The sequence below is a fragment of the Curtobacterium sp. HSID17257 genome, assembly GCF_003989515.1.
Classification (GTDB): domain Bacteria; phylum Actinomycetota; class Actinomycetes; order Actinomycetales; family Microbacteriaceae; genus Curtobacterium.
Genome location: NZ_RBLU01000020.1, coordinates 1 through 42,136 on the forward strand (window position 1 = coordinate 1; position 42,136 = coordinate 42,136).

Consider the following 42,136-nt stretch of genomic DNA (forward strand, 5'->3'; position numbering starts at 1 on the left):
TCCGTCCCGGTCGCGCAGCCGCAGACCGCGCCGGCCACGCCCCCGGCCGCCGTCCCGCCGTCGACCGCTGCGTACGGGTACGCGGACTCGGTGACCGAGCACCTGCCGGTGGTGCCCGCGGTGGCGACCACGAGCCTCCAGGCCGTCCCAGCGACGTCCGGCCACGCGGTCGACCCCGCGTCGCACCCCGAGATCGGCTTCACGCGCCACGCTCGCGAGGTCGCCGACGCCGACCTCATCACGGCGCTCTCGCAGGTCGTCTACCAGGGCGCCTCGGACCTCCACGTCACCGCCGATGCACCGCCGACCGTTCGGGTCGACGGCTCGCTGCGACCTGCGGTGCCCGGGGGACCCTGGGCACGCAACAAGGTCATCGCCGCACTGAAGACGCTGCTCACCCCCGAGCAGGCCGGCCAGTTCGACCACGAGCAGGAGCTCGACTTCGCGTACTCGCTGTCGCCGGAGTTCCGCTTCCGCGTGAACTACTACCAGCAGCGCGGCAACTGGGGCGCGGCGTTCCGCATCATCCCGACGAAGATCAAGACGCTCAAGCAGCTCGGCATCCCCCAGCACGTGGGGGAGTTCGCGAAGCTGCCCCGCGGGCTCGTCCTCGTGACCGGACCGACCGGATCCGGCAAGTCGACCACCCTCGCCGCACTCATCGACCTGGTCAACGAGACCCGTGCCGACCACATCGTGACGGTCGAGGACCCGATCGAGTTCATGCACGACCACAAGAAGGCGATCATCAACCAGCGCGAGGTCGGGGCGGACACGCACTCGTTCGCAGCCGCGCTGAAGCACGTGCTGCGACAGGACCCCGACGTCATCCTGATCGGTGAGCTCCGCGACCTCGAGACCATCTCCGTCGCACTGACCGCCGCCGAGACCGGCCACCTCGTCTTCGCCACACTGCACACGCAGAGCGCTCCCGGCACCATCGACCGTGTGATCGACGTGTTCCCGCCGCACCAGCAGGGGCAGATCCGCACCCAGCTCGCGGCGACGCTCGAGGGGGTCGTGTGCCAGACCCTCGTGCCGAAGGCGAACGGGTCGGGCCGTGTCGTCGCCACCGAGATCATGAAGACGACGCCCGCGATCGCGAACCTGGTGCGCGAGGGCAAGACCTACCAGATCACCTCGGCGATGCAAGCCGGCCGCGACGCCGGGATGCACACGATGGACCAGGACCTCGCCGAGCTCGTCAACGTCGGCACCGTCACCCGCGCCGCCGCGATGGAGAAGGTGCACGACGAGGACGGCTTCGACCGGCTCGTGCAGCGCGTCGAGTCGCCGTCCGACTCGTCCGCCGCGGCGATCGCTGCGTCGGAGATCGACTTCGGCGACAAGTACTCCGGAGGGCACTGATGTCACTCGCGTTCGACTACCGGGGCCGTGACGGCGCCGGCAAGCTCGTCAAGGGCCGGCTCGACGCTGCGTCCGAGGGTGCGGTCGTGCAGCGGCTCCGCACGATGGGTGTCTCGCCGATCGCGATCACCGAGGCGAAGCCCGGCACCGGACTGCAGACCGAGATCAAGATCCCGGGGTTCGAGAAGGGCGTCGGGCTCAAGGACCTCGCGATCATGTCGCGCCAGGCGTCGACGATGCTGTCGTCCGGACTCTCGCTGCTCCGTGCGCTGACGATCCTGGCCGACCAGACGGACAACAAGAAGCTCAAGGACATCCTCGGGAAGGTCCGGGACGACGTCGAGCGCGGTGTCTCGTTCTCCGACGCCGTCGCGAAGTACCCGGTCGACTTCCCGCCGATCATGATCAACATGATCCGTGCCGGAGAGACGGGCGGGTTCCTCGACCAGGCGATGGACTCGATCGCGACGAACTTCGAGAAGGAACACAAGCTCCGATCGACGATCAAGTCGGCCATGACCTACCCGGTCGTGGTGCTCGTGATGTCGCTGCTGGCCGTCGTGGTCATGCTCATCTTCATCGTGCCGATCTTCCAGGACATGTTCGCGTCGCTCGGTGGTCAGCTGCCCCTGCCGACGCAGATCCTCGTGCAGTTGTCGCATGCGATGCGGTGGGCCGGGCCGATCCTGGCGGTCGTGGCTGTCGTCGGCTGGCTCTGGTACCGAGGCAACAAGAACACCGATCGGTTCCGCGCCTTCCGCGATCCGGTCCTGCTCCGGATGCCGGTCTTCGGACAGCTGACCAGGAAGATCGTCATCGCGCGCTTCGCGCGGAACTTCTCGAACATGATCGGGGCCGGCGTGCCCATCCTGCAGGCGCTGCAGATCGTCGGGGAAGTGTCGAACAACTTCGTCGTGCAGAAAGCATTGACGCGCGTCGCGGAAAGTGTCCGGAAAGGCGAGTCGATCGCCGAACCGCTCGCCAAGGAATCGGTCTTCCCGGCGATGGTCGCGCAGATGATCGCGGTCGGTGAGGACGCCGGTTCACTCGAGGTGATGCTCGAGAAGATCGCGATCTTCTACGATTCCGAGGTGGAATCCACCACGGAATCCCTGACCTCGCTCATCGAACCGTTGCTCATCGCATTCCTCGGCGTGGTGGTCGGCGGCATGATCGTCGCGCTCTACCTGCCGATCTTCCAGATCTCCTCGCTCGTCAAGTAACTCGACGACGCGCACCCTCCGTTCGGGGGTCGGTCAGGAATTCCGCACCCCCGGTACTGGGGGCATTTCGCAACGCAGATCACCCCCGTTCTCGGGATTATGCCCGGAAAACGCCGTCAATACGCTTGCCAGCGGCGGCGGAGCACTCTGCGGCACATCCCCATCGCATTCCCGAGAAGAATGGAATCCACCATGTACTTCGCTCTCATGGGCAAGCTCGACGCTCGCCGCAAGGGCCTCCTCGAGGACAAGGAGAAGGGCTTCACGCTCATCGAACTCCTGGTCGTCGTGATCATCATCGGCATCCTCGCCGCGATCGCCATTCCGGTGTACCTCAACGTGCAGAACAACGCGAAGGACGCGTCGGTGAAGTCCGACCTGGCGAACGCGAAGACCGCGGTGATCGCGTTCCAGACGGATAAGAACGGCACGCTGCCGACGACGGCGGAGTTCGGAACTTCGGCGACGATGACGCCGTACGGCTACACGAAGAGTGACGGCACGACGTTCACCTACGTCCCCGCGGCGACCGGAAGCTCCTTCTCCATCTGCGCGGTCGGCGACACCAAGACCAGCTGGAAGATCACGGACACGACCGCAGCGGCCAAGGGCACGTGCTAGTCCTCTGACCCTGTGGGGGCGACCTGTCCGCGGACGGGTCGCCCCTCCGTCGCACTGACCATCACCGAGGAGGTGACCGTGATCCGCAGACTGCAGCGCGTGCTGCGCCCGGTCGACCGGTCGGCCCGTGAATCGGGCCTCTCGGTCATCGAGGTCATGGTCGCCATGATGGTCTTCGCCGTGATGAGCGTCGGGATCGCCTACGGCATCGCCAACACCCTCCAGCTCACCCAGACGAGCCGTGGCCGCGAGACCGCGGTGGCGCTCGCCTCGCAGGACATCGACTCGATGCGGCAGACGGCGGCCGCGACGACCGCCGGCATCTTCAAGGTGGTGAGCGCGTCCGGCGCGACGAACACGAAGACCCTCGGTGGCGTCACGTACCAGGTAGACCGGTCCGTCCGGTGGGTGCAGAGCGACGGTGCGAGCGGCGCGTGCGGCACGTCCAACGGCAAGCTCGCCTACAAGAGCGTCGTCGCGACGGTGTCGTGGCCGAACGCTCGAGGCGGCACGTCCTCGACCTCGATGACCTCGGCGATCGCCCCGAGCGACGCGGTCACCGACCCGGGCTACGGCACCGTGATCGTTTCGGTCGCGAACGCATCCGGTGCGCCGTTCCCCGGCGTCGCCGTCTCGCTGACACCGATCGCGGGCAGCGGCGCGATCGCGCCGAGCACCGCGCCGCTGCCGACCGACTCCCAGGGGTGCTCGTACGCGGTCAACGTGGTGCCGGGCGACTACACCGTCACTGCCACCGTCGCGGGCGGCATCGACACCGACCAGAAGCAACCCTCCCAGCAGACGCCGATCACGGTCGCTGCCGGCGCGAGCGCCCCCGTCCCGTTCGTCTACGACCGCGCGAGCCAGCTGACCCTCCTGTACGCGCAGACCTACGGCGCGACGCTCCCCACGAACATGCCCACGGTGCTGTCGAGCACCGGTGGCGGGCTCGACACGGTGACGCCCTGGGACACGACGAGCTCGACGCTCGCGATCACGTCAACCTCGACGCCCTCGCTCCCGGTCTTCCCCTTCACCTCCGGGTACACGGCGTTCGCCGGCCCGTACTCGAACAGTCCGAACTCCAGGGTCAACTGCCTCAGCCCGAGCGCCGCAGCGTGGACCGCACCGAACGCGGACGGCGCGGTCGGAGCCACGCCTGACGTGATCACGACGAGTGCGGGGGCGCCCGCGAGTGGGTCCGTGCGCATGGGCGTCGCGACGATCAAGGGCGTCAAGGGGCGCTACGTCACTGCGGTCTCCTCATCGACCCCCGGGCCGGGCGACCCGGGCTGCACCGCGGGCATGACGATGAAGTTCCCGGTGTCGACCGCGGACACCGCCACCATCGCTCTGCCCTTCGGCACGTGGACCATCTCCTCCGGGACGACCTTCGGGTCGACGTCGCGCAACGAGATCGCCACGAACGCCTCCAACGTCGCGCCGGTCACCCCCGGGTCGGTCAACCGCAAGACCGCGCTCATCGTCATCAGCTACGACAACACGCTCACCCTCGACCCTCGTGGACAGACCTCGTGACGCGGATGCTGGGCAGGCTGCGCCGCGAGGACGACGGCGTCGGCCTCATGGAGCTCATCGTCGCGATGAGCATCTCGATGGTGATCCTCGTCGCGGTCGGTGGGTTCTTCACCGCGACCCTGCGAGCCGGGTCGACCAACACCCGCTCCGACCAGAACGCCCGCTCCGCGTCGATCGTGATGAACTCGCTCACCCGGTACGTGCACGCAGCGAGCCTGCTCCCGGTGGCCGACGGCACGTACGCCGCCGCGATGACGCAGGCGGACGGCTCGAGGATGACGTTCACCGCCTTCGTGAACCTCGACGGCAACGCCACCGACGTCCCGGTGCAAGTGCGGTACTCGCTCAACGGCGCGAAGGGCCTCGTGCTCGACCGGTGGACGGGTACCACGACGAAGGGGTTCACGACCTTCCCAGCGCCGACACAACCGCCCACCACCTCGACCGTCCTCGGCGGGGCGGTGTCGTCCCCGACCGGTGACGGTGACCCGCTCTTCACCTACCTCGGCGCCAACGGCACCGCGTTGCCGACCCTCGCGGACGGGTCCCTGGCCGCGTCCCAGCTCGGAGCGGTCCGGGCCGTCCGCGTGAACCTCGAGCTCGGCGCCCCGGCTGCGGACACCCCGGGCAACACCCACATCCAGAACACGCTGTACCTGTTCAACGTGGCCTACGGCACGAGCACCGGAGCGACGCCGTGATCGGCCGGATCAGCACGGCACTCCGCCGGACGCACGGCGACGAACGGGGCATGGCCCTGGCGAGCGTCGTGATCTTCGGCACGGTCATGCTCATGCTCGTCGCGACGATGGTTGCGGTGTCCACGTCGGGCGCGGTGAAGTCGGCCACCGACCGGAACTTCCAGAACGCCATGGCCGCGGCCTACGCCGGCCTGGCCGACTACCAGTCGAAGCTGTCCAACGACAACGGCTACGCCCTGTACGGTAACGCGGCGGCACAGTTCAGCAAGACCAGTGGATCGACGTTCACGGGTGACGACGACAACCCGGCGTTCACGAGCAGCGGCTCGCAATGGGCGTCCGTCGTCGGCTCCACGGACCAGGTCTTCCGCTACGAGGTCGACAACGCCGACTACTCGTCGAAGGGCGTGCTGCGCGTCCGCGTCACCGGGAAGGCCGGCGGGAGCGTCCGGTCGCTCGTGGCGAACCTCAAGGGCGACGGCTTCATCAACTACCTCTACTTCACGAACTACGAGTCGTCGAGTCCGGCAATCTCCGGCAGTGACTGCACGACCGCCTACCAGTGGCAGGGCGGGGTCTCGAACCGGTGCCAGGCGGTGCAGTTCGCCGGAACGGACGTCCTGAACGGACCGATCCGGACGAACGACGTCTTCACCGCGGCGTGCACGACGACCTTCAACGGCAGCGTCGAGCAGCACGACACGCGAGTGCGACCGTCGAGCGGGACCTGCGGCGGCCAGTTCCTCGGCGGTGACCCGTCACCGGTGCCGTACCTCGGGCTCCCGGCGCTGAACTCAAACATGTCGCAGGAGACCAGGACCGACATCCCGGCGACGGTTCCCCGCCCCGGGTGCCTGTACACGGGGCCGACCCGGGTCACGTTCCTCGGAGGCGGCAAGATGACGGTCTGGTCGCCCTGGTCGAAGGCGACGCAGATCCGGGTGGACAGCGGGTCCGGCAAGGTGTCCGCGAGCGCGGACACCGCGAAGGCGGCGTCGCTCTGCGGGTCGATCGACGCCCTGCAGAGCCAGGGCGGCGCAACGATCCCCACACTGCCTGCCAACCTCATGTACGTGCAGGACGTCCCGTCCGCGACGAACAACGTGAACACCTGGTCCGGGACCTTCCCGTCGAAGTACACGAACACCTACTGCACGACCACGGTCACGGTCGGGGCGAACGGCAGGGCGACGACGAAGGCGAACCAGCCGTTCAGCAACGGACAGGGCTACCCGGCGGCAGGGGAGTGGGTGAACGGCCGGAGCGCCGGTCGCAACAACACGACGCAGACCGGTTCCGCGCCGGACACCTACTCGTGCACCGCCGGGGACGTCTTCGTCAGCGGTCCGTTCGCCGGCGCGATGACGATCGCCTCGTCGGGAACCATCTGGGCGACCGGCAGCGTGACCTACAGCGATCCGACCACCGACATCCTCGGCCTGGTCGGCCAGAACGCGGTCGAGGTGTACAACCCGACGAAGTGCACCTCCTCCGCGTACGACGGAACCGCGTGCAACAACTCCGGGATCGCGCTGCTGAACCGCTCGAACGGGGATGGCATCACCATCAGCGGTGCGATCGCGAGCAACGCCGGGACGTTCTGGAACCAGAACTACGACGTCGGGCCGAAGCTCGGCGTGCTCAAGGTCGTCGGCTCCATCGCGCAGAACTGGCGCGGTCCGGTCGCGACCACCGGGAACACCGGCTTCTCGAAGAACTACGTCTACGACCAGCGGCTGCTCACCACCGCCCCGCCGAAGTTCCTGCAGCCCGTCTCGACCTCGTACGGCGTGACGACCCAGGTCGAGGTGCAGGCCGCCTACCAGGTGGACGGCGCCTGCGCGACGGCGAGCACGGGAGCCTGCCGGTGAGCGCCGCCTGGGTCATCGCCGCCCTGGCCGGAGTGCTCGGCCTGGCGATCGGTTCGTTCCTCAACGTCGTCGTGCACCGCGTCCCTGTAGGGATCTCCGTCGTCGCGCCGCCGAGCGCATGCCCACGGTGCGACCACCCCATCCGCCGGCGGGACAACGTCCCGGTCCTCTCGTGGGTGCTGCTGCGCGCGAGGTGCCGGGACTGCGCCGCGCCCATCTCCGCCCGCTACCCCGCGGTCGAGGCGGTGACCGCCGTCCTCTTCGTGGTCGTCGCCCTCGTCGTCCCGCAACCGCTGGGCGCTGCGACGCTCGGCGAGGCCTTCGGCCGGACCGTGCTGCTCGGCGCGCTGCTCTTCCTGATGGCGGTGAGCGTCGCGCTCTCGCTGATCGACCTCGACACGCACCGCCTGCCGAACGCCGTCGTCTACCCGGCTGCCGTCGTGCTGCTGGTGCTCCTCGGCGCGGTGTCGGCGGTGTCCGGGGACTGGGGGGCCCTGCTGCGCGGTCTCCTCGGCGCGGTCGTGCTCGGCGGGACGTACCTGGTCCTGGCGCTCGCCGTCCCCGGTGGGATGGGGCTCGGCGACGTCAAGCTCGCCGTCGTCCTCGGCCTCGTGCTCGCGTACCTCGGATGGGGACCCCTCGCAGTGGGAGCTTTCGGCGGCTTCCTCGTCGGCGGTACGGTCGCGATCGCACTGGTCGCCATCGGTCGCGCTCGGATGGGCAGCGGGGTCCCGTTCGGGCCGTCGATGCTCGTCGGCGCGTGGATCGGCATCGTCCTCGGCGCACCCCTCTGGTCGGCCTACCTCGGGCTCCTCGGCCTCTCCTGACCCTCAACGAAAGCAGCACCATGGGAAAGAGCATCGTCGGCGTCGACATCGCCGCGTCGTCGATCCGCGCGGTCGAGGTCGGGGACGCCGACCGTGGCCGCCCCGTCGTCCTCCGGGTCGCCGAGGTGTCGACACCCGAGGGGTCGGTCAGTCGCGGCGAGGTCCTCGAGCCGAACACGGTCGGGGCCGCACTCCGACAGCTCTGGTCGACGGGCAGGTTCCGTTCGCGCGACGTCGTCCTGGGCATGGGGAACCAGCGGGTCCTCTCGCGTGACCTCACCGTCCCGCACGCGCCGCTCGCGCAGATCCGTGAGAGCCTCCCGTTCCAGGTGCAGGACATGCTGCCGGTCCCGGTGGGGGACGCGATCCTCGACTTCTACCCGGTCAGCGAGGGCGTCGACGAGTCCGGTCCGGTGATCCGAGGCCTGCTCGTCGCAGCGATCAAGGAGGCCGTGCTCGCGAACGTCCGCGCCGTGCGGCTCGCAGGCCTCAACCCGGTCGGTGTGGACCTCATCCCGTTCGCCCTCACGCGGGTGCTGAGCCCTGCGCAGGCGCAACACGGAACGATCGCCATCATCCAGGTCGGCGCGGACACCACGAGCGTCGTCCTCGCGACGGACGGTGTGCCGCAGTTCGTCCGCATCATCCCGTCCGGCGGGGACGACATCACCCGGTCGCTCGCCGGCCGACTCGACATCCCCTTCGCCCAGGCCGAGGCGGTGAAGCGGCACTTCGGGATCGGACCGGGCGCCCGCACGCCGGACGACGCGCGAGCTGTCGCGGCGGTGTTCGACACGGTCAACGAACTCGTGACGAGCCTCCGCAACACCATCAACTACTACGTCAACACCCGCCCGGACGAGGTCGTCGCCGGCATCGCACTCGTGGGTGGCGGCGCCCGGCTCATCGGGCTCCGCGAGGCCCTCGCCGACACGACGCACCTGCCGGTCACCACCCCGTCCGCCTTCCTCGGCGCGGGCTTCGGGCGGGCTGTCCGCGAGGAGGACGTCCTCGCGCACGGTGACTCGGTGGCCGTCGCCTACGGACTCGCAGTGGGGAGCAAGGCAGCATGACCAGCACGCAGGAACGCACGGAGGCTGCGCAGGGTCGTCGCGGCCGCGGGGCCCGTCGTGGTGCCTCGGACTCGACCGCGGGACGCGCGCCCCGGGTCGACCTCCTCCCGGCAGAGGTCTACGTCGAGCGTCGGCAGCGGGCGCTGACACGGCGCGCATGGCTCGGTGTCGTCGTCGTCGGCGCTGCCGTCCTGCTCGCGAGCGGCGGGGCGATGGCGAACCAGATGGCGACAGCGGCCTCGCTGACCGCCGCGCAGGCAGAGACCACGACGCTGCTCGCCCAGCAGCAGCGGTACGCGGAGCTGCGGGCAGCGGAGCGCGACTCCGACCTCCTGGAGTCGGCCCGGACCGTCGGAGGGTCGACCGAGGTCGAGTGGGACGGGACGCTCGGCGGCATCCGCGACGTCCTGCCGGCAGACCTCGCGATCAGCGGGATGACCGTCGCTTCCGCGACCGCGACGGAGCCGTTCGGACAGGCTGCCGATGGAGGTCCGCGGCCGAGGGTCGCGACGCTCGCGCTGACCGTGGCGTCGACGACCATCCCGTCCGTACCGGACTGGACCAGCCGCCTGTCCGGCCTGACCGGCTACCTGGACTCGTCGATCTCGTCGATCTCGTACGACCAGGACCGCGGCGAGTACACCTCCGTCATCGAGCTCGAGCTCGACGCGCGGGCCTACGACGGCAAGTACGACAAGGACGCCGACCGATGACGAAGCACCACCTGTCCCTCGTGATCGCCCTGGTGGTCGGTGTCGCGGTCCTGGCCGGCGGCTGGTTCCTCGGCGTGCAGCCGCAGCTCGCCGGGGCCGCGTCGAACCGGGTCCAGCAGGCGACCATCGACGCGACCAACGACAAGAACCGCGCCGAACTCACCCGTCTCGCAGCGGCCTTCTCCGGCCTCGATGCGACGAGGGCGGAACTCGAGCGGCTGCGGGCCTCGGTCCCGTCGACCGTCGACTCCGAGTCCTTCGTCCGCGAGATCGACGCAGACGCCGCTGCGGCCGGGGTGCAGGTCACGAACGTGACCATCGGGGACGCGACCCCCTACGCGCCAGCGAGCGCGGAGTCGGCCAGTGCGGAGCCGGCGAGCGCGGTGACGGCCACCCCGGGAGCGACCGCGGACGGCGCCGAGGAGACTCCGTCGGCGCAGGCTGCCACGGATCCGTCCATCACCGACGCGAACTTCTCGCTCGTACCCGTCACCGTCGCGGTCCAGGGGTCCTACGACCAGGCGCTGGCGTTCACGAAGGCGATGCAGTCCGGGTCGCGACTGTTCCTGGTCTCGGGGATCGCAGCAGCGAGCGAGGAGGAGGGCGACTCGCCCCCGATGCAGTCGCAGTCGTGGTCGCTGTCCGGGTCGGTCTACGTCTTCACGGGCACCTCGTCGAGCGCCTCGACGAACGGCTGACACCCCTCCGCAGAGCCCCCCGCGAAGTGGGTGCGACACGCCACGCCGCACCCACTTCCGCGACACCCGTCGCTGTGCCTACGATGCTCCCGACGCCGCACTCGCGGCTGCTCACACCCCTCTCGGACGGTCGCCTCAGGACGGCCGTTCCTCGTCGTGCCCGGAGTCGCGCGTGTTGGTCGGAATCGTGGAGTTCCTCGGCTGGTTCGGAGCCGTAACCGTCCTCGCAGGTTACCTGCTGTTCTCACTGGGCAAGATCCCGAACGGGCCGCTCTACCAGTCCCTCAACCTGGTCGGCGGGCTCTCCGTCGCCGTCAACGTCGCCGCGCACCACGCGGTCCCGTCGACGATCGTGAACGGCGTCTGGGCGGTCATCGCCGTGGTGGTCCTGGTGCGGATGGGCCGCGCCCGTCGCGCCGCCCGACGCGGGGTCTCGGAGACTCCCGCGGTCACCGTCCTGCACGTCGAGCCGCCGACGACGACCGCGGTCCTGCCGGTCGTCGGGCCCGCGCTGCGGGACCACGAGGCGGAGTCGACCCTGCTCGACCCGGAGGTGGCCCCGGCGGAACGCGACCACGAGGCGGAGCAAGCCCAGTGGAACCACGAAGCAGCCCCGGCGGGACGCGACCACGAGGCGGAGCCCGCGCAGCACGACCGCGCCGAGCCGCGCCTCCAGGACGGCACCGCGGCCCCCGTCGCCCCCATGACCGAGTCCGTCCCGGTCATCACCGCGACCATCGCGCTCGCGCTCGTCGCGGCGGCACAGCACCACGCGAGCCAGGAGCGCCCCCAGGGCCAGGAGCACCCCCAGGGCCAGGGCCAAGGCCAGGCTCCCGTGCCGGAGCGCGACGCCGAGCAGGACCGCGAGCACGCGCAGGAGCGCGCTGCGCGGTGACGCGGCGGCGCCGGAACCCGCCACCCAGGGCGCCCGGCAGTACGATCGAGCCATGTCCCGGTGGCTGATCGCGACGATGACGTCGGTCCTCTTCATCGCCCTCGTCGTCGCGGTGACGGGCTTCGAGGCCCTGCTCGCCGACGTCGAGGCGATCCCGCAACCGGACGCCGGCCCGTACCTCGGTCCGGCGATGGTGGTCGCGGCGGCCGCGGTCGTGTTCCTCGCCACGGCGGCGGGGATCCGCGAGGGCAACCCCGGTGTCACCGCACTCGTCGCTGCTGCGGGCACCTACCTGGCGATGCTCGCGACGGGAGCGGTGGGCTACTCGATGACGCGGGGGGACGGGACCGAGCTCCTCGTGTTCCCCGCGGGTTCCGCGCTGAGCCCCTTCGTGGTCGGCTCGGTGGTCGTCGCCCTGCTCTGCGTCCTCGGCGGTGTCTCCGCCGCCCGGTACCAGGCCCGGTCGCGGGGGACCGCGCGGCGGTAGGATCCCGGAGCACGCACGAGGCACGACGGGGGACGCATGACCGACAACCAGCCGGGCGGGTGGGCACAGGTCCCGCACGTCGACACGCTCCGGGGCACGCAGGAGCCGCCGGTGCCCGTCGCCGCCCCTGCCGCACCTCGCCCGCGTCGCCGGATGCGGCGTGGCGCACTGGTCGGGATCATCGCCGGCGGTGCAGCCGTGGTGCTGCTGCTCGTCACGGGCGTCGTCGGGTACGCGACCCAGTCCTCCTCGCACTCGGCCGACCGGCCGGTGCGGGCCTTCCTCGACGACCTGACCGCGGGCCACGTGGACGACGCGCTGCGCCTGGCGGGTGTCGACCACGACGACGCGGACGTGCTGCTCACGGACGCCGCCTACGCGAAGGCGACGGACCGTGTCACCGGGTACCGCATCGCAGCGACCCGCACCGACGGTGACACCGCCACCGTGCGCGCGTACCTGCGACAGGGCGGCCGGGACGTCGCCTCCACCTTCACGCTCGACCGCACGGGGACCGACTGGGGGGTCTTCCCGGTGTGGGAGCTCCAGGCGCCGGACCTCGGACGGGTCCAGGTCTCGGTCCGCGGCCCCGGAGGGACCACGGTCGAGGTCGCCGGGCAGCGCGTCCGGACGTCCGACGACGGCATCGCGAACCTGACCGCCCTGCCGGGTTCGTACGCCGTGGCGGTCGACGGCGGGAAGTGGTTCACGGCAGCGGGCGCGACCGCGCGCGTCCCCGGCTTCAGCACGACCGGTTCGGTGCCGGTGTCCATGACCACGGAGCTCACCGACGACGGGAAGCAGGCCGCCCAACAGGCGGTCGACCGCTGGGTCGACGGGTGCATCGCCTCCACGGACCCGGCGCCCGCTGGCTGCAGCTTCTACGCCTACGGCGAGGACCCGGCCTACACCTACACGAACCAGAAGTGGACGCTCGAGCAGCGCCCGCAGGTCACGGTCGGCGGATGGCTGTCGCGTGGGTGGACGGTTTCGACGTCGACCTTCGGTCGCGCCACCTTCACCGCCGACATCTCCGGGCCCGACGGCGTCGGCACAGCATCGGCGGGTCCGATGAACGTCAACGCGAGCGGGTACGTGTCGGGCTTCTCCGACGACGGCGCGACGTTCGAGTCCGCCGTCGGCAACGGTTCGTCCGACGCGGGTTCCTGACGCGGACGGGTCCGGTCCGGCGGTCGCCGCCTGGAGGCCCGCCCCACCATCGCCGACAGGTCCGGACGCGCGGTCGCCGGCCCGGAGGCTCGTCTCGCCACGGCAGCGTCGGCGCGCTCCGGGCGCGACGCGCCCGGATTGATTTCGCCGTGTGACGCGGGTAGTCTCTACCGGGTGTGCGCCCTCGGGCGCGCCCGAAATCCCGGGTCATCATCGTCGACCTCGACGAGACCGTACCGGGTCATCCATCCCACGACCTCCCTCCGCCGTCAGGCGGTGATCAGCGTGGGATGAGGAAGCCGACGGAATGCGTCGGCCAGAGCACGAGCGAAGAACCAGGAGAACAGTTGCCTACCATCCAGCAGCTCGTTCGCAAGGGTCGTACGCCCAAGGTCGTCAAGACCAAGGCGCCGGCACTGAAGGCGAACCCCCAGCAGCGTGGTGTCTGCACCCGCGTCTACACCACCACCCCCAAGAAGCCGAACTCGGCCCTGCGCAAGGTCGCTCGTGTCAAGCTCTCGAACGGCACCGAGGTCACGGCCTACATCCCCGGTGAGGGCCACAACCTGCAGGAGCACTCGATGGTGCTCGTCCGCGGCGGTCGTGTGAAGGACCTCCCCGGCGTGCGGTACAAGATCATCCGCGGTGCCCTGGACACCCAGGCCGTCAAGAACCGTAAGCAGGCCCGCAGCCGCTACGGCGCGAAGAAGGGTTGAGTTAGATGCCTCGTAAGGGTCCCGCCCCGAAGCGTCCCGTCGTCGCCGACCCGGTGTACGGCGCGCCGATCGTCTCGCAGCTCGTCAACAAGATCCTCCTGGACGGCAAGAAGGGCCTCGCCGAGCGCATCGTCTACGATGCACTCGAAGGCGTCTCCGCCAAGAACCAGCAGGACGCCGTCGCGACGCTGAAGAAGGCGCTCGACAACGTCCGTCCGACCCTCGAGGTCCGTAGCCGCCGCGTCGGTGGCTCGACCTACCAGGTCCCGGTCGAGGTCAAGCCGCACCGCGCGAACACCCTCGCGCTCCGCTGGCTCACCTCGTACGCCAAGGCCCGTCGCGAGAAGACGATGACCGAGCGTCTCATGAACGAGATCCTCGACGCGTCGAACGGTCTCGGTGCCGCGGTCAAGCGCCGTGAGGACACCCACAAGATGGCCGAGTCGAACAAGGCCTTCGCCCACTACCGCTGGTAATCCCGGCTCGGTAGTCCCGGCTCCGATCGGGCGTCGGTGGTCACGCACCACCGACGCCCGCCCGGGCGCCACCCTCTCCTACAACTCTTCCGGAGGAACCTGTGGCACAGGACGTGCTCACCGACCTGAACAAGGTCCGCAACATCGGCATCATGGCGCACATCGATGCCGGCAAGACCACGACGACCGAGCGCATCCTGTTCTACACGGGCATCACGCACAAGATCGGTGAGGTCCACGACGGCGCTGCCACGATGGACTGGATGGCGCAGGAGCAGGAACGCGGCATCACGATCACGTCGGCCGCGACGACCTGCTTCTGGGACAACAACCAGATCAACATCATCGACACCCCCGGTCACGTGGACTTCACGGTCGAGGTGGAGCGCTCGCTCCGCGTCCTCGACGGTGCCGTCGCCGTCTTCGACGGCAAGGAGGGCGTCGAGCCCCAGTCCGAGACCGTGTGGCGTCAGGCGGACAAGTACGACGTCCCCCGCATCTGCTTCGTCAACAAGATGGACAAGCTCGGCGCGGACTTCTACTTCACCGTCGACACGATCATCAACCGCCTCGGTGCGGAGCCGCTCGTGCTGCAGCTCCCGATCGGTGCCGAGAACGACTTCGTCGGCGTCATCGACCTCATCGAGATGCACGCCAAGGTCTGGCCCGGCGACGCCAAGGGTGACGTGACCATGGGCGCCCAGTACGAGGTCCAGGAGATCCCCGCGGACCTCAAGGACCGCGCTGAGGAGTACCGCGCGAAGCTGATCGAGCGCGTCGCCGAGACCGACGACGCCCTGCTCGAGAAGTTCTTCGGCGGCGAGGAGCTGACCAAGGACGAGATCAAGGGCGCGATCCGCAAGCTCACGATCGCTTCCGAGGTCTACCCGGTCCTCTGCGGCTCGGCCTTCAAGAACCGCGGCGTCCAGCCGATGCTCGACGCGGTCATCGACTACCTCCCGTCCCCGCTCGACGTGCCGCCGATGATCGGCCACGACGTCAAGGACGAGGAGAAGGAGATCATCCGCAAGCCCGACGCCACCGAGCCGTTCTCGGCCCTGGCGTTCAAGGTCGCGGTGCACCCCTTCTTCGGTCGTCTGACCTACGTCCGCGTGTACTCCGGCTCGATCGAGTCCGGTGCCCAGGTCATCAACTCGACCAAGGGCAAGAAGGAGCGCATCGGCAAGATCTTCCAGATGCACTCCAACAAGGAGAACCCGGTCGACAACGTGACCGCGGGCCACATCTACGCGGTGATCGGCCTCAAGGACACCACCACCGGTGACACGCTCTGCGACCCGACCGACCAGGTCGTCCTCGAGTCGATGACGTTCCCGGAGCCGGTGATCGAGGTCGCCATCGAGCCGAACACGAAGGCCGACCAGGAGAAGCTCTCCACGGCCATCCAGAAGCTCGCGGAAGAGGACCCGACGTTCCGCGTCGAGCTCAACGCCGAGACCGGTCAGACGACGATCAAGGGCATGGGCGAGCTCCACCTCGACATCCTCGTCGACCGCATGAAGCGCGAGTTCAAGGTCGAGGCGTCGGTCGGCAAGCCGCAGGTGGCCTACCGCGAGACCCTGACCAAGGTCGTCGAGCGCTACGACTACACGCACAAGAAGCAGACCGGTGGTTCCGGCCAGTTCGCGAAGGTGCAGATCGCCCTCGAGCCGATGGAAGTCACGGCCGAGAAGGTCTACGAGTTCGAGAACGCCGTCACCGGTGGTCGCGTCCCGCGTGAGTACATCCCGTCGGTCGACGCCGGTATCCAGGACGCCATGCAGGTCGGCATCCTCGCCGGGTACCCGACCGTCGGCGTGAAGGCCATCCTCAAGGACGGCGCGGCGCACGACGTCGACTCGTCCGAGATGGCGTTCAAGATCGCCGGTTCGATCGCCTACAAGGAGGCCGCCCGCAAGGCCGGCCCCGCCATCCTCGAGCCGATCATGGCCGTCGAGGTGCGTACTCCCGAGGAGTACATGGGCGACGTCATCGGTGACCTGAACTCCCGTCGTGGCCAGATCGCCTCGATGGAGGACGCCTCGGGCGTCAAGGTGGTCCGCGCGAGCGTGCCGCTGTCCGAGATGTTCGGCTACGTCGGGGACCTCCGGTCCAAGACCTCTGGTCGTGCGGTCTACTCGATGACCTTCGAGACCTACAGCCAGGTCCCGGCCAAGGTCGCCGAGGAGATCATCGCGAAGAACAGCGGAGAGTAACGCTCCGGCGTTCTCTCCACAGGCGAGGGTGCCCGGCGACGGGCCCCTCGTCACCAAGTACAGTTAGACACACACCCTGCACGCCAACGGTTCACGGAACCGGGGGCATGCTCTCCGAGTCCTGAGGAGGACCCACAGTGGCCAAGGCCAAGTTCGAGCGGACCAAGCCGCACGTCAACATCGGAACCATCGGTCACGTCGACCACGGCAAGACCACGCTCACGGCGGCGATCACCAAGGTTCTGCACGACCAGTACCCGGACCTCAACGAGGCCCGTGACTTCGCTCAGATCGACAGCGCTCCCGAGGAGCGCGACCGCGGCATCACGATCAACATCTCGCACGTCGAGTACCAGACCGAGAAGCGCCACTACGCGCACGTCGACGCTCCTGGTCACGCCGACTACGTGAAGAACATGATCACCGGTGCGGCGCAGATGGACGGCGCGATCCTCGTGGTCGCCGCCACCGACGGCCCGATGCCCCAGACGCGTGAGCACGTCCTGCTCGCCCGCCAGGTCGGCGTCCCCTACATCGTCGTCGCGCTGAACAAGTCCGACATGGTGGACGACGAGGAGATCCTGGAGCTCGTCGAGCTCGAGGTCCGTGAGCTCCTCGGCTCGCAGGAGTTCGACGAGGATGCCCCCGTCGTGCAGGTCTCGGCGCTCAAGGCGCTCGAGGGCGACGAGAAGTGGGTCAAGTCCGTCCAGGACCTGATGTCCGCCGTCGACGAGAACGTCCCGGACCCGGTGCGCGCCACCGACCAGCCGTTCCTCATGCCGATCGAGGACGTCTTCACGATCACCGGTCGTGGCACCGTCGTCACCGGTCGTGTCGAGCGTGGCACGCTGGACCTCAACTCCGAGGTCGAGATCGTCGGCATCCGCCCGACGCAGAAGACCACGGTCACGGGCATCGAGATGTTCCGCAAGCTGCTGGACAAGGCTGAGGCGGGCGACAACACCGGTCTCCTCATCCGTGGCCTCAAGCGCGAGGACGTCGAGCGCGGCCAGGTCGTCGTGAAGCCGGGTTCGGTCACGCCGCACACCGAGTTCAAGGCGAACGCGTACATCCTGACCAAGGAAGAGGGCGGTCGTCACAACCCGTTCTACGCGAACTACCGTCCGCAGTTCTACTTCCGCACCACGGACGTCACCGGCGTCATCACGCTGCCCGAGGGCACCGAGATGGTCATGCCCGGCGACACCGTCGCCATGTCGGTCGAGCTGATCCAGCCGATCGCGATGGAGGCCGGCCTCCGCTTCGCCATCCGTGAGGGTGGCCGCACGGTCGGCGCCGGTACGGTCGAGGAGATCGTCAAGTAACTCCCGGTTCTCCGGAAGACACTGCGCCAGCGGGGTCGGGCCTTCGGGTCCGGCCCCGCTTCGTCGTGCCCGGCGGACGTCCGGTCCGTCCCGGGCGCGTTCCCGGTGACGGGTCCCAGGCGTCGGCGGGCAACATCGTCGGAGTGACCCGTCTCCGCCGCTCCGCGACCAACGGTCGTGGCTACCACCGTGTCCGCAGCGGCAAGGGCTTCTCGTACCGCGACCCGGACGGGAAGACCGTCACCGACGCCGTCGTGCGACAGCGCCTCGACGACCTCGTGATCCCTCCGGCCTGGGACGACGTGTGGATCTCGCCGTACGAGAACGGGCACATCCTCGCGACCGGCAAGGACGGCGTCGGCCGGCGTCAGTACATGTACCACCCCGGGTGGCGCGAGCGGATGGACCGGATCAAGTACGACCGGGCACTCGCCCTCGCGGAGTCGCTGCCGTCGGCGCGACGGATGGTCACGCAGGACCTGCGGCGGCCCGAGCCCGACCGGCGGCGTGCCCTTGCCGCGGCCTTCCGGATGCTCGACCAGGGTTCGCTCCGGGTCGGGTCCGAGCGCTACGCCACCGAGCACGGCAGCCGCGGCCTGTCGACGCTGCTGTGTGCGCACGCCCACGTGTCCGGCGACGACATCGAGCTCGACTTCCCGGGCAAGAGCGGGCAGGAGTGGTCGTCCACGATCCACGACCACGACCTCGCGCGGGTGATCGCCGGGATGAAGCGTCGTGGACCGAACGCGCGCCTGCTGTCCTTCCGTGCCGAGCGCGGTGCCGAGTGGGAGCCGCTCGCCGCCGAGGACATCAACGAGTACGTGAAGGAGCGAGCCGGTGACGAGTTCACCGCGAAGGACTTCCGCACCCTGCACGGGACCGTCGCGGCCGCGGTGGACCTGGCGCGTACCGGCCCGCAGTCGAGTGAGGCCAAGCGCAAGAAGGCCGTCTCGCACGCCGTGAAGGCCGCGAGCGAGGAGCTGGGCAACACCCCGACGGTGTGCCGGCAGAGCTACATCGACCCGCGCCTGCTCGACGCGTACCAGCACGGCGAGACCATCGACCCCGAACGCCTCCACGCCGCCGAGTCCGAGGTGCGTGCCCTGCTCTACCGACAGTGACGGAAGGGGGCGGATCATGACGTACGGTTGGACACCGTGCCCGATCTCCCCCACCCGGGCACGGAAGGACCTCTCCCAGTCGTGACCGACGAGTGCATCCACGGTTTCCCCACCGAACTCTGCGACATCTGCTCGCCCCGACAGGCCGAGGTGCCTGCAGTCCCCACCACGCCGACGCCCCGTCGGACCCGCATCACCACCGACCTCCGCTCCACCCCGGCCCCCGCGCGCGGCTCCTCGTCGCTCCGGTCGCCGGCTGCTCCTGAACTGCCGGAGCCCCGCGTGTTCGCGTCGCTCCGGGCGCACCACGCCACCCACGTCGACAACCTGGCGTCCATCGTCGGCGAGGGCGCCGTCCTCGCCGCCGACACGGCCACTCCGGTCGTCGACGTCAGCTCTGCCGAGACGCGTGCCGCGCGCGCCGAGGCGACCGCTCCCGACGGTGGCTCCGTGTCGGGTCACGTCCCGTTCACGCTCTCGCCGGACGCCACACGCTGGGACGAGCTCCGCCGCGGCGCCGAGGGCGCCCGCTGGTCCGACGCCGCCCGACGCACGCGTGCCACCGAGTACGTCGTGCTCGTCGTGCCGGTGTCCGCGTTCGGCGCCTCCGTGATCGTCGCCGACCAGGACGCCGAGGCCGACGACGTGCGCTTCGCGGTCGGACCGGAGGCAGCGACGAACCTGATCCGTCGCACCGACTTCACCGACCCGGAGATGCACGGCCTCGAGCTGCTCGCCGGGCCCCGTGTGCCGTTCTCGTCGATCGCCGTCATCGGGGTGCCGAACGACCGCGTCCGACAGCAGGTCAAGACGCTGCTCGCCGAGCACCGCGTGACCGGTCCTCGGGTCGCGGTCTTCCCGCCGTGGTTCGTCCCGCCGGTGCCCGAGGAGTTCTGACCCGGTCGGACGCCCTCCCTGCCATCGTGCCCGCTCGGCCTCGCCGAGCGGGCACGATCCGTTCCGCCGACCTCGACGGAGTCACTCGACGGAAGGTGTCGGGTCCCGTCTGGCCGCGCCGAGCGGGCGAGATCCGTCACGCTGAGCCCCCGGACCCGACCGATCCCACCCGCGCGGCGCTCGGCGCGCGGCGTGTCCTGCCCGCTCGCGGACCGCCACCGGACCCGACGTGCGCGGGCCCGCGCCCGTCGAGTCGAGAAGGGTGCCGAGGGCGGACCGACCACCTCGGGAAGGTGCGCGACGCGCCCGGGGTGCGCCGCGCCTCCAGGCCGGGCAGAACCGCGCCGTTCCGGGGGAGCGCGCCGTCCCGAGCCCCGCGGAACCCGACGACACGCCCGGGTTGCACAGGTGCCGTGCCTATGCGAGACTTGTCCGGTTCCGAATTCCGCGGGCGTTCGCGCGCGCAGGATCACTGCTCTGGCAGTGCACAATCCCTCCGTCCAGCGGAGCTGGGTTGGGCCGCAGGCAGCAGAACACGATCGAGTCCCCACCACCACCCCGGGTGCACCTGTGCCCGGAGTGCGGGGAAGCGACATGCCCACGCTGGACGGCCACGGTCGCCCTGCGCGGTTGACAGGAGAACAGCGGTCATCCCCCGAGGATGCGGCCGGTTGGTTCAGGAAAACAGCCAAGCCCTGCAGGAATGCACGGTGACGGCGGCGTCAGGCGGCCCGAGGGTGCGCGGCGCAGAGAGGACAGAGAGACACATGGCGGGACAGAAGATCCGCATCCGGCTCAAGTCGTACGACCACGAGGTCATCGACACGTCGGCCCGGAAGATCGTCGACACGGTGACCCGTGCCGGTGCGACCGTGGTCGGCCCGGTGCCGCTCCCCACCGAGAAGAACGTGGTCACCGTGATCCGTTCTCCCCACAAGTACAAGGACTCGCGCGAGCACTTCGAGAAGCGCACGCACAAGCGGGTCATCGACATCGTCGACCCGACGCCGAAGGCCGTCGACTCGCTCATGCGACTCGACCTCCCGGCCGACGTCAACATCGAGATCAAGCTGTAAGGGGGACTGACCGATGGCGAACTCAACCAAGACCGTCAAGGGCCTCCTCGGCAAGAAGCTCGGGATGACCCAGGTGTGGGACGAGAACAACAAGTTCATCCCCGTCACCGTGATCGAGGTCGGCCCGAACGTGGTCACCCAGATCCGCAACGTCGAGCGCGACGGCTACGAGGCGATCCAGATCGCCGCCGGCGCGATCGACCCGCGCAAGGTGAACAAGCCGGCCGCCGGCCATTTCGAGGCTGCTGGTGTGACCCCGCGTCGCACCCTCACCGAGATCCGCACCAACGACTCCGCCGAGTACACGCTCGGCCAGGAGCTCACCGTCGACACCTTCGAGGCCGGCCAGAAGGTCGACGTCGTCGGGACGTCGAAGGGCAAGGGCTTCGCCGGTGTCATGAAGCGCCACGGCTTCGCCGGTGTGTCCGCTTCGCACGGTGCCCACCGCAACCACCGCAAGCCCGGTTCGATCGGTGCTTCGTCGACCCCGTCGCGCGTCTTCAAGGGCATGCGCATGGCCGGCCGCATGGGTGGCGAGCGCGTGACCGTCCTCAACCTCACGGTGCACGCCGTCGACGCCGAGAAGGGTCTGCTGCTCGTCAAGGGCGCCGTCCCCGGTGCTCGCGGTCGCTCCGTCTTCGTCCGCACCGCCGTGAAGGGTAAGTGATCATGGCCACCGAGACCGCAACCACGATCGACGTCCTCGACGCGACCGGAGCCGTCGCCGGCAGCATCGAGCTGCCCGCCGAGCTCTTCGACGTCGAGACGAACGTCCCGCTGATCCACCAGGTCGTCACCGCGCAGCTCGCCGCCGCGCGTCAGGGCACCCACAAGACCAAGAACCGCGGCGAGGTCCGCGGTGCTGGTCGCAAGCCGTTCAAGCAGAAGGGCACCGGCCGCTCCCGTCAGGGTTCGGTCCGCGCTCCGGAGCACACCGGCGGTGGCGTCGTCCACGGACCGACCCCGCGCGACTACTCGCAGCGCACCCCGAAGAAGATGATCGCCGCGGCTCTGCTCGGCTCGCTCTCGGACCGCGCCCGCGGTGGCCGCATCTCCGCTGTCGAGTCCTTCGTCCCGGCTGAACTGCCCTCGACGAAGACCGCTCGCACGCTCATCGAGAAGGTCGCGCCCGTCAAGAACGTGCTCGTCGTGCTCGAGTCGGCCGACGAGCTCACGCTCAAGTCGGTCCGCAACCTGCCGAACGTCCACGCGCTCTCGTACGGCCAGCTCAACGCCTACGACGTGCTCAAGGCCGATGCCCTCGTCTTCAGCAAGAGCGCACTCGACGCCTTCATCGCGTCGAAGACCGCGAAGGAGATCTCCGCATGAGCGGCTTCAACAAGGACCCGCGCGACATCATCATCTCGCCGGTCGTCTCGGAGAAGAGCTACGGCCTGATCGACCAGGGCAAGTACACGTTCATCGTGGACCCCCGCTCGAACAAGACCGAGATCAAGCTCGCCATCGAGAAGATCTTCGACGTCAAGGTCGCGAGCATCAACACGCTGAACCGTCCGGGCAAGACCCGTCGCACGAAGTTCGGCCTGGGCAAGCGCAAGGACACCAAGCGCGCCATCGTGACGCTCAAGTCCGGTTCGATCGACATCTTCACGGCTGTCGGCTGAGGACCAGAGGGATAAATCATGGCTATTCGTAACTACAAGCCGACGACCCCCGGTCGTCGCGGCTCGTCGGTCGCCGACTTCGCTGAGATCACCCGTTCGACGCCGGAGAAGTCGCTGCTTCGTCCGCTGCCGAAGACCGGTGGCCGCAACAGCTCGGGCCGCATCACCACCCGCCACATCGGTGGTGGCCACAAGCGCCAGTACCGCGTGATCGACTTCCGTCGTCACGACAAGGACGGCGTGGACGCCAAGGTCGCACACATCGAGTACGACCCGAACCGCACCGCGCGCATCGCGCTCCTGCACTACGTCGACGGCACGAAGCGTTACATCATCGCGCCGAACAAGCTCAAGCAGGGCGACGTCATCGAGCAGGGCCCCGGCGCCGACATCAAGCCCGGCAACAACCTGCCGCTGCGCAACATCCCCGTGGGTACGGTCATCCACGCCATCGAGCTCCGCCCCGGTGGCGGCGCGAAGATGGCGCGTTCGGCCGGCGCCTCGGTCCGCCTCGTCGCCAAGGACGGCCCCTACGCGCAGCTCCGTCTGCCGTCGGGCGAGGTCCGCAACGTCGACGCCCGCTGCCGCGCCACCATCGGCGAGGTCGGCAACGCCGAGCAGTCCAACATCAACTGGGGCAAGGCCGGCCGCATGCGCTGGAAGGGCGTCCGCCCGACCGTGCGTGGTGTCGCGATGAACCCGGTCGACCACCCGCACGGTGGTGGTGAGGGCAAGACGTCCGGTGGTCGTCACCCGGTCAGCCCCTGGGGCCAGGCCGAGGGTCGTACGCGCAAGCCGAACAAGCCGAGCGACAAGCTCATCGTCCGTCGCCGTAACGCCGGCAAGAAGCGCAAGTAGGAGTTCAGAAGATGCCACGCAGTCTGAAGAAGGGCCCCTTCGTCGACGAGCACCTGCTCCGCAAGGTCGTCACGCAGAACGAGGCCAACACCAAGAACGTGATCCGTACCTGGTCGCGTCGCTCGATGATCGTCCCGAACATGCTCGGGCACACGATCGCCGTGCACGACGGCCGCAAGCACATCCCGGTGTTCGTCACCGAGTCGATGGTCGGTCACAAGCTCGGCGAGTTCGCGCCGACCCGCACCTTCCGTGGTCACGTGAAGGACGACAAGAAGGGCCGTCGCCGCTAAGGCGGGGACGAAGAGGAGGAACGAAATGGTGGAGTCGATCGCACGCGTGCGACACATCCGCGTCACGCCTCAGAAGGCCCGTCGCGTCATCGAGCTGATCCGCGGCAAGCAGGCTCACGAGGCCCTCGCCATCCTGAAGTTCGCCCCCCAGGGCGCTTCGGAGCCCGTGTACAAGCTGGTCGCCTCGGCGATCGCCAACGCACGTGTCAAGGCGGACTCGACGAACAGCTTCCTCGACGAGCGCGACCTCTACGTGAGCCGCGTCTTCGTCGACGAGGGCACGACCCTGAAGCGGTTCCAGCCGCGTGCCCAGGGCCGGGCCTTCCGCATCAACAAGCGCACCAGCCACATCACGGTCGTCCTCGCGACGCCGGACGAGGCCGAGGTCGCCGCGACGAGCAAGAAGGCGAGCAAGTAATGGGCCAGAAGGTCAACCCGTACGGCTTCCGTCTCGGGATCACGACGGACCACGTCTCGCACTGGTTCACCGACAGCACGAAGGCCGGTCAGCGCTACGCCGACTACGTGGCCGAGGACATCAAGGTGCGCGAGTACCTGAAGAAGACCCTCGACCGCGCCGGTGTCGCCCGCATCGAGCTCGAGCGCACTCGGGACCGCGTCCGCGTGGACATCCACACCGCGCGTCCGGGCATCGTCATCGGTCGCCGTGGTGCCGAGGCGGAGCGCGTCCGTGGCGAGCTCGAGAAGCTCACCAAGAAGCAGATCCAGCTCAACATCCTCGAGGTCAAGAACCCCGAGACCGAGGCCCAGCTCGTCGCGCAGGGCATCGCCGAGCAGCTCTCCGCTCGTGTCGCGTTCCGTCGCGCCATGCGCAAGGGCCTGCAGGGTGCACAGCGCGCCGGCGCCAAGGGTGTCCGCATCCAGGTGTCGGGTCGTCTCGGCGGCGCCGAGATGTCGCGCTCGGAGTTCTACCGCGAGGGCCGCGTGCCCCTGCACACGCTCCGCGCCAACATCGACTACGGCTTCTACGAGGCGCGCACCACCTTCGGTCGCATCGGCGTGAAGGTATGGATCTACAAGGGCGACATCACGAACAAGGAGCTCGCTCGCGAGCAGGCGAACCAGCGTTCGTCGCGCCCGGAGCGTCGTGGCGGCCCCCGTGGCGAGCGCGGCGACCGTCGTGGCGGCGACCGTGGCGGCCGTCAGCAGCAGGCCCCGCAGGACGCGCCGGCCGGCGCAGGAGTTGAGGCGTAACCATGCTTATTCCCCGTCGAGTCAAGCACCGCAAGCAGCACCACCCGAAGCGCTCGGGTCAGGCCACCGGCGGTACCAAGGTCAGCTTCGGCGACTACGGTATCCAGGCCCTCACCCCGGCCTACGTGACCAACCGTCAGATCGAGTCCGCTCGTATCGCGATGACGCGTCACATCAAGCGTGGCGGCAAGGTGTGGATCAACATCTACCCGGACCGTCCGCTGACCAAGAAGCCGGCTGAGACCCGCATGGGTTCCGGTAAGGGCTCGCCCGAGTGGTGGGTCGCCAACGTCAAGCCGGGTCGTGTGCTCTTCGAGCTCTCCGGCGTCAACGAGGACATCGCCCGCGAGGCGCTGACCCGTGCAATCCACAAGCTGCCCCTCAAGGCACGCATCATCAAGCGCGAGGAGGGCGACGCGTAATGGCGATCGGTTCCAAGGAGCTCCGTCCCACGGAGCTCGACACGTTCGAGAACGAGCGTCTCGCTGACGAGCTGAAGAAGGCCAAGGAGGAACTCTTCAACCTCCGCTTCCAGTCGGCCACCGGCCAGCTGGAGAGCCACGGTCGTCTCCGTGCCGTCAAGCGCGACATCGCACGCATCTACACCGTCCTCCGCGAGCGCGAGCTCGGCATCCGTGCCACCCCCGCGCCCGTCGAGACCGCCACCAAGGCCAAGAAGACGAAGAAGGCTGACAAGCCGGCCGAGTCGACCGAGGCCGCTACCGCCGAGGAGAACTGATGGCGAACGAAGAGAACAACTCCGCCGCCTCGACCCGCGGCTACCGCAAGACGCGTCGCGGCTACGTGACGAGCGACAAGATGGACAAGACCATCGTGGTCGAGGTCGAGGACCGCGTGAAGCACGCGCTCTACGGCAAGATCATCCGCCGCACGTCCAAGGTGAAGGCCCACGACGAGCTCGGCACCGCTGGTGTCGGCGACCTCGTCGTGATCAGCGAGACCCGTCCCCTCAGCGCCTCCAAGCGCTGGCGCCTGGTCGAGATCCTCGAGAAGGCCAAGTAGGCCCCGGCCTGCTTCGGAATAGGAGACAGCAGTGATTCAGCAGGAATCCCGCCTGAAGGTCGCCGACAACACGGGTGCCAAGGAGATCTTGACCATCCGCGTGCTCGGTGGCTCGGGTCGTCGCTACGCCGGCCTCGGTGACGTCATCGTCGCCACGGTGAAGGACGCCATCCCCGGCGGCAACGTGAAGAAGGGTGACGTCGTCAAGGCGGTCATCGTTCGCACCAAGAAGGAGACCCGTCGTCAGGACGGCTCCTACATCAAGTTCGACGAGAACGCGGCAGTGATCCTCAAGGCCGACGGCGACCCGCGCGGTACGCGCATCTTCGGTCCGGTCGGTCGCGAGCTCCGTGACAAGAAGTTCATGAAGATCATCTCGCTCGCGCCGGAGGTGCTGTAAGCCATGGCGAACATCAAGAAGGGTGACCTCGTCCAGGTCATCACGGGCGCCAAGCAGGAGCGTGGCGGCGACCGTGGCAAGCAGGGCAAGGTCATCGAGGTCCTCAAGGACAAGAACCGCGTCGTCGTCGAGGGCGTGAACTTCGTGACGAAGCACGTCCGCGTCGGCCAGACGCAGCGCGGGTCGAAGACCGGTGGCATCGAGCAGCACGAGGCTCCGATCCACGTGTCGAACGTCGCCATCGTCGACCCGAAGACCAAGAAGCCGACCCGCGTCGGCTTCCGTACCGAAGAGGTGGAGAAGGACGGCGTGAAGAAGACCGTCCGCGTCCGCTACGCCAAGAAGTCGGGTGAGAAGCTCTGATGACCGACACGACTGCCGCGCCGGAGACCAAGGTCGAGCCGCGCCTCAAGCAGAAGTACAAGAACGAGATCAAGACCGCTCTCACCGAGCAGTTCGGGTACGCGAACGTCAACCAGGTCCCCGGCCTGGTCAAGGTCGTCGTGAACACCGGTGTCGGTGAGGCCGCTCGTGACTCCAAGGTGATCGACGGGGCCGTCAAGGACCTCACCGCGATCACCGGTCAGAAGCCGGTCGTGACGAAGGCCCGCAAGTCCATCGCGCAGTTCAAGCTGCGTGAGGGCCAGGCCATCGGCGCGCACGTCACCCTCCGCGGCGACCGCGCGTGGGAGTTCATCGACCGCCTCGTCACCCTCGCCCTGCCCCGCATCCGCGACTTCCGCGGTCTCAGCGACAAGCAGTTCGACGGCAACGGCAACTACACGTTCGGTCTCACGGAGCAGTCGATGTTCCACGAGATCGACCAGGACCGCATCGACCGCGTGCGTGGCTTCGACATCACCGTCGTGACCACCGCGAAGACGGACGACGAGGGCCGCGCGCTGCTCCGCCAGCTCGGCTTCCCGTTCCGTTCGGCCGACCAGACGGTCTAAGATAGTCCGGGCGCTGCGGGCCGGAGGATTCACGTCCTCCGGCCCGCACGCACGAACACCGGCCGACGGCGACAGCCGCCGGCCCCCAGGTCTCCGGGATCCGCTCGGAGACCACCCGATCGCTCAGGTCGGCATTCGTGGAACGGGTGTCGAAACCAGGCGAAGAATGGACGACCATCATGACGATGACCGATCCGGTCGCAGACATGCTGACCAGATTGCGGAACGCGAACTCGGCGCACCACGACGCCGTCTCGCTCCCCAGCTCCAAGCTGAAGAAGAACATCGCTGAGATCCTCAAGCGCGAGGGTTACATCAGCGAGTGGAAGATCGAGGATGCCCGCGTCGGGCAGACCCTCACGATCGACCTGAAGTACGGCCCCGAGCGCGAGCGTTCGATCGCCGGCATCAAGCGCGTCTCGAAGCCCGGTCTCCGGGTCTACGCGAAGTCGACGGAGCTCCCCCAGGTCCTCGGTGGCCTCGGCGTGGCGATCCTCTCGACCTCGTCGGGACTGCTCACCGACCGTGAAGCCGAGCAGAAGGGCGTGGGTGGGGAAGTCCTCGCCTACGTGTGGTGATCGACAATGTCTCGAATCGGACGTCTTCCCATTGACATCCCCGCGGGTGTGACCGTCGCCATCGACGGCCAGACCGTCGCGGTCAAGGGCCCGAAGGGCGAGCTCGCGCTCACCGTCGCGGAGCCCATCCAGGCCAAGGTCGAGGAGAACCAGGTCCTCGTCACCCGTCCGGACGACGAGCGCAGCTCGCGTGCGCTGCACGGCCTGACCCGCACCCTCATCGCGAACAACATCGTCGGCGTGACCCAGGGCTACTCCAAGGGCCTCGAGGTCGTCGGTACCGGTTACCGCGTCGCGGCGAAGGGCAGCAACGTCGAGTTCGCGCTCGGCTACTCCCACCCCATCACGGTCGAGCCGCCGGCGGGCATCAGCTTCGCCGTCGAGGGCAACAACAAGCTCACCGTGTCGGGCATCGACAAGCAGGCCGTCGGCGAGGTGGCTGCCAACATCCGCAAGCTGCGCAAGCCCGAGCCCTACAAGGGCAAGGGTGTCCGCTACGCGGGCGAGATCGTGCGCCGCAAGGCCGGAAAGTCAGGTAAGTGATCATGGCTCTCGGTATCCGAGGAAAGAGCAAGTCGGCCGCCAAGGCGCGCCGTCACAACCGTCTCCGCAAGAAGATCACCGGCACCGAGGCGCGTCCGCGTCTCGCCGTCACCCGTTCGTCGCGTCACGTGTTCGTCCAGGTCATCGACGACGCGAAGGGCCACACCCTGGCCAGCGCATCGACGATGGAGGCCGACCTCCGTTCGTTCGACGGCGACAAGACGGCCAAGGCCCGTCGCATCGGCGAGCTCGTCGCCGAGCGTGCGAAGGCCGCTGGCGTCGAGGCCGTGGTCTTCGACCGCGGTGGGAGCAAGTACGCCGGTCGCGTCGCCGCGATCGCCGATGGTGCCCGTGAAGGAGGGCTGAACCTGTGAGCGACATCGCGAACAACAACGAAGCGGCCGAGACCGAGACCGAGACCGCTGCTGCGACGGAGACCGTCGCCAAGGCCGCGGCCGGCAAGGAAGCGGAAGCCCCTGCCGTCGCCGAGCGTCCGGTCGAGACCGCCGCGGGCTCCGCGTCGAACAACCGCGACAACGCCGACCAGCGCGGCCGTCGTGGCGGTGGACGTGACCGTCAGCAGGGTCGTGACCGCAACAACCGCGGTGGCGACAGCCAGTTCCTCGAGCGCGTGGTGACCATCAACCGCGTCTCGAAGGTCGTCAAGGGTGGTCGTCGCTTCAGCTTCACGGCGCTCGTCGTCGTCGGTGACGGCAACGGCCTCGTCGGTGTCGGCTACGGCAAGGCGAAGGAAGTCCCGACCGCGATCTCGAAGGGCGTCGAGGAGGCGAAGAAGAACTTCTTCCGCGTCCCGCGCGTCGGCAACACCATCCCGCACCCGGTGCAGGGTGAGGCCGCTGCCGGTGTCGTCCTGCTGCGTCCGGCCGCTGCCGGTACCGGTGTCATCGCCGGTGGTCCGGTCCGCGCCGTGCTCGAGTGCGCCGGCATCCACGACGTCCTGAGCAAGTCGCTCGGTTCGTCGAACACGATCAACATCGTGCACGCGACCGTCGAGGCGCTGCAGCAGCTCGAGGAGCCCCGCGCCGTCGCGAGCCGTCGTGGCCTCGACGTCGACCGGGTCGTCCCGGCTCGTCTGCTCCACGCCGAGGCTGCGGCGCTGCGTGCCGCGACCGAGAAGGCAGGTGCGTGATGGCGATGCTGAAGATCACGCAGACGAAGTCCGTTATCAGCGAGAAGCAGTACCAGCGCGACACCCTGCGCAGCCTGGGCCTCAAGCGCATCGGCCGTACGGTCCTGCGTGAGGACAACGCCCAGAACCGCGGGTACATCGCGACGGTGGCGCACCTCGTGAAGGTCGAGGAGGTCGACGCATGAGCGACGAGAAGAACGAGCGGGTCCAGGTGCTGAAGCTGCACCACCTCCGCCCGGCTGCCGGTTCCAAGAAGGACCGCACCCGTGTCGGCCGTGGTGAGGGCTCGAAGGGCAAGACCGCCGGCCGCGGTACCAAGGGCCAGAAGGCTCGCTACCAGGTCAAGGTCGGCTTCGAGGGTGGGCAGATGCCGCTGCACATGCGCACCCCGAAGCTCCGCGGGTTCAAGAACCCGTTCCGCGTCGAGTACCAGGTCGTGAACCTGGACAAGATCGCGGAGCTCTACCCGAACGGTGGCGACGTCACCGTTGCGGACCTGGTCGCCAAGGGCGCCGTCCGCAAGAACGAGAAGGTCAAGGTTCTCGGTCAGGGTGACATCAGCGTGAAGCTCACGGTCTCGGTCGACAAGGTCTCGGCGTCCGCCGCCGAGAAGATCGTGGCTGCTGGCGGAACCGTCTCCCAGTAACCCCCGTCGGCGGCCCGTGCGTTTGCGCACGGGCCGCCGTTACGGTTTCCTTGACAGTGGCCGGCGTCCGTCGGCCAGGTCGGCGCTGCCGATCGACACCGTGATGACCCCGATCGGGTCGCCGGTCCCAGAAGTTCGGAGTCCTCGTGTTCAGAGCGGTCGCGCGCATCATGCGCACCCCAGATCTTCGCAAGAAGATCGGCTTCACCCTCGCGATCATCGCGCTGTTCCGTCTCGGGTCGTACATCCCCGCGCCGTTCGTCGACTACACCGCCGTGCAGAGCTGTCTCGCCAGCGCGTCGTCCTCCGGCGGCCTCTACGACCTGATCAACCTCTTCTCCGGCGGCGCGCTGCTCAAGCTCTCGGTCTTCGCGCTCGGGATCATGCCGTACATCACGTCGTCGATCATCGTGCAGCTGCTGCGCGTGGTCATCCCGCACTTCGACGCCCTCTACAAGGAGGGCCAGTCCGGCCAGGCCAAGCTGACGCAGTACACGCGCTACCTCACCATCGCGCTCGGTGTCCTGCAGTCGACCACCCTCATCACGGTCGCGCGCTCCGGTGCTCTGTTCGGCACGAACGCCTCCGCCTCCTGCTCGTCGATCATCTCGAACGACAGCTGGTACGCGATCATGCTGATGGTCGTGACGCTGACCGCCGGTACGGGTCTCATCATGTGGATGGGCGAGCTCGTCACCGAGCGCGGCATCGGCAACGGCATGTCGCTGCTGATCTTCACGTCCATCGCGGCGCAGTTCCCGTCGGCGCTCTGGGCGATCGAGCAGTCGCAGTCCTTCGAGCTCTTCCTCTTCGTCATCCTGGTCGGCCTGGTCATCATGATGGCGGTCGTCTTCGTCGAGCAGTCGCAGCGGCGCATCCCGGTGCAGTACGCCAAGCGCATGGTCGGTCGTCGCACCTACGGCGGCAACAACACCTACATCCCGATCAAGGTGAACATGGCCGGCGTCGTGCCCGTCATCTTCGCCTCGTCGCTGCTGTACCTGCCGGCCCTGGTCGCGCAGTTCAACCAGCCCTCGGACGGCTCCGAGCCGGCCGCGTGGGTGACCTGGATCCAGAACAACCTGACCTCGGGTGACAACTGGTTCTACATGGTCCTGTACTTCCTGCTCATCGTCGGGTTCACGTACTTCTACGTCGCGATCACCTTCAACCCCGAAGAGGTCGCCGACAACATGAAGAAGTACGGCGGCTTCATCCCGGGCATCCGGGCCGGTCGTCCGACGGCCGAGTACCTCGACTACGTCCTGACCCGGGTGACGTTGCCCGGCTCGCTCTACCTCGGTCTCATCGCGCTCATCCCGCTGGCAGCACTGGCGCTGTTCGGCGCGAACCAGAACTTCCCGTTCGGCGGCGCGAGCATCCTCATCATCGTGGGTGTCGGTCTCGAGACCGTGAAGCAGATCGACTCGCAGCTGCAGCAACGTCACTACGAAGGGCTTCTCCGTTGAGCGCACGTCTCATCATCGTCGGACCTCCCGGAGCCGGGAAGGGCACCCAGGCCGGTCGGATCGCCGAGGGCTTCGGCGTCCCCGCGATCTCCACGGGTGACATCTTCCGCAAGAACGTCTCCGAGGGCACCCCGCTGGGTGTGCAGGCGAAGGCGATCATGGACGCGGGCAACTACGTGCCCGACGAGCTGACGAACGAGCTCGTCAAGTCGCGGCTGAGCGAGCCGGATGCCGAGCAGGGCTTCCTGCTCGACGGCTACCCGCGGACCGTGGGGCAGGTCGAGTACCTCGACGCGCTGCTCGCCGAGCAGGGCACCGGGATCGACGCCGTCGTGCAGCTCGTCGCCGACCAGGACGCGCTCGTGGCGCGACTCCTGAAGCGTGCCGAGGAGCAGGGCCGCAGCGACGACAACGAGGAGACGATCCGTCGTCGCCAGGAGGTCTACACGGAGCAGACGGCCCCGATCGTGGCGGCCTACGCCGAGCGCGGTCTCGTGGTCGACGTCGACGGGCTCGGCGGGATCGACGAGGTCGGTGACCGCATCCAGGCGGCGCTGACGTCGCGCGGCCTCACCGCGGGCGTCTGACTCCCGTCGTGCGGCGTCGGAAGCCCTCGATCTACAAGTCGCCGGAGGAACTCCGGGCGATGGTCCGCCCCGGGCTGCTCACCGAGGCTGCCCTCGGTGCGGTCCGTGCCGCGATGCGTCCCGGCATCACCACGGGCGAGCTCGACGCGATCGCCGAGCGCACGATCCGTGACGGTGGCGGTGTGCCGAACTTCCAGCTCGTCCCGGGCTACCGGCACACCCTGTGCGTGTCGGTGAACGACGAGATCGTCCACGGGATCCCCGGGGACCGCGTCCTCGCATCGGGCGACATCGTCTCGGTCGACGCCGGTGCCGAGGTCGACGGGTGGAACGGTGACAGCGCCTTCACGACCGTCCTGCCCGGCGGGGACGCCACGTCCACCACGGCTCGGCAGTCGCTCTGCGACACGACGGAGCGCGCCCTCTGGCACGGCATCGCCGCGCTCGCGCACGCGCGGAACCTCAACGAGGTCGGCGCCGTGATCGAGGACGCCGTCGACGAGACGGGGACCTGGGGCATCGTGGAGGACTTCACGGGGCACGGGATCGGCCGCTCGATGCACGAGGACCCGCCCGTCTTCAACTACCGTGTCCGCGGTGCCGGCCCGGCCGTCCGACCCGGGCTGGTCGTCGCGATCGAGCCGATGGTGACGGCCGGGACGATCGACAGCTCGACGGACGACGACGAGTGGACGATCAGGACGCTCGACGGCTCCGACGCGGCGCACTGGGAGCACTCCGTCGCCGTGCACGCGGACGGCATCTGGGTGCTCACCGCCTCCGACGGCGGCGCCTCGGGTCTCGTACCGCTCGGCGTCACGCCGGTCCCCGTCCCGTAGGGACGACCGCCGCCGTTCCGCCCCGGCGGATCCTTCCGCGCGCCCGGCCGGGAGGCTCGCCCCGACTCCGCGGGTCGTCTCCCGTCACCGACGCTGGCCGGTACCGGCTCCGGTACGAGTGACCGCGCCGGCGCCGGTTCCCGACGGGCTCAGTTCCCGACGGAGCAGGTCTGCTCGGAGGCGGACTGCCCGGAGATGTTCGAGGGCAGCGGCGTCGCCGTCGGCGTGCCACCAGCCGGCGCAGCACCGGACGGCGCACCGCCCGAGGTGTCACCGCTGCCGGCCGGCGCCTCGCCGGGGGCCGTGTCCGTGCCCGGCGTGCTGCCCGCGGTGGGGGACTCCTCCGACGCGCGGCCGGTCGTGGAGTCGCTGAGCGAGGTCTTGCGGTCCTGCTGCAGCACGACGTTGAGCTCGTGCGCAGCCGCCTCGTCGACGAGCACGTGCGCGGTGTCGGACGGGTCGTCCACGACCGGGTACTGCACGAACAGCATGTCCGACGTGCTCATGCCCCGGAGCGTCGAGGCGAGCCCGACGAGCGTCCGGGTCTGCGCCAGACCGTCCGAGAGCGTCATGTTCGACAGTGCCGCACCGGCCAGCTTGTAGAGGGTCACCGGGTTCGACAGGGTGCCGTCCGAGGCCACCTTGCGGAGCAGGGCCGACAGGAACACCTGCTGCGAGCTGATGCGCGCGAGGTCGCTGCCGTCGCCGACGCCGTGTCGGCTGCGCAGGAACGCCAGCGCGTCCTGGCCCTCGAGCGTGTGCTGTCCGGCGGCGAGGTGCAGGCCCGTGTACGAGTCGTCGATCGGCTTCGCCACGCAGACGTCGACACCGCCCAGGGCGTTCGACATCTCGATCACGCCGTTGAAGGTGATGAGCCCGGCGTACGGGATGGTGAGCCCGGTGAGGTTCTCGACGGTGTCCACGGCGCAGGAGATCCCGCCGCGCCCGAGCGACTCGTTGATGAGCTCCCGGTCGACGGCCGGGTACGAGGTGCCGGTCTCGGGGTTCGTGCACGCCGGGATCGGCACCTTGAGGTCGCGGGGGAAGCTGACCGCCGTGAGCTGCTGGTGGTCCTGCGAGATGTGGACGAGGATCGTGACGTCGTTGCGGGCGCCCTCGACGTCCTCGTCGGAGTCGAACTGCCCGACGCGGGTGTCGCTGCCGAGGAGCAGGATGTTCGCCCCGCCCTGCATCGCGGTGATGTCGGCCGTCTTCGCGGTGTTCTGGTCGTCCTTGCTGAGCTCGACGGTGTGCGGTGCGGCGGCGAGCTGCGCGCCGGCGATGGCCGCGACGCTCGTGCCGCTGACCAGGACGACGGCGACGGCGGCCGCGACGAACCCCAGCAGCGTGCCCCATCCGCGACGGCGCGGCAGCCGGCCGTGGCGGGCGAGGGGGCGGCGGGGTGCTTCGGGCACGTGGTCTCCGATCGGTTCTCCGGCGCAGGTGCCGGACGGTCAGCGATCGCCAGGCTACGGCGGTGGGCCCGGTCCGCAACCGGGAAGCGACCGAGGATCCACTCTGGACCGTTCAGCCGGCGCCCGACAGCCCCAGACGGAGGGACCCGGCGCGGCCGGTGACCCGCCGGCACTTGGCAATCTGCGCTCGATCCCATACGATTGATCTTTGGTGTGTCATGCCCTTCGGCGTGGCGCCCGACCCGCAGACCGGCTCGGGGATCACACCGGTAATCCAACCAAGCGACAGTGAGGCTATGGCCAAGAAAGACGGCGTCATCGAGATCGAGGGCTCGGTGCTCGAAGCTCTGCCCAACGCGATGTTCCGCGTTGAGCTGACCAACGGACACAAGGTCCTCGCGCACATCTCCGGGAAGATGCGCCAGCACTACATCCGTATCCTCCCCGAGGACCGCGTGATCGTGGAGCTGAGCCCGTACGACCTGACCCGCGGCCGGATCGTCTACCGCTACAAGTGATCCGCGAGCTGGAAAGGAACGGCTCGGCGAACCCGCCGGGCACGAAGCCAGCGAGCAACAGGAAGCAATCATGAAGGTCAACCCCAGCGTCAAGCCCATCTGCGAGCACTGCCGTGTCATCCGCCGCAAGGGCCGCGTCATGGTGATCTGCAAGAGCAACCCGCGCCACAAGCAGCGCCAGGGCTGAGCTCCCAGCAGGACCCACAACTCAACACTGCACACGCAGTACCAGAACCCCGCCGCGACCTCGGTCGTCGGCGGGGGGACACCTCGGGGCGGAGGCCCGGGCACCGGTACTGCGCCACACCTCCACCGAAAACAGGAGCAGCCAGCACATGGCACGTCTAGCAGGCGTCGACATCCCGCGCGAGAAGCGCGTGGAGATCGCACTCACGTACATCTACGGCGTCGGCCGGACCCGCGCGGTCCAGGCACTCGCCGAGACCGGTATCTCCGGTGACATCCGCGTCAAGGACCTGACCGACGACCAGCTCGTCGCCCTCCGTGACTTCATCGAGGGCAACTTCAAGGTGGAGGGTGACCTCCGCCGCGAGGTCGCAGCCGACATCCGCCGCAAGGTCGAGATCGGTAGCTACGAGGGTCTCCGCCACCGTCGTGGTCTCCCGGTGCGTGGTCAGCGCACCAAGACCAACGCGCGTACCCGCAAGGGACCGAAGCGCACCGTGGCAGGCAAGAAGAAGGCCCGATAGGAGATCATCATGGCTACCCCCAAGACTGCCGCGCGCAAGCCGCGTCGCAAGGAGAAGAAGAACGTCGCCGTGGGCCAGGCCCACATCAAGAGCACGTTCAACAACACCATCGTCAGCATCACCGACCCGTCGGGTGCCGTCCTCAGCTGGGCGTCCTCGGGTGCCGTGGGCTTCAAGGGTTCGCGCAAGTCGACGCCGTTCGCGGCGCAGCTCGCTGCCGAGTCCGCTGCGCGTCAGGCGCAGGAGCACGGCGTCAAGAAGGTCGACGTCTTCGTCAAGGGCCCGGGCTCGGGTCGCGAGACCGCGATCCGTTCGCTCCAGGCCGCTGGCCTCGAGGTCGGCTCGATCAACGACGTCACCCCGCAGGCGCACAACGGCTGCCGCCCGCCGAAGCGTCGCCGCGTCTGACGCGAGGAGCAACCGGCCGTTCCCCGCTCGTCCCCTGACCGGGGCGAGCGGGGCCGGCCATTCCTGGTCGTTCGATCGCGCACGTCGGGCCCTCCCGGCCCTGCGCTGCGCGTGATCACAACTCAACAGACCCGTCGGGGCCCGGTCGGCCCCGTCGTACCGCCGAGTGTCATATAGCGGACACTCCGCCGAAAGGAATCCCACAGTGCTCATTGCACAGCGCCCCACCCTGACCGAGGAGTCGATCTCCGAGTACCGCTCGCGCTTCGTCATCGAGCCGCTCGAGCCGGGCTTCGGTTACACCCTCGGCAACTCGCTGCGCCGCACGCTCCTCTCCTCGATCCCCGGCGCGGCTGTCACCAGCATCCGCATCGACGGCGTCCTCCACGAGTTCAGCACCGTCCCCGGTGTCAAGGAAGACGTCACCGAGATCATCCTCAACATCAAGAGCCTCGTCGTCTCCAGCGAGCACGACGAGCCGATCACCGCGTACCTGCGCAAGCAGGGTGCCGGTCAGGTCACCGCGGCGGACATCTCCGCTCCGGCCGGCGTCGAGATCCACAACCCGGACCTCGTCATCGCGACCCTGAACGACACCGCGCGGTTCGAGCTCGAGCTGACGATCGAGCGTGGCCGCGGCTACGTCTCGGCGACGCAGAACCGTTCCGAGTTCAGCGAGGCCGGGCAGATCCCGATCGACTCGATCTACTCGCCGGTCCTCAAGGTCACCTACCGCGTCGAGGCGACGCGTGCCGGTGAGCGCACGGACTTCGACCGCCTGGTCGTCGACGTCGAGTCGAAGCCGGCGATCTCGCCGCGCGACGCCATCGCCTCGGCCGGCCGCACGCTGGTCGAGCTGTTCGGTCTCGCCCGCGAGCTGAACACGGCGGCCGAGGGCATCGAGATCGGCCCCGCGCCGGTCGACGCGGTGCTCTCGAACGAGCTGCAGACCCCGATCGAGGACCTCGACCTGTCGGTCCGCAGCTACAACTGCCTCAAGCGGGAGGGCATCAACACGGTGTCCGAGCTCGTCGCCCTGTCGGAGACGCAGCTCATGAACATCCGCAACTTCGGTCAGAAGTCGGTGGACGAGGTCAAGGACAAGCTCACCGAGCTCGGCCTGTCCCTCAAGGACACCGTCCCCGGATTCGACGGCGCCCACTTCTACAGCGGGTACGACGAGGACGAGTCCAACTGACCTCGCGCTGACGCGCACGCGCACCGATGAGTCGGTGCGCACCACCATCACCACTGGAGAACTGACATGCCGAAGCCCACCAAGGGCCCCCGCCTCGGTGGCGGCCCCGCCCACGAGCGCCTGCTCCTGAGCAACCTCGCCAACGCCCTCTTCACGCACGGTCGCATCACGACCACCGAGACGAAGGCCAAGCGCCTGCGTCCCGTCGCCGAGCGTCTCATCACGTTCGCGAAGCGTGGCGACCTGCACGCGCGTCGTCGTGTGATCGCTCAGCTGCGCGACAAGTCCGTCGTGCACACGCTGTTCACCGAGATCGCCCCGCAGGTCGAGGACCGTCAGGGCGGCTACACCCGCATCACGAAGCTCGGCTTCCGCAAGGGTGACAACGCGCCGCTCGCCTCGATCGAGCTCGTCCTCGAGCCGGTGTCCAGCACGCCGGCCCCGGTGACGCGCACCGCGGCCCCGGCTGCTGCCGCTCCGGCCGAGGAGACCCCGGCCGAGGAGACCCCGGTCGAGTCCACGGAGACGACCGAGGAGTCCGCTCCGGTCGAGGCCGAGACCGAGACCCCGGCTGCCGCCGAGGTAGAGGCCGACGCCGAGGCCAAGTCGGACGACGCCAAGTAGGTCCAGCACCACCGCACGGAACCCCCGCGACGCACGTCGCGGGGGTTCCGTCGTCCCTGCGGGGCGCGTGCCGTCGGACGGGAGGGTCGGGACGGCGCCGCCACGGGCCTCCCGTCCGGAGCGCACCCGCGTGCCCTCCCAGCGTCACCGCCGTACGGTGATCGCGACATGGCGAGAGCGGAACGGATCACCGGCGCAGGGCGCCGACTGTGGCGGTGGAGTCGGGACTCCGGCACGCAACCGCGGTTGCTGCTCGCCGGCAAGGCGGCACTCGCCGCCACGATCGCGTGGACCCTGGCGAAGTACGCGCCGGGCATCGCCGCCGAGTACCCGTACTACGCGCCCCTCGGCGCGATCGTCGCGATGCGCACCACGGTCTTCGCGGGGATCCGCGCCGGTGTCCAGACGCTCGTCGGCATCACCCTCGGCATCCTCATCGCCGGGTTCACGATGCTCGTCGGCGACCCCGGGGTCGTCGCGGTCGCGCTCGTCGTCGGTCTGGGCGTCCTGGTGTCCGGGTTCCGGATCCTCGGCGAGGGGTACTCGTGGGTGCCGATGGCGGCGCTCTTCGTGCTGCTCATCGGCGGCGGCAACGCCGAGGGCTACTCGTTCGCCTACGTCGTGCAGATGGCGATCGGCATCGCGATCGGCCTCGCGGTGAACTTCGCGGTGGTGCCGCCGCTGCACTTCTGGGACGCCGAGCGGCGCATCGACCAGGTGAACGGTGTGCTCGCGCAGCAGCTCGACGACCTGGCCGACGTGCTCGACGAGGGGGAGCCCGACACCGGGGCGTGGGACCGCCAGCAGGAGCGGCTGGACAAGGCGATCGCGGACGTGCGGGACCGTGTGTCGACGGCGCAGGAGGCCCGCCGGATGAACCCGCGGAGCGTGCTGCGCGGACCGCGGGCACGACTGCAGACCGACGGAGCGCGCTTCCGGGCGCTCGAGCGCGTGGCCTGGTACACGACCGACCTCACGGAACTGGTCGCCCGGTCGGGGCCCGTCGCGGAGAACCTCGGCCGGCCGGACCCGGCGTTCGCGGAGCCGTTCGCGGCCGCGCTCCGGAAAGTCGCCTGCGTGGTCCGGGGCGACTGCCCGGAGGACGGTGCCGACGAGTCCATCGCCGACCTCGAACGGGCGCTCGACGCCAGTGACGCGGACCCGTCGCAGGTCACGGTGACCTCGAGCGCGATCGTCGCGCTGCGCGGCGTGCTCGAGTCGGAGAAGCGCGCGACCGCCGACGTCGACACCTCGACCGGTCCGTCCGGCAGACGCGGCTGAGTCCCGTCCCGTGCCGTCGTCGCGGTCCGGTGCGGGTCGTCGGTAGGATCCGAGGGTGCCCGTCGCGCCCCGTGTCGCCGTCCTCGGACCGGTGTCGGTCGCCGGCCCGGACGGCGCTCCGCTCGTGGTCCCGGGGGCCCTGGCCAGGTCGTTCCTGACCGCCCTGGTGCTCGCACCCGGCCACACGCTCGGCACCGCGACGCTCATCGACGAGCTCTGGGGCGAGGACCGGTCGAAGGGCGCTCGCGCAGCCCTGCAGACGCTCGTGTCCCGCCTGCGCCGGACGACGGCCGAGGGAGTCGTCGTGTCGACCAGCACCGGGTACGCACTCGGTGGCGACCCGTCCGACGTCGACCTGGTGGCGGCGGAGCGGACGGCGCTCGACCCGGCCGCCGACACCGGCACCGTCCGGGCCGCCCTCGACCGGTGGCGCGGCGCCCCGGGTGTCGACGTCGACGGGGACCTCGGCGTCGCGCTGGCCGACCGGGCCGCTGCTGCCGAGCACGCGCTGCGTCGACGCCTCGCGGCCCTGCTGTTCGCCGACGGCGACCCGGCCGCGTCGGCCGCCGCCTGGCTCGCCGAGGTCGACGCCGCGCCCTACGACGACGCGGCCGCCGGTGGAGCGATGCGCGCCCTCGACGCCGACGGGCGCACCTCCGAGGCGCTGGCGGTGTTCGCCGCGTACCGGGAACGGTTGGCGGACGGACTCGGGGCCGACCCGTCCGCGGAGCTCGTCCGGCTGAACACGGAACTCCTCAGGCGATCGACGGCCGTGGAGGGCCACCCCGTCCGGCGCACCGGACTCCGCGCCGCGCCCAACGAGCTCGTCGGACGAGGGGACGACGTCGCCCACGTCGCCGCACTGCTCGGCGAGCACCGCCTGGTCACGGTGCTCGGACCGGGCGGGCTCGGCAAGACCCGGCTCGCGCAGGCCGTCGCCACCGAGCTGCCCCCGACCACCGGCGTCATCGTCTGCGAGCTCGCGCCGATCGGCGACGCCGAGGACCTGCTCCCCGCACTCGGCGCCCTGCTCGGGATCGCCGAGGTCCGGACGGCCCGCATGCTGCAGGACGCGGTGGTCACCGACCTGTGGGCACGGGTGGTCCGGGCCCTCGACGACGGCCCGACCGTGCTCGTGCTCGACAACTGCGAGCACCTGCTGCAGGCCGTGGCCCGCTGCACGGCCGACCTGCTCGCCGCCGTGCCCGGGCTGCGGGTGCTCACGACGTCCCGGGCTCCCCTCGCGATCGCCGGCGAGGTCGTCGCGCCCCTCGGTCCGCTGCCGGTCGAGGCGGACGGGGCCGCCGTCCGGCTGTTCACCGAGCGAGCCCGTGCCGCCCGGCCCGGAGCGGTCCTGCCGGTCGACGCGGTCCGCCGGATCTGCACCCGGCTCGACGGGTCGCCGCTCGCCATCGAGCTCGCCGCCGCCCGGATCCGCGGCATGTCGGTCGACGAGGTCGAACGACGACTCGACGACCGTTTCGCCCTCCTGCGGGGTGGTGACCGCAGCGCCCCGGAACGGCACCGCACGCTGCTCGCCGTCATCGAGTGGAGCTGGCGGCTCCTCGACGAGGGCGCCCAGGACCTGCTGACCCGGCTGGCGCTGTTCCCCGACGGGGTCGCAGTCGACGCCGTCGAGGCGGTGGCCGAGCCCGCACGGCGCCAGGACGCGCTCGACGACCTCGCCGACCTCGTCGAGCAGTCGCTCGTGCAGCTCGTGGAGACCGAGGGGGAACCGGTCCGCTACCGTCTGCTCGAGACCGTCCGGGAGTTCGGTGCCGCACGCCTGACGGAGCGGGGCACGACCGAGGACGTCCGCGCGGCGATGACCGCGTGGGGCCGGGAACTGTCGGCTGCGCGGAACCTGTTCGCGCTGCGGGGGCCGGCGCAGCTCGTCGCCTTCACCGAGGTCCGCCGCGAGGCCGACACCCTCGTCACCCTGCTCCGCTGGGCGCTCCGGGCCGACGACGTCCCGACGGTCACGCACGTGTTCGCTGCGCTCGGCGGGTACTGGACGCTGCGCGGGCTGCACCGTGAGCTGGTCGGGACGGCGCCGGACGTCGTCGCCGCCCTGCGCTCGTGCATCCCGGGCCCCGCGGACCGGACCGCCGCGATCGTCGGGCTCGTGCTCTGCGGAGCCACGTCGGCGTTCACCGACCTCCGCACCACGGCGCGGTCGATCTCGGGCCTGCGGACCCTGCACGTGACCGGTCGTGCCGAGGACCCGGTCGTCGATGCGCTCGCGACGCTGCTGCTCTCGATCGGGCGTCCCGAGCAGGGCTTCGCCGAACTGACGCGCCTGCGCGCCGACCCGGACCCCGCCGTGGCGTGCCTCGGCACGATGCTGAGTGCGCCGCTGGCCGAGAACGCCGGTGACCCCGTCGGGGCCCTGCGGTACGCACGTCGGGCGAAGGAGCTGGCGGTGGCGACGGGTGAGGCCTGGACCACCGGCACGGTGGCGGTCACGCTCACCCAGCTGCTCGCCCAGTCCGGCCGCTACGCGGAGTCCCTGGCCGAGGCGGTCAGCGCCCGCGAGCACCTGGAACGCTTCGGCGCCGACGACGACCTGTACGAGATCGGCTGGACCGTGGGCCTCGCGTCCGCCGCGACCGGGGACGTCGACCGTGCCCGCTCGATCGCAGCGGACCTGCGGCACCGGCCTGCGGCTGGCCGCGGGGGCTTCGAGGACCGTGGACTCATCGCGGTGCTCGCGGTCGCGATCACGGCCGAGTGCGACCGCCACGAGGGGCACCTCGACGCGGCGGCGGCCGGGTACACCGAGGCGTGGGA

Annotated in this window: 51 protein-coding genes; 50 read left to right on the plus strand and 1 reads right to left on the minus strand. The window is 69.3% G+C overall.

Annotation, left to right across the window (positions count from 1 at the left end; all coding sequences use genetic code 11):
• The 42 genes from D8M35_RS05430 to map form a co-directional block, all read left to right on the plus strand.
• Window positions 1-1,368 (plus strand): type IV pilus twitching motility protein PilT (locus tag D8M35_RS05430; RefSeq protein ID WP_274542766.1); only part of this gene is annotated, 1,368 nt, incomplete at its 5' end.
• Window positions 1,368-2,591: a type II secretion system F family protein gene (locus D8M35_RS05435; RefSeq protein ID WP_126890937.1), complete on the plus strand. Its 1,224-nt coding sequence runs from the start codon at window positions 1,368-1,370 to the stop codon at window positions 2,589-2,591. The genes D8M35_RS05430 and D8M35_RS05435, both read left to right, overlap by 1 nt.
• A gap of 192 nt (window positions 2,592-2,783) precedes the next feature.
• Window positions 2,784-3,212 carry a prepilin-type N-terminal cleavage/methylation domain-containing protein gene (locus tag D8M35_RS17250; RefSeq protein WP_342342911.1) on the plus strand — a complete coding sequence of 143 codons (429 nt, stop codon included), beginning with the start codon at window positions 2,784-2,786 and terminating at the stop codon, window positions 3,210-3,212.
• Window positions 3,213-3,290: 78 nt separating this feature from the next.
• Window positions 3,291-4,751: a hypothetical protein gene (locus D8M35_RS05445; RefSeq protein WP_126890938.1), complete on the plus strand. Its 1,461-nt coding sequence runs from the start codon at window positions 3,291-3,293 to the stop codon at window positions 4,749-4,751.
• Window positions 4,748-5,452, plus strand: a complete 705-nt coding sequence (locus D8M35_RS16355; RefSeq protein WP_153257431.1) for a type II secretion system protein J — start codon at window positions 4,748-4,750, stop codon at window positions 5,450-5,452. The genes D8M35_RS05445 and D8M35_RS16355 overlap by 4 nt, the downstream gene beginning before the upstream one ends.
• A complete protein-coding gene (locus tag D8M35_RS05455; RefSeq protein ID WP_161972607.1) occupies window positions 5,449-7,323 on the plus strand; it encodes a hypothetical protein in 1,875 nt (624 codons plus the stop codon). Before D8M35_RS16355 ends, D8M35_RS05455 begins: the two co-directional genes overlap by 4 nt.
• On the plus strand, window positions 7,320-8,150 hold the full coding sequence (locus tag D8M35_RS05460) for an A24 family peptidase (RefSeq protein WP_126890940.1): 831 nt from the start codon (window positions 7,320-7,322) through the stop codon (window positions 8,148-8,150). The genes D8M35_RS05455 and D8M35_RS05460 overlap by 4 nt, the downstream gene beginning before the upstream one ends.
• 20 nt (window positions 8,151-8,170) lie before the next feature.
• On the plus strand, window positions 8,171-9,223 hold the full coding sequence (gene pilM, locus D8M35_RS05465) for a type IV pilus assembly protein PilM (protein WP_126890941.1): 1,053 nt from the start codon (window positions 8,171-8,173) through the stop codon (window positions 9,221-9,223).
• A complete protein-coding gene (locus tag D8M35_RS05470) occupies window positions 9,220-9,936 on the plus strand; it encodes a hypothetical protein (RefSeq protein ID WP_126890942.1) in 717 nt (238 codons plus the stop codon). Before pilM ends, D8M35_RS05470 begins: the two co-directional genes overlap by 4 nt.
• Entirely contained in the window at window positions 9,933-10,634 is a 702-nt protein-coding gene (locus D8M35_RS05475) for a hypothetical protein (RefSeq protein WP_126890943.1), read from the plus strand. Before D8M35_RS05470 ends, D8M35_RS05475 begins: the two co-directional genes overlap by 4 nt.
• Window positions 10,635-10,806: 172 nt before the next feature.
• A complete protein-coding gene (locus D8M35_RS05480) occupies window positions 10,807-11,529 on the plus strand; it encodes a hypothetical protein (protein WP_126890944.1) in 723 nt (240 codons plus the stop codon).
• A 52-nt stretch (window positions 11,530-11,581) separates the two neighbouring features.
• A complete protein-coding gene (locus D8M35_RS05485; RefSeq protein WP_126890945.1) occupies window positions 11,582-12,016 on the plus strand; it encodes a DUF6121 family protein in 435 nt (144 codons plus the stop codon).
• A 36-nt stretch (window positions 12,017-12,052) separates the two neighbouring features.
• Window positions 12,053-13,186: a hypothetical protein gene (locus D8M35_RS05490; RefSeq protein WP_126890946.1), complete on the plus strand. Its 1,134-nt coding sequence runs from the start codon at window positions 12,053-12,055 to the stop codon at window positions 13,184-13,186.
• A gap of 347 nt (window positions 13,187-13,533) precedes the next feature.
• On the plus strand, window positions 13,534-13,902 hold the full coding sequence (gene rpsL / locus D8M35_RS05495; protein WP_058728453.1) for a 30S ribosomal protein S12: 369 nt from the start codon (window positions 13,534-13,536) through the stop codon (window positions 13,900-13,902).
• A gap of 5 nt (window positions 13,903-13,907) precedes the next feature.
• Window positions 13,908-14,378, plus strand: coding sequence for a 30S ribosomal protein S7 (gene rpsG, locus D8M35_RS05500; RefSeq protein ID WP_058728452.1), 471 nt, complete (start codon window positions 13,908-13,910; stop codon window positions 14,376-14,378).
• A gap of 101 nt (window positions 14,379-14,479) precedes the next feature.
• Entirely contained in the window at window positions 14,480-16,594 is a 2,115-nt protein-coding gene (gene fusA / locus D8M35_RS05505; RefSeq protein ID WP_126890947.1) for an elongation factor G, read from the plus strand.
• Between the two features lie 137 nt (window positions 16,595-16,731).
• Window positions 16,732-17,919, plus strand: coding sequence for an elongation factor Tu (tuf, locus tag D8M35_RS05510; RefSeq protein WP_065960042.1), 1,188 nt, complete (start codon window positions 16,732-16,734; stop codon window positions 17,917-17,919).
• Window positions 17,920-18,062: 143 nt separating this feature from the next.
• The gene (locus D8M35_RS05515) at window positions 18,063-19,040 is read left to right on the plus strand and encodes a DNA topoisomerase IB (RefSeq protein WP_126890948.1); all 978 of its coding nucleotides are present in this window, start codon (window positions 18,063-18,065) and stop codon (window positions 19,038-19,040) included.
• Window positions 19,041-19,121: 81 nt separating this feature from the next.
• On the plus strand, window positions 19,122-19,937 hold the full coding sequence (locus D8M35_RS05520) for a DarT ssDNA thymidine ADP-ribosyltransferase family protein (RefSeq protein ID WP_161972608.1): 816 nt from the start codon (window positions 19,122-19,124) through the stop codon (window positions 19,935-19,937).
• A 767-nt stretch (window positions 19,938-20,704) separates the two neighbouring features.
• On the plus strand, window positions 20,705-21,013 hold the full coding sequence (rpsJ, locus tag D8M35_RS05525) for a 30S ribosomal protein S10 (protein ID WP_022903286.1): 309 nt from the start codon (window positions 20,705-20,707) through the stop codon (window positions 21,011-21,013).
• Between the two features lie 13 nt (window positions 21,014-21,026).
• Complete coding sequence (rplC, locus tag D8M35_RS05530) at window positions 21,027-21,680, plus strand: 50S ribosomal protein L3 (RefSeq protein ID WP_022903285.1); 654 nt, start codon at window positions 21,027-21,029, stop codon at window positions 21,678-21,680.
• 2 nt (window positions 21,681-21,682) lie between these two features.
• The gene (rplD, locus tag D8M35_RS05535; protein ID WP_126890950.1) at window positions 21,683-22,342 is read left to right on the plus strand and encodes a 50S ribosomal protein L4; all 660 of its coding nucleotides are present in this window, start codon (window positions 21,683-21,685) and stop codon (window positions 22,340-22,342) included.
• Entirely contained in the window at window positions 22,339-22,638 is a 300-nt protein-coding gene (gene rplW, locus D8M35_RS05540; RefSeq protein ID WP_058742338.1) for a 50S ribosomal protein L23, read from the plus strand. Before rplD ends, rplW begins: the two co-directional genes overlap by 4 nt.
• Before the next feature lie 18 nt (window positions 22,639-22,656).
• Window positions 22,657-23,496: a 50S ribosomal protein L2 gene (rplB, locus tag D8M35_RS05545; protein ID WP_058728264.1), complete on the plus strand. Its 840-nt coding sequence runs from the start codon at window positions 22,657-22,659 to the stop codon at window positions 23,494-23,496.
• 11 nt (window positions 23,497-23,507) lie between these two features.
• On the plus strand, window positions 23,508-23,789 hold the full coding sequence (gene rpsS, locus D8M35_RS05550; protein ID WP_017885529.1) for a 30S ribosomal protein S19: 282 nt from the start codon (window positions 23,508-23,510) through the stop codon (window positions 23,787-23,789).
• 25 nt (window positions 23,790-23,814) lie between these two features.
• Window positions 23,815-24,207: a 50S ribosomal protein L22 gene (gene rplV / locus D8M35_RS05555; RefSeq protein WP_035809257.1), complete on the plus strand. Its 393-nt coding sequence runs from the start codon at window positions 23,815-23,817 to the stop codon at window positions 24,205-24,207.
• Entirely contained in the window at window positions 24,207-25,004 is a 798-nt protein-coding gene (gene rpsC, locus D8M35_RS05560; RefSeq protein WP_022903280.1) for a 30S ribosomal protein S3, read from the plus strand. The genes rplV and rpsC overlap by 1 nt, the downstream gene beginning before the upstream one ends.
• A 2-nt stretch (window positions 25,005-25,006) precedes the next feature.
• Window positions 25,007-25,426: a 50S ribosomal protein L16 gene (rplP, locus tag D8M35_RS05565; RefSeq protein ID WP_022906346.1), complete on the plus strand. Its 420-nt coding sequence runs from the start codon at window positions 25,007-25,009 to the stop codon at window positions 25,424-25,426.
• Window positions 25,426-25,743, plus strand: a complete 318-nt coding sequence (gene rpmC, locus D8M35_RS17190; protein ID WP_058728265.1) for a 50S ribosomal protein L29 — start codon at window positions 25,426-25,428, stop codon at window positions 25,741-25,743. The genes rplP and rpmC overlap by 1 nt, the downstream gene beginning before the upstream one ends.
• A complete protein-coding gene (rpsQ, locus tag D8M35_RS05575; RefSeq protein ID WP_066657023.1) occupies window positions 25,743-26,027 on the plus strand; it encodes a 30S ribosomal protein S17 in 285 nt (94 codons plus the stop codon). The genes rpmC and rpsQ overlap by 1 nt, the downstream gene beginning before the upstream one ends.
• A gap of 31 nt (window positions 26,028-26,058) precedes the next feature.
• Window positions 26,059-26,427, plus strand: a complete 369-nt coding sequence (rplN, locus tag D8M35_RS05580) for a 50S ribosomal protein L14 (RefSeq protein ID WP_017885523.1) — start codon at window positions 26,059-26,061, stop codon at window positions 26,425-26,427.
• Between the two features lie 3 nt (window positions 26,428-26,430).
• Window positions 26,431-26,790, plus strand: a complete 360-nt coding sequence (gene rplX / locus D8M35_RS05585) for a 50S ribosomal protein L24 (protein WP_126890951.1) — start codon at window positions 26,431-26,433, stop codon at window positions 26,788-26,790.
• Window positions 26,790-27,380 (plus strand): 50S ribosomal protein L5, encoded by a 591-nt coding sequence (gene rplE / locus D8M35_RS05590; RefSeq protein ID WP_126890952.1) that lies wholly within the window; start codon window positions 26,790-26,792, stop codon window positions 27,378-27,380. The genes rplX and rplE overlap by 1 nt, the downstream gene beginning before the upstream one ends.
• Before the next feature lie 179 nt (window positions 27,381-27,559).
• Window positions 27,560-27,958 carry a 30S ribosomal protein S8 gene (gene rpsH / locus D8M35_RS05595; RefSeq protein ID WP_065960021.1) on the plus strand — a complete coding sequence of 133 codons (399 nt, stop codon included), beginning with the start codon at window positions 27,560-27,562 and terminating at the stop codon, window positions 27,956-27,958.
• 6 nt (window positions 27,959-27,964) lie between these two features.
• Window positions 27,965-28,501, plus strand: a complete 537-nt coding sequence (gene rplF, locus D8M35_RS05600) for a 50S ribosomal protein L6 (protein ID WP_066657016.1) — start codon at window positions 27,965-27,967, stop codon at window positions 28,499-28,501.
• Window positions 28,502-28,503: 2 nt separating this feature from the next.
• The gene (rplR, locus tag D8M35_RS05605) at window positions 28,504-28,875 is read left to right on the plus strand and encodes a 50S ribosomal protein L18 (RefSeq protein ID WP_066657014.1); all 372 of its coding nucleotides are present in this window, start codon (window positions 28,504-28,506) and stop codon (window positions 28,873-28,875) included.
• Window positions 28,872-29,651 (plus strand): 30S ribosomal protein S5, encoded by a 780-nt coding sequence (gene rpsE / locus D8M35_RS05610; RefSeq protein WP_126890953.1) that lies wholly within the window; start codon window positions 28,872-28,874, stop codon window positions 29,649-29,651. Before rplR ends, rpsE begins: the two co-directional genes overlap by 4 nt.
• The gene (gene rpmD / locus D8M35_RS05615; protein ID WP_031273241.1) at window positions 29,651-29,836 is read left to right on the plus strand and encodes a 50S ribosomal protein L30; all 186 of its coding nucleotides are present in this window, start codon (window positions 29,651-29,653) and stop codon (window positions 29,834-29,836) included. Before rpsE ends, rpmD begins: the two co-directional genes overlap by 1 nt.
• Entirely contained in the window at window positions 29,833-30,297 is a 465-nt protein-coding gene (gene rplO, locus D8M35_RS05620; RefSeq protein ID WP_066657012.1) for a 50S ribosomal protein L15, read from the plus strand. Before rpmD ends, rplO begins: the two co-directional genes overlap by 4 nt.
• 146 nt (window positions 30,298-30,443) lie before the next feature.
• The gene (secY, locus tag D8M35_RS05625; RefSeq protein ID WP_126890954.1) at window positions 30,444-31,766 is read left to right on the plus strand and encodes a preprotein translocase subunit SecY; all 1,323 of its coding nucleotides are present in this window, start codon (window positions 30,444-30,446) and stop codon (window positions 31,764-31,766) included.
• Window positions 31,763-32,353: an adenylate kinase gene (locus D8M35_RS05630; RefSeq protein ID WP_126890955.1), complete on the plus strand. Its 591-nt coding sequence runs from the start codon at window positions 31,763-31,765 to the stop codon at window positions 32,351-32,353. Before secY ends, D8M35_RS05630 begins: the two co-directional genes overlap by 4 nt.
• A gap of 8 nt (window positions 32,354-32,361) precedes the next feature.
• Window positions 32,362-33,192: a type I methionyl aminopeptidase gene (map, locus tag D8M35_RS05635; protein WP_274542767.1), complete on the plus strand. Its 831-nt coding sequence runs from the start codon at window positions 32,362-32,364 to the stop codon at window positions 33,190-33,192.
• Between the two features lie 149 nt (window positions 33,193-33,341).
• Here the strand turns inward: map and D8M35_RS05640 are convergent, their stop codons facing one another.
• The gene (locus D8M35_RS05640) at window positions 33,342-34,607 is read right to left on the minus strand and encodes an LCP family protein (RefSeq protein WP_126890956.1); all 1,266 of its coding nucleotides are present in this window, start codon (window positions 34,605-34,607) and stop codon (window positions 33,342-33,344) included.
• A gap of 296 nt (window positions 34,608-34,903) precedes the next feature.
• On the opposite strand from D8M35_RS05640, the gene infA reads away from it, so the two are divergent.
• From infA to D8M35_RS05680, 8 genes are all read left to right on the plus strand, one after another.
• Entirely contained in the window at window positions 34,904-35,125 is a 222-nt protein-coding gene (infA, locus tag D8M35_RS05645) for a translation initiation factor IF-1 (RefSeq protein WP_017885509.1), read from the plus strand.
• A 70-nt stretch (window positions 35,126-35,195) separates the two neighbouring features.
• Window positions 35,196-35,312, plus strand: a complete 117-nt coding sequence (gene rpmJ / locus D8M35_RS05650; RefSeq protein WP_022903266.1) for a 50S ribosomal protein L36 — start codon at window positions 35,196-35,198, stop codon at window positions 35,310-35,312.
• 148 nt (window positions 35,313-35,460) lie between these two features.
• Window positions 35,461-35,835, plus strand: coding sequence for a 30S ribosomal protein S13 (gene rpsM / locus D8M35_RS05655; protein WP_058728274.1), 375 nt, complete (start codon window positions 35,461-35,463; stop codon window positions 35,833-35,835).
• 9 nt (window positions 35,836-35,844) lie between these two features.
• Window positions 35,845-36,243 (plus strand): 30S ribosomal protein S11, encoded by a 399-nt coding sequence (gene rpsK / locus D8M35_RS05660; RefSeq protein ID WP_017885507.1) that lies wholly within the window; start codon window positions 35,845-35,847, stop codon window positions 36,241-36,243.
• 205 nt (window positions 36,244-36,448) lie between these two features.
• Window positions 36,449-37,441 (plus strand): DNA-directed RNA polymerase subunit alpha, encoded by a 993-nt coding sequence (locus tag D8M35_RS05665; protein ID WP_126890957.1) that lies wholly within the window; start codon window positions 36,449-36,451, stop codon window positions 37,439-37,441.
• 66 nt (window positions 37,442-37,507) lie between these two features.
• Window positions 37,508-38,065, plus strand: coding sequence for a 50S ribosomal protein L17 (rplQ, locus tag D8M35_RS05670; RefSeq protein ID WP_126890958.1), 558 nt, complete (start codon window positions 37,508-37,510; stop codon window positions 38,063-38,065).
• Between the two features lie 168 nt (window positions 38,066-38,233).
• Window positions 38,234-39,346 carry an aromatic acid exporter family protein gene (locus tag D8M35_RS05675; protein ID WP_126890959.1) on the plus strand — a complete coding sequence of 371 codons (1,113 nt, stop codon included), beginning with the start codon at window positions 38,234-38,236 and terminating at the stop codon, window positions 39,344-39,346.
• A 55-nt stretch (window positions 39,347-39,401) separates the two neighbouring features.
• A partial coding sequence (locus D8M35_RS05680) for a BTAD domain-containing putative transcriptional regulator (protein ID WP_126890960.1) occupies window positions 39,402-42,136 on the plus strand: 2,735 nt, incomplete at its 3' end.

Excerpts from the sequence above, each read along its gene's own strand:
- D8M35_RS05675 (WP_126890959.1), top strand. The coding sequence starts at position 38,234 with ATGGCGAGAGCGGAACGGATCACCGGCGCAGGGCGCCGACTGTGGCGG.
- rplR (WP_066657014.1), top strand. The coding sequence starts at position 28,504 with ATGGCTCTCGGTATCCGAGGAAAGAGCAAGTCGGCCGCCAAGGCGCGC.
- rpsS (WP_017885529.1), top strand. The coding sequence starts at position 23,508 with ATGCCACGCAGTCTGAAGAAGGGCCCCTTCGTCGACGAGCACCTGCTC.
- rpsC (WP_022903280.1), top strand. The coding sequence starts at position 24,207 with ATGGGCCAGAAGGTCAACCCGTACGGCTTCCGTCTCGGGATCACGACG.
- D8M35_RS05490 (WP_126890946.1), top strand. The coding sequence starts at position 12,053 with ATGACCGACAACCAGCCGGGCGGGTGGGCACAGGTCCCGCACGTCGAC.
- rplC (WP_022903285.1), top strand. The coding sequence starts at position 21,027 with ATGGCGAACTCAACCAAGACCGTCAAGGGCCTCCTCGGCAAGAAGCTC.
- D8M35_RS05435 (WP_126890937.1), top strand. The coding sequence starts at position 1,368 with ATGTCACTCGCGTTCGACTACCGGGGCCGTGACGGCGCCGGCAAGCTC.
- rplB (WP_058728264.1), top strand. The coding sequence starts at position 22,657 with ATGGCTATTCGTAACTACAAGCCGACGACCCCCGGTCGTCGCGGCTCG.
- rpsJ (WP_022903286.1), top strand. The coding sequence starts at position 20,705 with ATGGCGGGACAGAAGATCCGCATCCGGCTCAAGTCGTACGACCACGAG.
- rplQ (WP_126890958.1), top strand. The coding sequence starts at position 37,508 with ATGCCGAAGCCCACCAAGGGCCCCCGCCTCGGTGGCGGCCCCGCCCAC.
- rpsG (WP_058728452.1), top strand. The coding sequence starts at position 13,908 with ATGCCTCGTAAGGGTCCCGCCCCGAAGCGTCCCGTCGTCGCCGACCCG.
- rplX (WP_126890951.1), top strand. The coding sequence starts at position 26,431 with ATGGCGAACATCAAGAAGGGTGACCTCGTCCAGGTCATCACGGGCGCC.
- D8M35_RS05475 (WP_126890943.1), top strand. The coding sequence starts at position 9,933 with ATGACGAAGCACCACCTGTCCCTCGTGATCGCCCTGGTGGTCGGTGTC.
- D8M35_RS05470 (WP_126890942.1), top strand. The coding sequence starts at position 9,220 with ATGACCAGCACGCAGGAACGCACGGAGGCTGCGCAGGGTCGTCGCGGC.
- D8M35_RS17250 (WP_342342911.1), top strand. The coding sequence starts at position 2,784 with ATGTACTTCGCTCTCATGGGCAAGCTCGACGCTCGCCGCAAGGGCCTC.
- rplO (WP_066657012.1), top strand. The coding sequence starts at position 29,833 with ATGAGCGACGAGAAGAACGAGCGGGTCCAGGTGCTGAAGCTGCACCAC.
- rpsH (WP_065960021.1), top strand. The coding sequence starts at position 27,560 with ATGACGATGACCGATCCGGTCGCAGACATGCTGACCAGATTGCGGAAC.
- infA (WP_017885509.1), top strand. The coding sequence starts at position 34,904 with ATGGCCAAGAAAGACGGCGTCATCGAGATCGAGGGCTCGGTGCTCGAA.
- rplF (WP_066657016.1), top strand. The coding sequence starts at position 27,965 with ATGTCTCGAATCGGACGTCTTCCCATTGACATCCCCGCGGGTGTGACC.
- pilM (WP_126890941.1), top strand. The coding sequence starts at position 8,171 with ATGGGAAAGAGCATCGTCGGCGTCGACATCGCCGCGTCGTCGATCCGC.
- rplD (WP_126890950.1), top strand. The coding sequence starts at position 21,683 with ATGGCCACCGAGACCGCAACCACGATCGACGTCCTCGACGCGACCGGA.
- rplW (WP_058742338.1), top strand. The coding sequence starts at position 22,339 with ATGAGCGGCTTCAACAAGGACCCGCGCGACATCATCATCTCGCCGGTC.
- rpmJ (WP_022903266.1), top strand. The coding sequence starts at position 35,196 with ATGAAGGTCAACCCCAGCGTCAAGCCCATCTGCGAGCACTGCCGTGTC.
- rplE (WP_126890952.1), top strand. The coding sequence starts at position 26,790 with ATGACCGACACGACTGCCGCGCCGGAGACCAAGGTCGAGCCGCGCCTC.
- D8M35_RS05485 (WP_126890945.1), top strand. The coding sequence starts at position 11,582 with ATGTCCCGGTGGCTGATCGCGACGATGACGTCGGTCCTCTTCATCGCC.
- rpsQ (WP_066657023.1), top strand. The coding sequence starts at position 25,743 with ATGGCGAACGAAGAGAACAACTCCGCCGCCTCGACCCGCGGCTACCGC.
- rpmC (WP_058728265.1), top strand. The coding sequence starts at position 25,426 with ATGGCGATCGGTTCCAAGGAGCTCCGTCCCACGGAGCTCGACACGTTC.
- rplP (WP_022906346.1), top strand. The coding sequence starts at position 25,007 with ATGCTTATTCCCCGTCGAGTCAAGCACCGCAAGCAGCACCACCCGAAG.
- rpsK (WP_017885507.1), top strand. The coding sequence starts at position 35,845 with ATGGCTACCCCCAAGACTGCCGCGCGCAAGCCGCGTCGCAAGGAGAAG.
- rpsM (WP_058728274.1), top strand. The coding sequence starts at position 35,461 with ATGGCACGTCTAGCAGGCGTCGACATCCCGCGCGAGAAGCGCGTGGAG.
- rpmD (WP_031273241.1), top strand. The coding sequence starts at position 29,651 with ATGGCGATGCTGAAGATCACGCAGACGAAGTCCGTTATCAGCGAGAAG.
- rplV (WP_035809257.1), top strand. The coding sequence starts at position 23,815 with ATGGTGGAGTCGATCGCACGCGTGCGACACATCCGCGTCACGCCTCAG.